We start from the raw sequence: 54,359 nt of genomic DNA, 5'->3' as shown, positions 1-54,359 counted from the left end.
ATCCAAGCGAGCTTGTCTTCGGGGTCGTACTGGGTGAACGGTGCCGGAAGGTCGGTCGGCTCGTCGAGGTAGACGGCGACCGAGCTCTCATCGAGGCGGAGGGCGTACAGCGCGGGGAGCCGGCTGCCGGTTTCCTGCGCCCACACGGCCAGGTGGCGCAGGGCTGTGTCGACCGCCTCGGCGCCCAGCGGGTTCTCCACGGCGCGCAGCTCGAGCTCCACGGAGGACACCGTCTCGTCGGGCATCGCGATCCGCTGGCGGGGCTTGCGGTCGCGGCGCTGCTTGAGACGCCGCCACCCGAGGAGGGTGAGGAGGCCGGCGGCGAGTGTGGCGCCGATGCCTCCGATGGTGGCGACCTGGAAGTAGTCCTCAATGCCGCTCGTGTCGTCCTCGTCGACGTCGACGGCCGCGGCCGGAGCTGCAGCCTCGTCGACGGGCGCCTCGTCGGCGGGCGCCTGGGTGGCATCCGTGGTGAACCCCAGACCGCTTGTGGCCTCGTCCTCGGCCGCGGCATCCGCACCCGACGCGCCAGCGCCTTCGTCGGCGCCGCCGCCAGCACCCGCGGCACCAGCACCCTCGTCTGCGTCGACGTCGACGGCGCCGGCAGCGCCCTCGTCCGTGTCGATCGAGCCAGTGCTGCCGGTGGTGCCCGCCGCGTCGTCGGTCGGAGCGATGGGGACGACGGTGGCCACGGGGATGTTGACCTGCTGGCCGGGGTAGATCCAGTTCGGATCGGTGATGGTGCCGCCGCCAGGCTGAACGATGTCTTTCGAGGCCTCGAAGATCTCGGGGTAGCGGGTACCGTCGCCGAGCTCCTCGGCCGCGATGTCCCACAGGGTGTCGCCGGAGACGATGGCACGCTGCTCGTAGGTGATCTCGGTGACCGTCTCCGCCTCGGCGCTTGCAGGCGCTGCCGCGACATCCGCTGCGGCTGGCACGACGGCGTCTGCCGGCAGGGTGAGCACCCATCCCTCCTGCAGCCATCCCGATGCGGTCAGCGCTCCCCCATCGGCCTGCTGCACACCGAGGTTGAGCGCGGAGATCTCTGCAGCGCGGCTGCGGTCGCCCAGCGTGCTCTCCGCGATCCGGGCGAGTGTGTCCGTACCCGTCACCACGTACTGCGGGCCTGCCTCGACGACAGGGGCCTCCTCAGTCGCAGCCTCGGTGGTCGCAACCGAGACGACAGAGGTGCTCATCGACACCGAAGGCTGTGTGGGTACCTCTGACGCAAACGCGGCCGCGGGCGAGAACAGTGCGATGACTGCGGCGAGCAGACCGCCCATGACCTTCTGCTGGACGCCGAGGCCAGGGATCCGCGGCCGCGGCACGCCGCGCAGCTGCGCGGGCAGCTCGGCGAGGAAGCCGACAGCGAAGGTCGCCCACGCGATCCACGCGACGATCGGCATGATCGTCCCGATCAGGAAGGATCCGGTGTAGTCGCGCATCGTGAACCCGGCCACGAGCTCGTCCCACGACGGCAGCGGGTTGCCGGCGAAGAACACGAGCCCGGCGGGGATACCGACCAGGAGCACGGCGAGCAGGATCAGCGACCCGAGGCCCTTTCCGATGCGGTTCATGATGCCTCCTTGGGGGTCAGGGGACGATGACCGTCTGCAGCTCGTTGACCTCGAGGTCGACTGCGCTGTTGGTGGTCAGGTTGATGGTGCCGCCGGGGCCGGCGAGAGAGGTCCACGTCACGGTCCAGTTCGTCGTGGCCGTGACCGTGAAGCGATCGCCGGGGTTCCGGCTCGAGGTCGACGTGTACTGGTAACCGCAGGTCGGCGACGTCGTCATGCCGTAGCCGACGTTGTACGGGGTGCCGGTGTTGCCGCAGGTCGTCGACGCGCCGTCGCCCATCTGCCAGCGAACGGACGTGGCCTGAGCGGTCGCCGTGATCGTCTGCCCACCCAGCGTCGCGGTCTCCGTATAGGGGCCCCAGGTCAGGGGCTCGGGGTTGTTGACCCAGAGCCAGATCGGCACCCCGACGTAGCCGCGACGGTGACCCCATTCCGGGTTGACCTCGGGAGCCATGCCGATGTCGATGCCGCGCAGGGCGAACGTGGAGATGAGCTGTTGAGCAGCGGCACCCGGAGTGAGCACCCGCAGCCCCGGCGGGACCGTCTCACTCCAGAAGTTGCTCTCCGTGCCCAGGCCCGGCGATCCACCGGGCGTCGGGTTGAACATGATGCAGCCGTAGTAGCCGGCCTCCTGCGAGTAGCCCGGCGGGCGGGCCGGCCATACGCCGTCCTTCATAAAGACGTAGCACTGCCGCGTGTTCGACCAGTACGAGTCGGATCCACCGCAGTCGATGATCGCGTAGAAGCGCTGGTAGGTGCCGCCCTCGAACACTCGAATCTGATCCTCGGTCCAGCCCAGCTGCAGAAGGCCAGACTGCGAGTTCTCGTAGTAGCAGGTCGGTGCGCCAGGGGTCCACCCGTTGCTGTCCGGGTTCGGCGCCGGATCCGAAGGTATCGAGATCGTGAGGTAGCAACGCGAAGACTCCGGGTCACACCAAACACCACCGGCAGCATTAGCAGGCGCAGCCGTGGCCATCAAGGTGCCTGCGATCAAGGCGATCGAGGCAAGGGCGGTGACTAGTCGTTTCAGCATGCGATCTCCCGAGCTACGGTCAGCAGCTCTCCCCCAGACTGATCAGGTTGTAAACCAGCCAGGTCTCGCTCTCGCTGTCGTAGACGACCTGGTAGTCGAAGGTGCTGCGAGCTTCGGGGCGCATGGCCTCCGACCCGTCGCTAGCCCAGACCTTGTACTCGCTCGCGTCCTGGCAGGCATTGATCGTGACAAGACCGTTCTCGATGCCTTCCCACTCCTGCCCGTAGGAAGCAACCGTTTCGTACTTGATCGCTCCCTCTGTGGTTGCGGGGCCTTCGACGTTCACCTGGTCGACGTTGAGAATCGGCCCCTCTGCGATGCCAGCTGCATCGTTGACAGCGACCTCGAGAGCTCGCCCGGTCGCCCACGCCTCAAGCGGCGCAGTATCGGTACCACCAGCTGCGTTGACCTCGCCCCGTGTGACGAAGTACTGGGTCAGCACGGTCTCCGCTGCGGTGATCGCCTCATCCTCGCTCGCCGGCGGCGGAACCTGTGCGTTGCTGGCGGTAGGCGTGGGGGTCGGGGTGTCTGTGGGGCTGGCGGTGGGGTTCTGGTTGCCGGTGCCCGTGCATGCGGTCAGCGTCAGTGCGGCGGCGATGATGCCGGCGATGGCGAGGCGCTTGATGCTCATGGTGGGGCTCCTATTGGGTGATCAGCTCTGCGGTGGCTGTGGCTTGGACGGGGAACGGCACGGGGAGGAAGGTTGCCGAGTAGTCGGTGTCGACGGTGACGGTGATGCGGTCGCCGCTGACGGCGACGCTTCCTCCGACGCCAGCGGCGGCGAGGTAGCCGTTGGCGGCGCTGACGGCTCGGTTGCTGTCGATCGCGGTGGTGCCGTCGATGATCGCTTGGCCGCTGACCGCGTTCGCTGCGGCTCGGGCGGCACTGGCTGCGGTGGTGTAGGCCTGCTGGTTGGCTTGCACCTTGCCGGCGCCGTCGACGACGAGTCCGACGATCGCGAGGAACGCGACGGTCATGATGACGAAGTAGATCGTCGCGACGCCCTTGTCGTCACGGAACTTGGCTTGGAGCCTCTGGATCATGGTTTTCATCGCCGCTCCCTGTAGGCGTCGACCGGAGAAGCAGCGGTGCCTGTGAGGTCGCGGGTGCCGGGGAGGCCGATCATGGCGGCGTCGCTGAGTGCGACGGTGCAGGAGACGGTCGCACTGACTCGGCCGGTGGTCCCGATCGGGGCGCTCAGGCCAGAGGCGTCGATGTTGACGGAGAGGGTGGTGCAGTTGACGCCGGACTGTTCCATCGAGATCCGCGCCATGTCTTCGGCGGCTTCCTGCGCCTCGGCTGTGGTGCGCGCGAGCGAGGCTTCGCGAGCTGCGGCTGACGCTGCGGACTCGACGGCATTGCCGGCCAGAGCGAGACGTCCGGAAGCTGCGAGCAGCACGAGCACGGCGGCGAGGGCCGGGGCGAGGATGGCGATCTCGAGGCCGGCGGAGCCGCGGTCGTCGCGGAGCTTGGCAATGAGGGTGCGGATGGTGCGCATCAGTTGACCCACCTTTCAGTGGGGCCGGTCACGGTGACGTCGATGTTGGTGGTCAGTCCGGGGACGAAGGAGGGGGCGTTGCCGGTGACGGTCACTGTCACGGTGTTGGCGCCGCGGTCGACCGCGACGGACGCGCCGCTGATCGGTGAGCCGGACTGGTTCAGGACAGCGAGGCCGGCGGTGGAGCCGTCTGTTCCGCTGGCGTTGTAGGCGCGGGCGGCGTTGTAGGCGCTGGTGGCGGCGGCGTGGGCGAGGTTGTTGGCGTGAAGGATGATGCCCAGGTGCAGGAAGACCGCGAGGACGAGCAGCAGTACCGGGGCGATGATCGTGTTCTGCAGCGTGGCCGCACCCCGATCACCGGCGAGCGCTTCTCTGAGGCGCTGCCGGTGACCGGGGTTGGTGGTGCGGACCATCTGCGGGTGGCTCTTTCAGCCGGTGGGGATCTGACCGGCGTAGGCGTTGATCGCGGTGACGATGATCGCCACGACGGCCACCGCGGCGAGCGCGATCCCGGCGGTCCAGATGACCTGCTCGAGGGTGATGGAGCCACGTTCGGGCTCTTCGGTGAAGCGAGCTGCCCGCCCGCGCATGCGGGACAGGAACTCTCGGCTCAGGGTCGACATAGGATCCTGGTTCCTTTCTCTCTCTGGGTGGGTGGTGCTTGGTCTACTAGGTATAGGCCCCGGTTTGGAGCCTTCGCGGACATCGGTGGATAAACAACCTTTCAGAAGAAAGCGTTGAGAACGAACGGTGTGCCGAGGAGGAGCATGAAGAGGACGCCGGTGAGGGTCATCGGGATGGTCATCTTGTTGGTTGCTTTGTTCGCCTCCGTCACTTCGTCATTCAGAAGTCGGTCCCGGAGGTTCTGCCCCCGTGCCCTGAGTGTCTCATATACCGATGCTCCTTGCTCCCCTGAGAGCCTGATCACCTTGGCGATTTCACCCAGGTCGGGGACGTTGATCTCGACGGAGAGCTGCTCGAGCGCGTCCCAGGGGGCGGTACCGGCGTAGCGGGCTTCGGTGAGGGTTTGGCGGATACGGACGAAGGCCCAGTTGCGTCCGACTTGGGCTGCGGACTCGAGGGCTTTGCCGGGAGGGGCGCCGCTGATGCGTTCGGATCCGACGAGCTCCATGTAGACGGCGACCGAGCGGGAGAACTCCTTGCGGGCGGCTTCGGCTTGGTCGCGGACGAGCAGGTTGGGCAGGTACCAGCCGCCGATGGCGAGGGGGATGCCGAACAGTGCGGGGATGTAGAACGCGGTCAGGCCGAGGACTTGGAAGATCAGTCCGATCGCGATGGGGGCGATGAGGCCGAGGCCGGCGGAGAGCACCTTCTGGTACAGGAACCGGTTGACGCTCATGCCGATCAGGCGCAGATCGCGGGTGGGGATCTTGAGCGAGGGGCTGTCGCCGACGCGACGGAGGACGGCTGAGCCTACCCGGTTCTCAAGGGTGGCGGCGTAGGCGGGGTCGGCGGCGACGGTGGTGGTGCCGATCCGATCGAGCGCTGCGGAGAGGCTGGGCTGGGTGGGCACCAGTGCGGCGATGACCAGCGCGAAGCCGAGCCCCAGGACGAGGCCAGGGAGGACGATTAGTGCGAGGTTCACTTCTCACCAGCTTTCTCGGAGGCAACGAGCAGACGGGGTGCCGGCACGCCGCGGCTGATGCGTCGCATCCACAGCAGTACGAGGGCGTAGCTGACGAGGTACGCGGCGAACAGGAGTTGACCGATCGGGGTGCCGTAGGGGGCGGAGTACTGCTGGGCGAGGACCAGAAGTACGAGCAGCGCGACGGTGAAGTAGACGACGAACCTGGCCTCGTTGCGCGGGGTGGCGCGGTCGGCTTCGATCTGTCGGCGCATCTTGACCCGCTCGAAGATGCTCTTGGCGAGATCCTCGAGCGAGGCGGCGAGACCGGAGCCGCGGAGCTCGGCCTTGCGGAGAAGATGCATCACGAGCACGTCCGCGGTCTCGTCGTTGAGATCGTCGGCAAACGCCTGCAGCGCCGCGGTGGTGGTCCACCGGGCGTTGATGCGCGCGACGAGCTGCGTGACCTGTGGGCGGATCGCTTCGGGGCAGCTGCTCAGCGATGCGGCGATGGTGCGTTCGAGGCCGGCACCGGAGACGGTGAGGCCGGCGAGGCTGCGGGTCCAGGACTCGAGGGCGTCGAGCTTGGCGATCGTGTTCTCCTCGGGGCCCTTCTGCAGCAGCCATGGCAGGCCGACAGCGGCGACGGGCACCGCGATCACGAGCAGCCACCATCCGGTGATCAGCGCGAACACCAGACCGACCGCGGCGCCGCCGACGAGCTGGATCTGCTGCGTGCGGGTGAAGTCGCGTGTCGCCTTCCCGCGAAGTGCGCTGCGCGTGGGCAGCCCACTGGTGCTGGGCTTATGGGCGGCGCCGAGGATGACCAGGATCGCGCCGGCCACCGCGACGATGATGCACAGAGCGAGGGTTGCGGTAGTCATCTCACACTCCCAGGTTCGCGGGATCGAAGCCGTAGAACTTGAGCTCCTCGAGGAGCCGCGGCGATGGCATGTCAGCGGTGATGAGGCTGCCGGTGGATCGGTCGAAGCGGAACACCTGAGAAGCCACAGGGCGGGAGTTGTTCTGCTCCTCGCCGGGCAGGATCTCGGCGATCTCGGTGACGACGCGGCGGGGCTTGCCGGTAGCGGGGTCGATGATCTTCGAGATCTGCACCACGATCTTGATGTTCTGCTCGATCATCCGGTAGGCGTACACGGGGGTCGTGTTGTTGCCGCGCGACAGCATCAGCGCCGACATGCGGTCGATCGAGTCGTCTGCGCTGGCGGCGTGCAGAGTGGACAGCGACCCGACACCGGACTGCATGGCCTGCATCATGGCGTAGATCTCAGGCCCGCGGACCTCACCAACGATGAAGCGCTGCGTGTCCAGTCGGAGGGTGTCGTAGACCAGGTCTTCGGGGGTGATCTCACCAGGCAGCCGCCCATCGGCGCCACGCTCCCCCTCCCCCGGCTTCGCCTCGAGCGAGACCACTCGAGGGTGGCGGTCGTTGATCTTGTGAAGGTAGAGCTCACGCTCCATCTCGATTGTGACGATCTTCTCCTCGGCCGGGATGCAGTCGGCGAGCGCGCGCAGCAGTGTGGTCTTGCCTGCGCCGGGGAAGCCGCTGGTGACGACGGAGACCCCGGCGATGACGGCCGCGCGGAGGAAGGCTGCCGCCTGGCGGGTGATGGTGCCGCGCTCCACGAGCTGGTCGAGGGTGACGTCGACGAGGCGGTGGATACGGATGACGATCGTGGGGCGGGTGGCGACGGGTTCGGCGATCGCTGCCAGGCGCGCTCCGCCGGGCAGGTCCATGTGCAGTCGCGGCCGGGCGCTCGTGAACGATCGTCCGCCCTCACCCGAGCGGGCGGCGAGCAGGTTGATCTCTCGCTCGAGCTCACGGTCATTCTCGGCGATCGGGTACTGGTACTTGACCACGCGGCCGTCCGCGTAGGAGATCCAGACGTCGTCGAACCCGTTGATGTGGATGTTCTCAACGTCGGGCTCGTCGACGAGCGGCTGCAGCCGACCCAGGCGGAACAGCTGGTCGAAGACGGCCTGCCGGATCGCGGTCTGCATCGGCGCCGGCCAGCGGCCCTCGCCGGGGCGTCGGGTCTGGTCGTCGACGCGAGCTCGGACCCGGTCAACGATGTGGTCCTGCGCTGTCTGCTCGCGCTGCTCGGCAGTGATGTCCATGGACTCGCTGAATACCGCGGCGAGCTCACGGGAGACCTCGTCGCGAATGGCGGCGATGTCGGCCCAGGGCAGATCGCTGCGCGCGTCGAGGGTGGTTTGCGGAGTGACCTCGGGTGCAGGCCGTTCGGGGGTGGAGGGCGGTGTCGGCACGATCGGAGCAGCAGGTGTCGTGGGGGCGGCTTCGGCCGGAGCGTTCCGCTGCGCCGCACGGGTCAGGTGCGCGGCGGCGTGTCCCAGGTTGCGCAGGCCCGTGTCGGCCGGTGCGGTCGTTGGTGCCTGCGGTGTTGCCGGTGCCGGCGCGGTGGCCGGTGCTGGCGCGGTGAAGAACGGGATGTTGCCCAGGTCTGCAGGGTCGGGCGTGGAGTCGCTCACTGCTGTCCCTCCCAGTCGGTGGTTGTGTATGTGCGGGTGTTGAGGACATCGCTGTAGCTGTGCAGCAGTGCGCCGATGGCCCGCGAGTAGGGGGTGCGCTGGGCACCGAGGGTGGGTGCGCCGACCGAGTAGATAGCGGCGCCCTTCGGATCCCAGGGGATGGTGCCCAGCAGGTTCATGCCGATCTGCTTGGTGACGGTCTTGAGAGGCCAGGTCTCCTGCGTGGTGGAGCGTTCGGTAACGAGGAGATCCACGTAGCTGGCGTGCCCGATCTCGTTGAGCGTGTTCAGCAGCCACTCGGGGACGGTGTTGCGGTTCTCGTCGAGGGATCGCCAGTGTGCGAGCACGGCTGCCACGGAGGGCAACGTGCGATCGGTGAACAGGGTGATGCTGTCCGCCTCGCGCAGTAGCGGGAGACGAGGGTCGTTGACGTGGAGGCGCCCGCCGTCGACGAGGATGTCGTAACCGGCGGACTCGTAGGGTCGCAGCGCGTCGAGCAGTGCCCGCCAGAAGTGGGGGCCCGCGCCGGCGGCGCCCTGCAGGCTCTTGAAGCCGGGGATGAGCACTGAGCGGGGGCTGAGCTCGACGGTCTGCTCCCAGAGCTTGTCAGGGGTCAGAGCGCCGTACTGGTCTGCGACGGCCGCTTCGGTCAGTCCGGTGCTGTGGTAGACCTGCCCGCGGATGAGTCCGGGGATGATGCTGCTGGTCTTGGTGGTGTCAGCCTCGACGAGGATCACGGGCTTGGACCAGTTGAGGGCCAGGGCGCCGGCGGCGGTGGTCACGCCGGGGGCGCCGGACGCGCTGGCAAGGAAGATGATCGCCATGCGGGGTCACTCCCCCGTCGAGTCGATGACCAGCGCGACACGGCCGGTGGCGGCACGAGCGGCGATGTCGGGTGCTTCACGGTTCGGCACGACCAGGTCGACAACCCACACCTGGGTCTCAGTGTCGTAGGTGGCGGTGAACACCGTGGCGTCGAAGCTCTTGGGGGTTTCGACGGGCGGGTCGCCCTGAGTGACGGGGGTCTCGACGACACGGACGTTGTCGCCTGCTGCGAGCTGGTAGCCGGGCATCTGCGCCTGGGTGAGCGTGACGCCCACGATCGAGGAGCCGGACGGCACCGCGAGGGTGTCGCCGGTGTTGGCCGACGTGATGAGGGTGCCAGCGGGCAGGTCGACCAGCGCGGTGGTTCCGACGAGGTCGGCGGCATCCGCGGCGGAGACGGCGTCGACCTGCTGCCCGCCGGCGAGCTGGATGGTCGTGAGGTCGTCTGTGGTGATCGTCTCCCCGCGTGAGACATCGACGCTGGTCGCCATGACGCTGACGGTGCGGGTGAGGTTCGTGGTGACCCACCACACGCCGATTCCGCCGAGGAGGACAAGCGCGATGCCGAGGGCGATGATCGCGGGGCGCCGGCGAGACTTCGTCGGCTGCAGGACTGCAGGAGTGAGTCCTTGCTTCTGCTCGCCCTGCTCGGTGGTGTCTTTCGTGCGCTTGCTCTTGCGGTCAGTGGTGGTGGTCATTGGAAGTCAGTCCTTCAACGTGGGCGGATGTGGCGTAGGTGTCTAAGCAGTTCGGTGAGTGTCTCATATACCGCTGTCGCGACAGCTGGTCTTCTGCTGTAGCTGGACACCGCACCGTCTATTCGAGAGGCGGAAGGAATGCCTCGTAGGCGGTGATGATGACGAAGTTCCGGGAGGGAGCATCGAGTTCAGCGGTGACGCGATCGAGGATCGCGCGGTACGACGGGGCAACGCGCACGGTGTGCTTGACGCGAGGCCCCGCATCAGTGACGGGGGCGGGACGCTTCTGCCGGTTGAACAGATCCGTCCAGTCCTCGTCAGTCTCTTCTCCGCCGGCGGTGGCCTGGCGGATCAGTTCAGGAAGACGCTTATAGGTGGCCGAGACGGCGTCCAGGAGGACCGTCTGGTGGCTCTTGCGCGTCTTGGCCATGTACGCCTGCAGTCGGTCGTTCAGCGGGACCGGAAGGTGGACAGGGACGCCCTTGGTCGCGGTCTCCCGCTCCTCCCCCTCTCCCCCGTCTTCGTCCTCCGCGCGGGTCGTGCGAGTCGGCTGCTTGCGCGGCGCCTGCTTCTTCGCAGGAGCGGCCGCAGGTTCGACCGCCGCTGCAGGGACGGGCTCGGTGGGCGGAGCCTGGTCGACGGTGGGCTCCACGGGTTCTGCGGGAGCCGGCGTCGGCACGGCGCGGCGGGTGAGTTTTCCGAGATCCTGGCGTGCCACGTCAGGCCTCCTTCATCTGGTTGGCCCACAGCGATGTGAGCTCCAACGCGACACTGGTGTAGTCGGAGATCGCTGCTTGGTTCTTGCGGGAATCGGTGTACTGCGTGACGACCTTGCCGTCGTAGGGAGCGTCCTCGATGCTCGCGGACAGGCGGATGTGACGCTGGAACCGCGGGAGTCCGATCTGTCCTTCGATGAACTCGACGGTGTCGAGCTGCTCTTCCCAGTCCTCGAGTCGCCGCCCGCCTCGGCGGGTGTCGATCTTGTTCAGCAGGAGTCGGTAGGGCACCCCAGTCGGGATGATGTGCTCGGCGAGCGTGTCCGCGACGGACTCGATGGCCATGGTGGCCGCTTCGAGCGGCAGGACGATGAAGTCGGCGACCTGCAGGACTGCGGTGAGAACGCCGGTGTTCTCATGGCTGCCAGGTGTGTCGACGAGGACGATGTCGTATCCGTCGAGGTCACGCAATCCCATGATGTTGTTGGGGTCGACGTCGGCGGCGAAGTCGAACGGAAGGTCATCCCCCGCGCGCTCGGCCCAGCGTGCTGCGGACTGCTGCGGGTCGACGTCGACCACGAGCACATTGTTAGCGCGGGACAGCGCGGCCGCGAGGTTCATGACGGTGGTGGTCTTGCCCACCCCGCCCTTCTGGTTGCAGACGCCGATGATTCTCACGATCGGCCTCCACGGCTGAGGGCGTTGGCAGCGGTCGCGCCAGTCGAGCGCGCGGTGTGCGGATGTGTGGCGCGGGTATGGGGCAACTGTGGCGGGTTCATGGGCGCCAGTATAGCGTCACATTCACGCCTATATGCAACAACAATCGCGCGTGTCTGGCGCGACACATGCGCTAGAGCATGTGGAGCTACGGCGCTAGAACTGTGCGATGAACGCGCTCTGTCGGTGCAAGAACAACGCAAGCAGAGCGCTTGACAGTGCGCATCATCTAAAACAAGACCCGCGCCATAGTGGCTACATACGGGCACAAGCAATGCGCAAGTAAGGGGCCGTACAGGCGACAGCCGGGCGCTCGTAATGCGCACGTTAGAGCGCAACAGCATGCGCGGGTAGGGCGATGTAATAGCGCGAATATTGCAGTTGATATTGCGGATGGCTGGCGCGGGTATGGCGCGGGGGTTGCTCAGCGTATCGCGCAAGTGATGCGGTGATCTGGCGGGGGAGTGGCGGAGGCTATCGCGGTGTTGCTGCGAGGGTACAGCGCAGAGCATGGCGGCGGGGTGGCGCGTGTGTAGCGCGGCGCTGGCGATGGTGGGGTGCGCGGTGTCGCGAGGGCTGGTCATGGAGTCGTGGTGGGGCATCCAAACGATGGATGCGGGCGTAGACGGGCCTGTGCGGCCTGCTGAGGCGATTTCGGCCATGAGGAGGGCTCCGAGTGAGGCGGAGGGGAAGACAGGGCCCCTGGGGGCCATCCAGAGGCCCTGTCTGTCTGGGGGGGCGGAGCGGGAGTGTTGCTCCGGCCTGTGGGGAGCGCTCGACTCGTCGACTGCGCTTGCCCCCTGGATGGCGGGTTGGCTCAGCTGCGGCGCGGGGCGTAGGAGACCTTGGCCTCCATGTCGCCGCTGACGGCCTGCATGAGCTTGGTGCGGATTCGGCACACTCGGCGGTTGAGCGTCTCCCGGCTGACGCCGAGCTCGACAGCTGCTTCCTCACGCGCCACACCGGGATCACCCTCCGCGAGCTCGATGCGAGCAAGCAGCTGGACCTCGTCGCGGCGGAGGGTGCCGGAGTCGATCGCCCAGGTGAGGATCGTCACCAGATCCCGGAAGACGTCATCGCTCTCGTCGGGGCCTGCGATCTTCTCGAGCAGCTCGTCTTCGACCGGCATTGCGTCGACGCTGTGCTCGCTGCCGAACCAGACTCCGAGGTTCTTGATCGTCTCGAGGCGGATGTTTCCGGAGACGGAGTGGACCCGCTCGAGCGGGTAGGTGTGAATGACCTCCCAGAGCACGCCGATCGTCGCGGTACGGGCGTCGGCGGGGGAGTGCTGCCACAGGCTGCGCATGCTGCTGCAGCTGCTCGGCAGCCGCAGCGCGAGCGGCATGAACGACTTGAGCAGGACGCGGCCGGCGATGGTATCGCCGGCGTGCTCGAGGGTGAGCAGCTCGAGCAGGAGCGCGTCGCGCTGTTCGGGAGCTTGCGGCTGCCGGATGAGGTTCACGGCCTCATCGCCAGTCAGCTCGCCGAGCGTTCCGAAGTGGTGAGTGGTGTGGGAGTGGAAGCTGTTCCACTCATCGAACAGCTGGTCGGCAAGAGGTGATGTCTTCGCCCAAGCAGTCATGAGAAATGGCCCTTCGTCGTGACGTCGGTTGACGAAGGGCCACGTTCCTCAGCACCCCTGGTTCAGATCCTGGAAAGTTCCGGCCGGGCAGGAGAGCGCCCGATCGGCGGATGCTGGCTTCGGTGGATCTGAGTTGCGATCCGATGCTGTAAATACCTGTTCAGGGGCGGTTTCCATGCCTCGCTGCATGGGCGCAATATCCACGCAAGATTTCTTCGATCCGCGATGTCCGCGAAGGGCCGAAAACCCGGCCTATACAGATATGCCCCCGTTGGTCGGGAGGCATCAGGACTCCGCGGAAGGGACAGAAACGTGAGCGAGAGCAGCACCGCAGACAGCGCCGACGACGCCATGTGGGAAGGATTCAAGCCCGACGCTGCACGCGCGATCCGTGCGCGCCAGGGGTTCGAGGAAGCAGTGGCGAGCACTCTCGACGCACCCTTCGACCCCTCCACGCATGGTCGCGTGGTGAAGGCGGTTGAGGAGCTTTCGGCAGCGGTGCCGGCAGCTCTGCGGGTGGCGCAGCTGCGAGTGGGAGGAGCTGCATAATGGCGCGTCGTGAGAAGACGTCGAAGCCGGCCAAGGAGACGAAGACCGTCCCGGCACAGGGGAGCAGCTGGACCCATGGTCGGCAGCTGGGCGGCAAGCTGCTGTCCGCGCTTCTGTTCGCCGCGATCGCGTGTGGGCCTATCGCGCTCTTCGCCGCGGCCGCACGTCCGGCGCCCGTCGTCGCCGCAGCGCCCGAGGCGCAGGCAGCGGGACTGAGCACGCAGCAGCAGGCTGCCGGCGGTTACGCGGAGGGCTTCGTCTCCTCGTGGCTGAGCGCGACGAAGGACGCACCGGGCGACCTGGCTACCTACGTCGACCTGGCGGCGCTGCGGCAGCTGTCGGTCACGGCCTGGGAGTACCGCGACCTGTCCGTGGTCTCCATCACGCCCGTCGACGGCTCGGACTTCGTCAACGTCGTCGTCGCGGCGAACATCAAGGAGCTGTCGGTGACGGACTCCGACGACACCAGCACGACGAGCTGGCCGCGCCGCTACTTCCAGGTGGCGATCGCGGTCAACGGGGACACGGTGAGGGCAGTCGGTCTCCCGGCCCAGATCTCCGCTCCCGTCCAGGGCGAGACAACGTCGCTGGTCTACAAGCAGACCATCGGATCCTCTGACCCGTCCGCGGAGACAGTGTCGGCGTTCCTCGGCGCGTACCTTGCCGGCTCGGGTGACCTGTCCCGATACAGCGCCCCGGACACATCTTTCGTGGCGATCTCGCCCGCCCCCTACGTGATGGTCAACGTCGAGGAGATGCGGTCAGACCTGACGCCTACGGAGTCCCCGAGCGATGGCGACACCCTCAAGGTGCTCGCGACCGTCTCACTGCTGAGCCCGCTGGACCAGCAAGTGACCTCGACGTACACGCTCACCCTCACCGCGCGTGCCTCCCGCTGGGAGGTCAGCGCCATTGATCTTGCACCGCAAGCGGTCTCCGACAAGGGATCGACAACCCCCACGCCGACACCGTCCGGTAACGGCAACTAAGGAAGGAACACCAACCATGTTCGATTGGATCAACGGGATCACCGCTGATGCGACGACTGCTTTCCGGGCGGTCGTGTTTCTCGCAGCAGCAGTGATCTTCTTCGTCGTCGCCGCCAAGGTGCGGTTCGCCATGGCGACGACCATCATCACCGGCATCGCGTGCGGCCTGGCCATGTTCCTCGCCGCCGGCGGTGGCGAGTGGGTCATGGGCCTCATCCAGACCGAGACCGTCGACGCCATCGGAGTCACGATCCATCAGATCGCAGCTCCGGCGGACGCCCTGGTGCTCAACGAGACCACCACCGCGGCCGGCGACACGGTCTACCGGCTGGTCGCGTAAAGGGGCGAACGTGGCCGATCGCGACGAAGAGAGAGAGGTTGCGCGCTTCTACACGCGCAGCCGCCGGTTCCCAAAGTTCATCGGCCGTCTCCACGACGGCACGAAGATCCCCGGGGGCCCCTACACGCTGACGCAGGGCGTCGTCCTGGCGATCGTCCTGGTCGTCGCCCTGCTGACGCAGAGCGTGTGGGGGACTGGCTCTCCGATCGTCGATATCCCCGTCGCTGCCTTCGTGTCCTGGGGAGCAGCGTGGGGAGCCGGAAGGATCCCGGCCACACGCCGGAACCTGCTGAGCATCATCACCAGCGGCCTGTCCGCGATGACCCGCCCCGCAGCCGGCCGCTACCGCGGAGTGACCATGCGGGTTCGCCCGCCCCACTTCGCAGGCGGCGGAACAACGATCGCCGAGCCGGTCGGAGCCACGCTCACCACCCCGGATAGCGAGACCACCGCACCCGCACCGGAAGCGCCCGTCGTGGCGCAGCCGGTCCTGCAGCCGCGCTCGACGCCGCTGCCGGCGCACGCACCCGCACACGCGGTCAGCGGCGTCGAGCGCCTGCTGCAGCAAGCCCGAGGAGGCAACTGACCATGAACAACACCGACATCCCGCTCGGCATCATCGGCCGAGGCCGCGGCTACGTCATCAAGACCCTCGTGGTCAAGGCGGAGACCGCGCGTGGGCCGATCTGTGCGGACCCCGCTACCACGAGCTACGCAGCCCTCCTCCCCATCCTCGGCGGCACGCCGATCACGGCACCCCTCAGCGGCGGTCGCGATCTGCTGCTGGCCACGCCGACCGACTGAGAAACGAGACGACGATGCAGATTCCGGCAACAGCGATGACGAGCAACCTGATGTGGACCCGCTCGGGCGTGGTCTGGGCTACGTGGCGGCTGCAGCCGCTCCCGTATGCCTACGCCACCACGGCGGCAAAGCAGCTCGTCAAGGCGCACCACCAGGCGCTCTTCCAGGCGCACCGGGGCGAGGGACTGCTGCTGGGGCTGTGCGCTGACCTGGATCCGGTGTCTGTCGTGGAGCGGATGCTGGACGGTGTTCGCATCGACGAGTGTCCGGACTGGGCGCGCGAGGTCGAGCTGACCCTGGACGCGCTCGAGCAGATCCCGCTTGGAACGCGCGCGTTCTGGTTCTCGGTCCCGCTCGCGGCCGGTTCGATGAAGGCTCGCGCGAGGTCGGCAGTGCGCGCCGCCGACACCAAGCTGCGCGACACGTTGGCTCTTCCCCGTCAGCTGCCTACCGACTCCGAGATCGCTGCGGCCGCGCGGATGGCCAAGGAGATCGAGGTTCGCATCCCGGCCGCGTTCCAGCCGACCCGTGCAACGCCGGCCGAGCAGATCTGGATCGCCCTTCACTCGCAGCAGCGCGGCCTCTCCGCAGATCTCGCCGCCCCTGTCCCGCCCGCCGAGGGTACCGAGGACGGATTCGGCGTCGACGAGCTCGCGCACTTCCAGATGCCCTCCGCGATGCCGAACCCATGGCTCGACGAAGGCGGACAGAGCGACCTTCCCAAGGGGCAGCAGTTCCTCCCGTTCAAGCGCCGCTACCTCAAGGTGCACAGCCCCTACGCGGACGAGACGTCGTCCTACCAGGTGGTGCAGGCCATGGTCGCCGCACCCAAGGCCGGCTGGGTTTCGCCCGGCGTCGAGTGGATCTCACACGTCGACCAGTTCCCCCTTGACGTCGACTGGGGGATCCGTTTCACCGTCACCGGCGCCGACGAGGTCAAGCGTCGCAACAAGAAGGCCGAAACCGCCCTCGAGGAGCAGTACAAGCACCAGGAGGGCACCGCGACGATCACCGGCGGCGGATCCGACCTCGGAGAGATCGCGGAGACGCTGGCCGCCTACCACGCCTCCCTCAACCGCTCCGATAAGGAGGTCGAGGTTCAGGCGACGGTGCTGTTCGCTGTGGGGGCAGATACCGCCGATCTCGCGAAGGCTAAGGGCCGGTTCGTGGCAGACGAGTACAAGCGCGCTGACTTCCTCCTCGAGGCTCCCCTGGGAGGTCAGGAGGAGCTTTGGTGGGCGATGATCCCCGGCACGCCCACCGGGCGCATCGTCCGTGAGCTCACCCAGATCACGACGGGCCGGGAGTTCGCGACCGGCGTTCCGCTTTCCAGCAACGAGCTCGGAGACGAGAAGGGCGCCCGCTTCGGCGAGAACATCAGCACCGCCCGGCACACCCCGATCCTCCGCGACGCGGACGGCAGTATCCAGGCCGACACCAGCGCCAGCTTCGGCGTGGTCGCCGAGCTCGGCGCCGGCAAGAGCGTGCTGCTCAAGGGAGACATGGGCGACACGGTCGACCGCAACGGCCGCGTCGTCGCGATCGACCGCACAGAGGCCAAGGAGTACGCGGTTTTCGCGCAGAGCCTCCGGCCGGACACCACGACGATCGTTGACCTGATGACCCCGGAGTACTCGCTGGACCCGCTGCGGGTGTTCGGCCCTCTCGTCGGCGCACGCATGGTGCAGTCGCTCTTCGCGGTGATGCTCGGCATCCGGGCCCGCGACTCCCGAGGCGTCGCCCTGTCCCGCCTCCTCGAGCCGGAGTACGTCGCCGCGCACGACATCACCAGCCTCGGTCGCCTGCGGGCGCACCTCAAGACGATCTCCTCGGCGGAGAGCGATGAGCTGTCGGGCCTGATCAACCTGGTCGCGTCGAAGGACATCGGCGAGGTTCTCTTCAATGACGGGCTGACCGCTGTCGACCTGAAATCGCGTGCCCTGGTCTTCCTCACCCATGGGCTGTCGCTGCCAGACAAGACCGAGCTCGAGCACGCGCACCTGTTCGAGGAGATGCCCCTGGAAAAGATCTACGGCCGCGCCATGTACGCGATGCTCATGGGGATCTCCCGCGAGGTCTGCTTCATGAACCCCGGCGAGCTCGCCGGCGCCTACTTCGACGAGTGCCACCACATCACCCAGTCACCGGAGGGAGAGCGCGACCTGCGCATCGGCATCCGCGACGGTCGCAAGCACCGCGCGTTCTTCGCCCTCGGCTCGCACGACCCCGCCGACTTCGGAGAAACCCAGACCCGAGGCCTGCTCAAGACCCGCTACGTGATGCGCCAGACCGACAAGGAGCTCGCTCGCCGCGCGATCGAGTGGCTGACCGGCGAGCCCGCGGACCCGGCGATGGTCCAGGTGGTCACCGAAGACCTGTCCCCGCTCGGGGCGGACGGAAAGGTCGCCCCGGAGCGGCGCGGCGAGGGACTGATCCGTGACCAGCGCGGTCGAATCGGGAAGTTCCGCAAGACGCTGCCCGAGCGCCCCGACCGCCGCGAAGCCGTGCTGTCGACCCCGTCTCTGGTGACACCATGATCACCTTCTACCGGCACACCTTCGAGACTCTGGGCGGCGCGTTCTGGCGGGTCCGTTTCTGGGCGCACGATCACCCGCGGTGGAGCAAGGTCATCGCCGTCGTCCTGATCGACCTGTTCCTGGTCCTGTTCGGCAACACGTACTGGGCCTTCGCCGCTGACGGCGGCGGCTCGTCCCCGTTCATGCTCGGCGGCGACATCACTGACAGCGACGGCGTCCCGCTGACCAACTACACGGTGCTTCCACTGGACCGCGGCGATGTGTTCACGATGGGGAAGTTCTTCATCTCCATGTGGATCGACCCGATCTGGACCGGGCATCTGGGTCTGGTGTCGTGGATGATCTGGTTCTGCAACTGGCTGCTCTCCTTCGAGTGGGTCGACATCGTCGCGGCACCGTTCGGCGCGCTGGCCGACCTCTTGCAGGACTTCCTCGGCGAGATCGCATGGATCCCGTTCGCGCTGACGATCGCCGGCGGTGTCGCGGGCCTGGCGATCATGCTCGGCCGGCACTCCACCGGGTGGGCGGAGTTGTTCATCTCTGCGTGCTGTGCGGTGCTGGCGACCGGTCTGCTCGCTAACCCGATCGCCTCGCTCACCGCCGCAGGCGGAGCATTCGACACCGCCCAGGAGTACGGCGGTCAGATCGCTGCCGTCGTCGTCACCGACGACATCAACAGCACGGAGCTCGACTCCGAGAACCTGCTGTCAGCTGCGGTCACGTCGCAGCTGGTCGACATCTTCGTGAAGATCCCTGCGCAGACGATCGCGTTCGGCCACGCCCTCGAGGGGCAGTGCGCCGCGACGTTCACCGACACGATGACCAACTCGGCGCCCATCCAGACCGGCGGCAACGAGGTCCGTGACGCGGTCGGCGGGTGCGACGAGGCGGCGAAGACGTTCAACCAGAATCCGAACTTCGGCCAGGTGCTCACGGCCGTCACGATGACCCCCGGAGCGCTCACCCTGTTCATCCTGCCGATGGCCTTCGGGGTGCTGTTCCTAGTCACGGTTCTCGGCTTCCTGATCTCCGCACTCAAGACCATGTGGAACGTCTACATCGGGATCCTCCCGGTCAACCGATACCCGCTGTGGAAGTCCCTCGCCGACACCTTCATGGGCCTGGTCGCCATCGTCTTCATGGCAGTCGTCATGGCGGCCGTCCTCAAGCTCACCGTCGCAGCGATCACCGGGCTCAGCAGCCTGGGAATCCCGCTCGTCGCGCAGATGACCTTTGCGACGCTGGTGATGATCGTGCTGCTGTTCCTCATCATCCGAGCGCGTCGCATTGCCAAGAAGACCGGCCGGTCGATCGCCGAGCAGCTCTCCAAGTACGGCATCGGCAAGGGCGCGCCGGCGCAGCGCGACGGGGTCAAGACCGTCGCGGCGATGAGCGCCGTATCCACCGTCGCGGCCGCGGCGCTGCGTCGCCCTGACAACAAGGTCGACGCGCGCTCCATCAACTTCGGCGCGGGGGCTGCGCAGGACATCGGCACAATGACCGCTACACGCCCGCCCGCGGCTCCCAAGCCGCCCTCGACGCCCTCTGGCGGCTCACCGAGCCGTCCCGCCCTCCCGTCGCCTCAGATGGGCTCTGGGGGCGGCGCTGGCGCGGGTGCTGCCGCCAAGGCCTCGAAGACCGCGGACCTGGTCTTCACGGCCGCGCGGATCGGCAAGGGTGCCGCAGCGGGCGGTGTGGCCGGCGCCGCCGGCGCCGCGGCGCTCGAGGTCGGTGGCCGAGTCGCGAGCAAGGGAGCGTCGAAGGCTGTCTCCGCGGCCGCGGCAGGCGCGAGCAAGCCGCGAGCTGCGGGCGACCCGAAGGTGGTCTCGATGGTCGTCGACCAGGGCCCGGCGCCCACGCGCACCCCGGACGGTCCTCGACGGATCGTCGTCGACTCCTCGGGCATGGGACACATCGAACGGCGCCCCTCGTCAGGTGTCGTCGACATCTCGTCCCTGCCGGCGCGCGCGCCTCGCTCTCCGCGCAGCGGTGAGATGCGCGCCCGGCTCGCGATCGCACAGAAGTAACCCCGCATGTCCGCATCGGGAGTACTCGAGCGCTCTGCCGACGTCGCCGGCGCCGTCAATGGGGGAGACGACGGGGACGGTGGTGGTTCGCGCAAGGTCGTCCTCTGGGTGATCGCGCTCGTGCTGGTGCCGGTGGTGCTCTTCGCCGGCTACACGATGTTCCTGATGATGGCGATCGCCGGCGCCTCCGGCGGTGGGTCGTCGCAGTGCACCGCGGGGTCGCTGACCACCGACAAGCTCGAGGTCCAGACCACAGGAGGATCGACCCGCACCCTCGGTGCGACGGAGCTCGGCCACGCGGCCACCATCCTCTCGGTCGCCCGCTCACTGGGCGTGTCCGCGCGGGGCCAGCAGATCGCGATCATGACCGCGCTGCAGGAGTCCGGCTTGAAGATGTACGCCAACTCCTCCGTGCCTGAGTCCCTCGATTACCCGCACGACGCGGTCGGCAGCGACCACGACTCCGTCAACTACTTCCAGCAGCGTGTGTCGGGCTGGGGCACCGTCGAGGAGCTCATGGACCCCCTCTACGCAGCCAAGGCGTTCTTCGGCGGCGAGGAGGGCCCCAACGGCGGATCGCCGCGTGGGCTGCTCGACATCCCCGGCTGGGAGGACATGGGGCTGGGGGAGGCCGCGCAGACCGTGCAGGTCTCCGCATACCCGACCGCTTACGACAAGTGGGAGCCCGCAGCACAGCAGATCATCACCGCGGTCGGCGGGTCGATCAGCTGCGACAGCAGCACTGTCGTCGGGCAGGCCGCTTTCCCCCTTGCGGCCGGCTACCAGATGACCTCCGGCTACGGGCCGCGCGACATCACCGTTCCGGGTGCGTCGAGTTGGCATGTCGGAATCGACCTGCAGCGCTGGCCAAACCCGTGCGGCGACCCTGTCTACGCGGTCCTGCCGGGCACGGTGACTCTCAGCAGCTCACTGTGGTTGTCGATCAAGCACCCCGATGGGTTCGTGGTGTCCTACCTGCATATGTACAAGAGCGAGCGGCTCGTCGACGTCGGAGACACCGTCACCGCCGGCCAGCAGATCGGTGTCGTCGGGAACGTGCCGCCCAGTGGGGGATGCCACCTGCACCTGGCCGTCAACAAGAACGGGACGACGAATCAGGCCGTCGCCGGGCTGCAGGAGGCGACTGCACTCGGTGCCCCCTCGCAGTACGCCGGCTACGTGACCCCCGAAGAGTTCCTCCGCCTGTATGGCATCGAGATCTGTCCCACAGACGGCACTTGCCGACGCCTCTGACCCCCCTGGAAAACCGAGTCAACTCGCGGCATGTAACCCTCCTGACGGCCTGGAAACCGGCCTGTAGGCTGGGGGCAGCCCCGGCCCGAAACGGGGCCGAAGCCTCTCCCACCCAGACGGTGACTCGTGCCCTCAACAGATGTCAACGCCGCTGGTGACACCGACCGACCCGCCGGGTCAGTGTCGGCCACCGGCTACCGCTCGATCGCATACTTCCTGCCGGTCGCGCTGCATGCACGGCTCAAGGCTGCGTGGTGGTCGACGAGGGATGAGCCGGAGGGTGCGCCCGCGCTGGCCGGTCTCGTCGAGGTCGCCATCGGCCGCGAGACCAACCGCCTCGAGCAGCTCTACAACGCCGGCTCCCCTTTCCCTCCTGCCCCCGACCGTGCCCAGGGTGTGAACCCAAGAGGAGCCGCGGGATACCGCCATCAGACCTACTACCTGCCGGTCGCGCTGCACGCGCGCCTCAAGGCTGCGTGGTGGTCGACGAGGGATGAGCCGGAGGGTGCGCCCGCGCTGGCCGGTCTCGTCGAGGTCGCCTTCATGCGGGAAGCCGACCGCCTTGAGCAGCTCTACAACGAGGGTGCCCCGTTCCCGCCGGCGCCGGCCAAGGCGCGAGGGATCAGCCGCGCTGCAGCACAACGACAGGGCGAATGGCTGCGAGGCGAGTGGGAGCGCCGGCGACAGGCGCAGACCCCGCCGACCGACTCCAACGACTGACCCGACTCCGCGCCACGGCGACGTGTTGCACCGGGTGTGCGGTGCAGTATGTGTCGGATCTCACTCGACTTGTCACATCGCGGATGGGCTGACCGGGGGTTCTCTCGCTCGCGGAGCATCCCCGGCAGAGCGGTCTGTCTCGCACGAGTTGTCGCGGATCCGACGCCTGCTGCTCTCCCCCTCGCAGCCCTACGCGATGTCTCCCCTTTCACGTCTGAGTGGCCATCGGTCTGATCGGGCCATGAGCAGGATCAGTTTCGCGCGTCGCCCCCGCCCTCTGGTTCCGCGCTGCGGGCGTCATCGTCGTGGCAGGCTTCTTCGCGTCGTTGGTTACCGGTGTCTGCTGCCCCGGCGCCCCCGCCAGCGGAACATCGACGTGCGGAACGTTCGAGCGCTTGACCGCCGGGATCGACAGATCACGTGGCTCTGGCTCGCACGGACGGTCATCGTAGGCGCCATCGCGGCGCTCGAGGTGGGCGTCTTCGGTCGAGTCACCCTTGGCCGACTTCCTTGCGGGCATGGCACTGTTCGGGAGCTCGAGCGGACGCAGGGAGGTCATGAAATTGCCTTTCGCGGATAGCGGAGGCGATGAACGCTGCGTTCACCTATGGTTGGGGTCGTGGTCGCATTGCGCCCATACGATGTGCGGCGAACCCGAAAGGTGATCACCGGCTACATGAACTCGCCCCTCAACGAGCCGCCGCTCGGCGGAACCATCGACCACATCCTCTCGATCCTGCCGTCGCTCGTACCGAGCGCGCAGCGCGTCGCCCGCATCTGCGCCGAGCGACCCCACGACGTGGTCGACATGTCGGGCGCCGACCTCGCCGAAGCCGCCAACACGTCGCCGGCCACCGTCAGCCGCACCGCCCAGGCGCTGGGGCTGCGCAGCTTTCAGCACCTGCGCATGCTGCTCGTGCGTGACCTCGCCGCCGACGCCACCGCCGCGCCCGACGCACCCGCCGGCACCGAGGGCTTTCTGCGGTGGCTGGCCGAGGGGCGGGTGGGATGCTGCAGACCGCGCTCGCCTCGATCGACCCGGTCGCGTTCGACGCCGCTGCCGACGCCATCGCCCGCGCGCCGCGCCTGCTGATCTCGGGCACCGGCGCCTCGCACGCCGCCGCCCAGGCGTCGGCCGTCGCGTTCGCCGTCAACGGCCGGCCCTGCGAAGCGCCCGCTGACGGCGTGGTCGCCCACCTCACCGCCCGCGTGCTCGCCCCCGGTGATGTGTGCCTCATCGTCAGCTCGAGTGGCGCCAACTCGGTGACCCTCGCGGTTGCGGACGCCGCCGTCGACGCCGGCGCCACCGTGATCGGGGTCACGAGCTTCGCCCGTACCCCGCTCACCACCCGCGCCGACCACCTGCTCGTCGCCGGTGCGCGCTTCCAGGCGTGGGATCAAGGCATTCTCGGCAGCGGGCTCGTACAGCTGCTCGTGCTCAACGCCCTGCAGATCGCCGTCGCCGACCGCATGAGCGACGCCGCCGACCGCGCGCGCCTCGCGGTGCGCGAAGAGGTGCTCGACATCGTCGCCGACGACGGCTCCGACGCCGAGGCATCCGACGTGCCAGACGTTATCGACCACGGCGATGGGCGTTGACACTCCGTTTGCAGGAAATTCACTTTCCTCGATTGCAATAGCTCTGCAAGCGGATTTCGCGGGAAGGCCCCGGTTCGTCAGGTCGCTTGCAGAAGGCGACTCATGGGAACGATCCAGCTCTCTGGTGTCGGTCGCTCCTTCAAGAGCACCGCCGCCGTCAGTGATATCGACCTGATCATCGAAGACGCCGCACCCCGATCACCGAGTCCACCGGTGCCCCCTCGATGAGCGCGTCGTGCGTGATCACCGGCGGCAGCTGGTGCATGCAGGGCCTCTTCCTCTCGAACGGCGCCCAGGTGCTGAGCGATGACCGCACGACGATCGAGTTCGGCTCGGACGCCGCGATCGATACGGTCGCGACCTTCACCGAGATGTACGAGGACGGCGTGCTCACCAACGAGGACTTCACCAGCCAGTACGAGGCGTTCGCGCAGGGGAAGACCGCGATCCACGTCAACAGCTCGGCCCTGCAGGGCGCGTTCATGATGGGCGCCGAGGCCGGTGGCTGGACCCTCGACGCTCACACCCTGCCCGCGTTCGGAGACCAGGCGGTCGTGCCCACCAACTCGGGCTCGTTCCTCGCGATGTTCGCCACCGACCCCGCCAAGCAGGCCGCCGCGTGGGAGCTCATGCAGTTCATGACCAGCCCCCGCGCCTACGAGATCATCTCGACCCAGATCGGGTACCTACCGCTGCGCAGCAGCATGGCCGACGAGGGCGGACCGCTCTATGACTGGGTCGAAGCCAACCCGCTCGTGAAGCCCAACCTCGAGCAGCTCGACGCGCTCGAGCCGTGGGTGTCGTACCCCGGCGACAGCTACGCCCAGGTCGACCAGGTGCTCGCCACCGCCATCGAAGACGCGGTCTTCTACGGCGCCGACCCGGCCGCCACTATGACCGAGGCCGCCGAGCGCGCGCAGGGGCTGATCGAATGACCATCGACCTCGACCTGACGCCTTCGGCGACGGATGCCGCGGCCGCTTCGTCGCCGGATGCCGCGACCGCGGCGCCTCGTGAGCGTCGCCACGCCGTGGCCGGCCTCTACAACCTGCGCGACACCGGCGGCTACCGTGCAGCCGGCGGCACCAGCCGGTGGGGCAAGCTGCTGCGGTCAGATGCTCTGCACCGCATCGACGCGACCGGTCGCGACCGGCTGGCCGAGATCGGCGTCGCCCACATCATCGACCTGCGCGGCGGCGACGAGCGCGCCACAGCGCCGAGCGCGGTCGACGGGCTCGAGGTCACCGTGCACCACCTGCCCGTGTTCGACGACGCCGACCCGGCCGCGCAGGCCACCACGCACGTCGGACTCGTGCCCGTCTACGACCACATCGTCGACGAGCGCGGGGCGCAGCTGGTCGACGCGATCCGGGTGATCATCGCGGCTGACGACGACGACGCGGTGCTCGTGCACTGCACCGCCGGCAAAGACCGCACCGGTCTCGTCGTGGCCTTCGCGCTCGCCGCCGCCGGGGTCGACCGCGACGACGTCGTGGCCGACTACGCCGCCACCGCCGAGAACCTGCGCGGCGAGTGGTCAGACGCGATGACCGCCGTCTTCGAACAGCGCGGCATCGAACTGACCGCGGGAATGGTCGAACTCATCACCGAGAGCCCCGCCGAGGTGCTCGAGGCGCTGCTCGAGCGCATCGACCGCGAGCACGGGTCGATCAGCGCCTACCTCCTCGCCCACGGACTCACCCCCACCGAGCTCGAGCGTCTCACCGCCGTGATCATCGACCCCGCCGCCACCGCGGTCTGATCGGAAGGAACACACACCATGTCGCACATCGCGAGCCAGCATCCCGCTCCCGAGCACTTCATCCTGCATGTCTCTGACACCCACTTCGTGGGCGACGGCGACCTGCTGCACGAGCGCATCGACAGTGACAAGAACCTCGCAGAGCTGTTCGACGGCTTCACCAAGGCCAACGCCCGCCCCGAAGCGATCGTGTTCACCGGCGACCTCGCCGACACCGGCCGCCCCGACGCCTACGAGCGCCTGCGGGCCATCGTCGAGCCCGCCGCCGAGAAGCTCGGTGCCCAGGTGATCTGGGTGATGGGCAATCACGACGAGCGCGTCGCGTTCCGCCGCGGCCTGCTCGACGAGGAGGCCGACCAGTCCGAGCCCGTCGACCGCGTCTACGACGTCAACGGTCTGCGCATCATCGCGCTCGACTCGACGGTGCCCGGGCAGCACCACGGCGAGATCAGCGACGAGCAGTTGGCGTGGCTGCGCCGCGAGCTCGAAGTCCCCGCGCCCGACGGCACCCTCATCGCGCTGCACCACCCGCCCGTGCCGAGCCCGATCGGGCTCATCGCCCTGGTCGAGCTGCGCGACCAGGAGCGCCTCGCCGAGGTCATCCGGGGCACCGACGTGCGCGGCATCCTGGGCGGTCACCTGCACTACTCGACCACCAGCACGTTCGCGGGCGTGCCCGTGTCGGTCGCGTCGGCGACCTGCTACACGCAGGACCTCGCCGTCGCCTACCCCGGTGCCCGCGGCCAGGACGGCGGCCAGTCCTACAACCTCGTGCACGTCTACGGCGACCGGGTGCTGCACTCCGTCGTGCCGATCGGGCAGTTCCCGACCGTCTACGAGATGACTCCCGAGATGCTCGAGGCGTTCATGAACATGACCCCCGACGAGCAGCTCGCCGCCGTCAACGCGTCGGCGGGAGAGTAGTCAGCCCGTGAACAATAATGTCTCGTATCTACATCTCCTCGAACGGAGCAGTTCATGACGGATTCCACGCTCGGCGCAGTCTCTGCGACCGCGATCACGAACACCAGGGTCTTCGACGGACACAGTCTGAGCGCCCCCACGACGGTCGTCGTCCAGCCCGACGGGCGCATCGGTGACGTATCAGCGGATGCGGTCGTCGTCGGTGCCGCTGTCGTCAACGCGGAAGGTGCGGTGCTCCTTCCTGGCCTGATCGACTGTCACATGCACCTGAAGGGGCGCGAGTCCCTCGAGACGCTCGCCACGTACGGTGTCACCACCGGCCTGGACATGGCGACATGGCCCGCATCACAGTTCCAGTCGTTGCGGGGACTGAGGGGAGTCGCTGACTTCCGCACCGCCGGCATGGCGGCGACATCTCAGGGCAGCACGCACAGCCGCATTCCGACCTATCCGGACGTCGCGCTGGTCGATTCCCCCGACAAGGCGGAGCGGTTCGTAGAGGTGCAGGTGGCAGACGGGGTGGATTACATCAAGATCATCGCCGATCTGCCCGGTCCCACCCAGGACGTGCTCGATGCACTCGTGGCTGCTGCGCACGCGCGGGGGCTCAAGGTCATCGCGCACGCAGCCCTGTACGAAGCTGTGCGTATGAGCCTCGCTGCGGGGGCCGACATGATCACCCATGCTCCACTCGACCGCGCGCTCGACGATGCGACGGCTGAGACGATGCTCGCCCAGGGCACGGTGTTCATCCCGACCTTGACGATGATGAAAGGCGTCGCCGCGAATCTCACCGCAGCGGGCGTTCCCGGTGTGAGCTATGCACACGCCCACGAGAGCACGCGCGCGATGCATGCCGCGGGCGTTCCGGTCCTGGCCGGCACCGACGCCTACACCTTCACACGGGCATCGCCGCCATACGGCGAGAGCATGCACGACGAAGACGCCTACATCGGGCTCCTCGAACGGGCAATGCCGCCATACGGCGAGAGCATGCACGACGAACTCGCTCTGCTCGTGGACGCCGGCCTGTCAACAGCCGAAGCGCTGCGCGCTGCCACCTCGACGGCCGCGCACGCGTTCTCACTCGACGATCGGGGGGCGATCACCCCCGGATTGCGAGCCGACCTCGTGCTGGTGGACGGCGATCCGCTCACCGACATCGCTGCCGCGCGTCGCGTTCTGCGTGTGTGGTGCGGCGGCATCGAGGTGTGAGGGCGTCCTCTCGACCGCGGTGTCACTCCACGGCGGTGTTCGCGCCGTGGTGCCACGCGAGCACCCGGTTCTCGACGACGATGAGCAGCAGGTTGAACACGTACCCGAAGATCCCGATGAGCACGATGCCCGACCACATGTCCGTGATCGCGAACGACCTCTGCGACTGAAGAACGAAGACGCCGATCCCGTTGCCTCCCGCCATCATCTCGCTCACGACGACCATGATGAGCGCGAGCGAAAGACTCGTGCGCATTCCGGCAAAGATCTGCGGAGCTGCCGCGGGAAGTGCGACCTGCAACTCGTAGCGGAACCAGTGGATGCCGTACACCCGGGCGGTCTCGCGCAGTCCGGGGTCCATTCCTCTGATTGCAGCTTCGGTATTGAGGAGCACGGGCCAGAGGCAGATGAAGGTGATCAGAATCACCTTCGCGGTGTCGTCGAGGCCCAGCACGATGATGACGAGGGGAATCAACGCGACCGCAGGGATCGCGCGCAGGAACTCGAGCACGGGTGCGAACATCGCCTGGAGGCGGTGCGCCTGACCGAGAACGAACCCCACGACCACGCCGATGACCACAGCGCCGATGAACCCGATCATCATCCTGGAAAGACTCGGCAAGACGTCGCTCGCCATCCGCGCGAAGAGCCAGTTCTCCTGGAAAGCGACTAGGGCGTGTCTCCCAAAGGTTTGGGCTGGTCGCTGGAACGCTCGGTGTGTGTCTCGAACGGAGTTGCTGACTGATGCGCAGTGGGAGCTGATTGCTCCGTTGATGCCGTCCTCGCAGGGGCGTCGTGGTCGGCCGTTCGCCGATCATCGCACCGTGGTGGAGGGCATCATCTATCGCTACCGGACCGGGATCGCGTGGCGGGACTTACCCGGGTGCTTCGGGCCGTGGCAGACGGTGTGGAAGCGGCACCGCCGCTTCAGCGGTGATGGGACGTGGGACAAGATCCACAGCGTCCTGCTGGCCCATGCCGACGCCGCCGGGCTGATCGACTGGGAAGTCTCGGTGGACTCCACGATCAACCGCGCCCATCAGCACGCCACCAACCTGCCCCGGGACACAGGGGGACCTGACGAATTACACGAATCTGCGCATCGAGCCGCCTGATCACGCCATCGGCCGCTCCCGCGGCGGCCTGTCGACGAAGATCCACCACCTGTGCGACGGGAACATGCGGCCGCTGGTGATGCTGCTCGGGCCCGGGCAGGGCGGGGACTCCCCGATGTTCGAGCACGTGATGAACGCCCTGCGGGTACCGCGCCTGGGTGGGGGCCGGCCACGCACCAGGCCCGACCGGGCGCTGGGTGACAAGGCTTACTCTTCCCGGGCCAACCGCAAGCTGTTGCGCCGGCGCGGCATCCAGGCCGTCATCCCCGAACGCGATGATCAGATCGCCAACCGCAAGCGCCGCGGCGCCAAGGGTGGTCGCCCGGTCACCTACGACACCGAGGCCTACAAGCGCCGCAACGTCGTCGAGCGCGGATTCAACATCTTCAAGCAATGGCGCGCCTTGGCCACCCGCTACGACAAACTCGCCCTGACCTATCGCGGCGGCGTCGTCCTACGCGCCATCACCATCTGGCTCAAGGCTTTAAGAGACACGCCCTAGGCGTCGCGCCGAGCGTCGGACAACTGGAGTGAGAATCCGACAAATGGAGTGAGACGACTCGACAGGTCCGTGAGAATCGGACAACTGGAGTGAGACACGACAGTATGCCGCCGATGTGCGGCGCAGTATTGCGCCATAACTGCGCGGGTGTGCCTGCTGGAAATATTTCCCAGGGGGAGGGGTTCAAGCTCGATTCGACAACCGTGCCTGCGGCAGAACGCCGATCGGGCTTGATCCTATCACCCGTGTCAAGCGCGGGTGTGGCGGAGGTATTGCGCTGGTCTGCGCCGCGATGTGGCGCAATAACCCTTTCCAGCCGCCGTGGCGATCTCCTCGAGCACACTCTTGCACAGGGGACATCACGAGTGCGTCAGACGCGGGGAGAATCCGCGATGTCCGCGAAGGAGCAGATCTCCGGCCTATACCTCGCAAGAGGGTCGTGAAGTACTCGGCCCACTCAGGAGGCTCGAATGGCAACGACAACTCGTGTGGCATCTCGTCCGCCGGCGCGCCCACCTGCACCGGCGACGGTGGCTCTGGGTGTTCTTCCTCGGCGTCAGCTGACCGGGATCATCCCGGCGCTGCTGTGCATCGCACTGGCGACCGCCGCCACCGGGTTGAACGCGGTGCGCCCGTTCACCGATCTGATCCCGCTGGTGTGGGTCGTGGCCGTGTTGCTCGCCGCCGGCGCGGTCGCATCCGGCGTGCGGACCTTCCAACGGGAAGGGCGGATGGACCCGGCGATCGAGGCGGTCCTTCCGATGCTCGGTGCGGCACAGCCAACCCGTGCTCTCGTCGTGCCGGTGAAGTGGACTCGTGGATGGGTGGGCCTCCCGGAGCGCATCAAGATCCGGTACGCCTCGCACGTCGATGACACCGACCCCCGCTTCGTCGACCAGATCCTCGCAGGCCTTGCACGCAGGCTTGGTGCCGAGTACCGGGTACGCAAGCACAACTCGAGGCGGTGCGTGCTCGTCGTCGAGCTCGCACCCGTGAGTGATCCGGTCTCCCGTGAGCAGCAGCGCGCGATCGAGGTCGTCAAGCTGGTCATCGACCCGACCGCGAGCGTCTCGGTGAAGAGTGCCGATGACGGCTCGGTCTCGAAGATCGACGTCAAGCACAACGTGGGACCGAAGATGGCGATCGCGGCGCGGCGCTCCCAGGTCGAGAAGGTGGTCTCCTCGATGCTCCCTGGCCGGTGGCGTGCGCACTGGGATCTCGAGGGCGACAAGATCACGTTCGAGGTCCGACCGACGATGCCCGACATGGTCCTGCACGAAGTGGAGCCCGCGGCCGCACTCACCCACGCCGCCTACAAGGCGTTCAAGATCCCGATCGGTCCTGACGAAGACGGTCAGATCCAGTCGTGGCATCCGGCGGTCTCCCCGCATTGCCTCGTCATCGGTGGAACCGGATCGGGAAAGACCAGCTTCCAGCACACGGTGCTCACCCATCTCGCGCACGCTCACTGGCGGGTGTGGGTACTCGATGGGAAGCGGATCGAGTTCGCCGGATTCCGGGACTGGCCCAACGTCGAGCTCGTCGGCGCGCGGGTGGAGCACCAGGTGCGGATGCTGCACGCTGCGCACGAGCTCATGGAGGAGCGGTACTCGCAGCTCGAGAACGGCACGGCCCGGCTCGAGGACTTCGACCCCCTCGCGTTGATCATCGACGAGTACGCGACGTTCAAGGCGCGCGTGCAGCGCTGGTACAAGACGGTGAAGCCGAAGGGTGCGCCGGCGCAGGCCCCCGTTCTCGATCTGCTCTCCGATCTCGCGCGACTGGCACGGTCGGCGAAGATCCACATCCTGCTCGGTCTGCAGCGCCCCGACGTCGAGTTCCTCGGCGGTGAGATGCGAGACAACTTCGGCGCCCGCGTCAGCTTCGGTCGTCTCTCCCCGCAGGGCGCCAACATGATGTGGGACAGCTTCGCGGTCGGTGTCGCGATCCCTCGCAACAAGCGTGGCCGCGGTGTCACTCTGAACGCCGAATCTCAGCCCGTCGAGATTCAGGCGTTCTACACCCCCGACCCCGCCAAGCTCGACTCCACCGACAAGGCGGACTGGGATCACCTGGCGGCGCTGCGTCCCGACGCTGCCGACTACGAGCGGATGATGGTGCGCGACCCGGAAGCGGAGCTCACCGACGACGGCGAGGGGGAGGAGCTCGAGCCCGACTACTTCCAGTGGTCCTCGGCCGAGATTGTCGCTTGGGATGCATCGGTACCGTCGACGACCAAGCACGACGCGCTTCGACCCTCCAATGTCACCCCACTGGACTCTCGTGAACGGGTCCGGTTCGTGCCCGAAGTCGACGACGATGCACCGGACGTCGACGCGGCCGCTGACGGCGACGGATACGGCGAATCCCTCGAGGGCCCCGCGGTGGAGCTCGAGGTCGGAGATCTCCTGCTCGTCGACGCGACTCTGGGGCTGTGGGGAGTGGTCGAAGGAGTGGAGCCCGACGTCGTCGACGACGAGTACCTCGCGATCGAATACCGCGACCTCGACAGCGGTGAGGACGGGCTGCTGACGCTCTTCGACAACTCGGTGATCAGCTACCGCCGACCCGAAGCAGCCTGATCGTCGTGGCCGTCATGATGCTGCGGGCCTACCGGCCCCGAGAGAAGGGATGAATCGCGTGTCGAACCAGAGCGTGTCGGAAGACGACTGGATCTCGCTGCTGCTGATCGCCGTGCTCGTCCTGGCCAGTGGCGCAGTGTCGCTGGGGATGTTCCTCGATCCGCTGCGCGCGTGGATGTTGAAGTACCACTTGCTCGAGCAGGGTGAAACCGTGGCGATCCCCGTCGTCGACGGCGTCGGCCTCGGCTGGGGACAGATCCTCGTCATCCTCGCGATCCTGATCGGTGCGATCGCGCTCATCGTGTGGCTCAAGCGCCGCGCGGCTGCCCGTGTCTGAGCTGCCCGCCATGCTCAGCAAACGAGACCCAGGAAGGAGGAGAGATCACCCATGACAACCACACTGACGAACGGCGACAAGACGATCACGCTGTTCACCAAGAAATCATGCGTACAGTGCGTCGCGACACACCGCGCGCTCGATGCTAAGGGAATCGAGTACGACGTCGTCGACCTCAGCGAAGACGCCGCAGCGCTCGAACAGGTCAAGTCGCTCGGCTACCTGCAGGCACCGGTCGTCATCACGGATGAGGATCACTGGTCGGGCTTCCGTCCCGACAAGATCGACGAGCTCGCGCAACGGCTCGCGTGATTGACGACAGAGGCCCCACCGGCAGCTCTTCGCCGGTGGGGCCTCTGCTCTGCTCATCGGAGCGGGACATCATCTGTGCGGCATGTGCGCCGCTGCCCACCGCTGCAGCAGCTGCTCCCGCAGAGGCCCGTTCCGCTCGAGCATCATCCGAACCCCTGCCGGCGCCGCGCCTGCCGGCGCACCGGCCTCGAGGGTGCGCAGCCCGAGATGCTCGCATGCCCAGTCGGCGAGCTCGTCGAGCTCCACAGTGACGGTGGCGGTGACGTCGACGCGCTGCTGCCATTGGACCTTGTAGGCGGGCATCGGACGCTCAATCTGGGTTGCTGAAGAAGTCGATCACGAGCGCGATGGTGATGGGGACGAGGATCACCGCCGCGGCGGTGACGATGATGCGATCGAGGATCGGCGCGGCGAGGATCCCGAGCCACCCAGAGAGGACCGCGGCTGCGATGTACAGCAGCGCGATTACGAGACGGCGGAGCCAACGAGTCGTGGGCTCCGGGATCGTGCGGGGGCGGGCGGCGATGGTCATGAGATCGCTCCGCTCTGGCCGGCACGGTGCTCGCGGATGTGCGTGTAAGGGACTGTGCCGCGGTGGCCGTAGGCGTCGACGATGGTGGCGCTCTTCGGGTTGGTGCGGGTTACGGTGCACCAGGCGCCGAAGTACTTGATCTGGTCGCCGACGCTGATGGTGTCCTTGCTGTGGTCGGTGGCCGCGCCGGTCGCGACCTGCTCGGCGCGGACCTCCTGCCAGTAGGTGAGCTGATCGTCGGTCGCGGCCAGCTCCCTCTCGAGCCGTTCGGCGTAGGCGCCGGTGGCTGCAGCCGTGACCTCGACATACCCGCCAGGAAGGGTGCGGCTTGACCCGTCGAGACGTCGACGGATGCCGGCGCGATCTGCGCGGAGCTTCTCGATCCGGTTCGCCACGGTGATCGGCGCATACCGTGCATCGGTCGCCGCGGCCGCGACGTCGGCACGCACCTGGGCGCGCCGTGCCGCCGCGTCGGCGTCGATGGAGCGGCGGATCGCCGCGTCCGCCTTGCCGATCGCTCGGCGGTGGCCGGCCTCCGAGTGGTGTCCGACCTTGATGGGCTCGCCACCTTCGGGGAGGCGTCGCAGCGCGCGGGCCGCGCGCTCTGCCTCTTCGGTGGCGTCCTGGTGTCGTCGATCTGCGCGCACCGCCAGGGCGGCAGCGCGATCGTTCCTGCGGTCGACCAGGTCAGCCTCGACGACGGCCGCGGCCCGGCGTTCATAGTCGATCGAGATCTCGACGACGAACCCGGCAGCGGTGAGCTGCTCGGCGGTGCGGTTGATGATCGCGATCTTCGGTTCGCGGTCGCGGGAGTGGGGGATGTACCAAGATCCGAGCGCCCGGCTCCACCGCCAGCCGTTGGCCTTGAGAGTATCGGCCGTGCCGTCGCCCCGGCTGGTCCCTTCGATGAGGGTGCCTTCCGCGGCCGCGTGGATGATCGTGAGCATCATGGCCGGCTCCCTTCCCGCGCGGCCGCGTCGTGCGTGAGAGGGTGGCGGAATCCGATCTCCCGTTCCCAGACCTCGGCGGCGCGATGCAGGCCCTCATACTCCTTCACGCCCAGGTGGTCCGGGGAGTCGACGAGCGGGCGGTGAGCGAACCGTCGCGCGATCGCGTCGCCGAGGCGTTCGACGAGGTCACGCGCAGGGGACTGATCCCATCCGGGGTGATGGCAGGAGACTTCGGCGAGCAGTAGACGGCTGCGCTCGATCTGCAACGCCTGCTCGTCATCGGCATGGGGGACGATCTCGGCGACCGGCTGCCATTCGTAGCGCGGTGCGGCGATGTGCTGCTTGATCGCGTAGCTGACGCTCGCGTAGTTCTCATCCCAGAGGCTCTGACCCATCCGGTCGGCGTTCTCGGCGAGCTCGCGCGGAGTGCTGCTGCGGTAGGCGGGTGTGGAAATGTAGGCGGCGGTGACCAACAGGTCGATGGTGTCGCGGTTCACGGGAAACGCGCGCATGATGACCCCCTCAGGTGGTGAATGTGACATTCACTACCCTAGAATCAGTCGGCGCTCATGTCAAGACGTCGTCGTCGTCGTCGTCGCTGTGGTGGTGGCGCCAAGCAGCCGCCACGCTGCGGACGGAGGTCGGGTAGTACCGGGTGCGAGTGGTCTGGCCGGATAGCGTTGGGATCGTGCCGAAGTCGTTGTCGATGAATGAGATCCGAGCCCGCGCTGCGCAGTTCACCCGTGACTGGCAGGACGAGCCCGGCGACGAGCGACAGCAAGCGCAGTCCTTCGTCCGGGATCTGCTCGGCGTGTACGGGATAACCCAGACCCGCGCGGCGTTCTACGAGAAGCGTGTCAAGCGCTCGTCGACCGGCTCGCGCGGATACATCGACGCGCTGATCCCTGGTCTCGCGCTGATCGAAATGAAGTCCGCCGGCAAGGATCTCGTCGCGGCTGAGCAGCAGGCGCTCGACTACATTGACGACCTTCCTGACCCGGAGGTTCCTCGGTGGGTAATCACGAGCGACTTCCGCCGGTTCCGTCTGCTCGATCTCCACGCTGAGAGCGAGGGTGTGCAGGAGTTCGCCCTGACCCAGATGCGGGATCGCGCTGACGTGCTCGCCTTCCTCGCCGGGTACGGTGAGCGCACCTTCGGATCGAAGGCGCAGGAGTCTGCGTCGATCAAAGCGGCAAAGCTGATGGCGTCCCTCTACGAGGCCCTCGAGGGGTCTGGGTACGACGATCACGAGGCGTCGGTGTTCCTGGTGCGCACCTTGTTCGCCCTCTACGCCGATGACGCCGGAGTGTGGGATCGCGATCTGTTCCTCGAGTTCCTCGAGACCCGCACCGCGACGGATGGTTCCGACCTCGGGCCTCAGCTGTCGTTGCTGTACCAGGTCATGGGACGTGAGCCGTCTCGTCGGCAGTCAAACCTCGACGAGCTAATCTCGCGATTCCCCTACGTCAACGGTGGAGTCTTCGAGGAATCGGTGTCGATCCCGTCGTTCGACGCAGGCATGCGTGACCGGCTGATCGCGGCTGCAATGTTCAACTGGTCGGCGATCTCGCCGGCCATCTTCGGCAGCCTCTTCCAGGCCGTCAAAGACAAGACCGCTCGGCGTGAGCTCGGCGAGCACTACACCACCGAGACCAACATCATGAAGGTCATCGGCCCGATGTTCCTCGATGAGCTGCGGCAGCGGTTCACGGACGGGTACCACGACACCGCCAAGCTCAAGAAGCTGCGTGCGGACATGGGGCTGATGCGATTCCTTGATCCGGCGTGCGGCTGTGGCAACTTCCTGGTGGTCGGCTACCGACAGATGCGAGCCCTCGATCTTGAGGTTCTGCTGCGGATCCAAGAGCTGTCCGGTGAGACGGCCCGCACAATGTTCTTCACCGAGGAGCACCTCGCCGTGCGGCTGTCGAGCTTCCACGGGATCGAGCTCGAGGAATGGCCCGCGCAGATCGCAGCGACGGCGCTGCACCTGGTGGAACACCAGGCAAACCAGGCGATGGAGCTGGCGCTTGGATCTGCACCAGATCCGCTGCCGCTGGACAAGATCAAGAGCATCGTCGTCGGCAACGCGCTGCGTGTCGACTGGGCAGCTGTCCTACAACCGACTGAGCACCTGTACATCATGGGCAATCCGCCCTTCCTCGGCCACGCCACCCGCTCGACCGAGCAAGCGCAGGAACTTCGCGACGTGTGGCGGAGGGACGACATCGGTCGGCTGGACTATGTCACCGGCTGGTACGCGAAGGCTCTCGAGCTGCTCGGCCGTCCCGGCTACCGAGGCGAGTTCGCGTTCGTCTCGACAAACTCGATCGCACAGGGAGAGCCGGTGCCAGCGCTCTTCGGCCCTGTGTTTGCCGCAGGGTGGCGCGTCAAGTTCGCGCACCGGACGTTCGCGTGGACCAGTGAAGCGCCCGGCGCTGCGGCAGTGCATTGCTCGGTGATCGGTTTTGACCGGCCGTCGAGGAAGAGAGCGCGGCTGTTCGACTACTCAGGAAACCTCAAGGGCGAGCCCGTCGAGATCCCCGTCGTGGATCAGCTCAACGGATACCTGGTCGACGGTCCCATTGTGCTAATCGATCAGCGGCGAAGCCCGCTGGCGTCGGCTCTCCCTCCGATGGTGTTCGGGAACATGGCTCGCGACGACGGCAATCTCCTGATCGAGCCGGCCGACTATGCGGAAGTGATGGCAGATCCGATCGCCGCGAAGTACGTCCGGCCGTTTGTCGGCGCCCGACAGCTCATCCACAACGAACCCCGGTGGTGCCTGTGGCTCGTGGATCTTGACCCCAGCGACATCGCCCGATCCCCGATACTCCGCGGGCGGCTGGATGCCGTGCGTCAGTTCCGCGCAGCGTCGAAGGCCGAGTCCACGCGACAGATGGCGGACACGCCGCACCTGTTCGGTCAAAGGTCGCAACCCGACACGCCCTATGTCTGTGTGCCGCGGCATGTGAGCGAGACACGCAAGTTCTTCCCGACCGCCCTGTTCACCCCTGATGTGATCTGCGGTGACGCGAACTTCAAGGCAGACGACCCAGACGGCCTCGCCTTCGCAGTGATCTCGTCGTCGGCATTCATCACCTGGCAGCGCACTATCGGCGGTCGCCTTGAGTCTCGTCTGCGCTTCTCGAGCACCCTGACGTGGAACACTTTCCCCTTGCCCGCCCTCACCGACACGCAGCGTGCCGCCATCATCGCCGGGGGGCAAGCCGTTCTGGATGCGAGAGCGCTACGCCCAGAACGCTCGCTCGCAGACCACTACAACCCCCTCGCGATGTCGCCCGAACTGCTCCGGGCGCATCGTGAGCTCGACACTGCTGTCGACAAGGCCCTGGGCCTGCGGGGGATAGCGACGGAGGCTGACCGACTGCGAGCGCTGTTCGCCAGCTATGCGAAGCTCACCACGGTCGACGAGCTCGCGATGCCGAAGAAACGTCCCCGCAAGGCGACAGCAGCGAGTGCGGCATCGTGAGCTGGCCGTACCCGACCGTCCGCGTCGATGGGACCGCGACGGTCGATGAGGAAGGGGAGAATCAGGTCTGCGCCTGTGGCAATGATTCGTGGACTCAGGACTGGCGGAGCGCCGATCGTCTTGGGCGTCTTGCCTTCGATGCTGCTGGTTCGGCCGACCCCGACGAGTTCGCGGTCTGCCCAGTGTGCGGCCGTGTGTATCCCAACGCTGCTCTGTTCCACGGCGCCGCGGCCGCGGTGGCTCGCTATGAGATCACTAGTTGTTGCGGGGCAGGACGTTCGTGACGGTTGCAAAGGACGTCCGCGCGGTCATGGGGATAGTTGTGGTCCGAGCCGTTCAAGGTAGTTCTTGATCAGCGTCTGGGCGTCGGTCTCGGAAAGCTGTCCTGTCATCACCAGTGTCCCGACTCCGTGGGCCAATGCCATCACTTCCAGGGCCAGGCGGCGTGCGGCTGTCGCGCTAAGACCACCGGACTCCAGGACGCCGGAAAGGTGGTCTTCAACGCCGCCCAGATGTCGCTGATATGCCTGCCCTGCCATGTCGGTGCCGGTAAGCGCCAGACCCTCCATGCAGACGCCGACCCGGTGGAAATCTTGGCTCGCCCGATCTGTTGGTAGTGCCTCGTCGTAGAAGCCTTTGATGACCTCGAGCGGCGACTCGTCTCCCTGCCGTCGGGTACGAGCCCGCCATCGTTCGACACTCTTGTCGGCAAGGCGGTCGAGCGTGGCGCTGAGGAGTTCGTCCTTGGTGCTGCCGTAATACTGAACGAGTCGGAGGGACACGTCTGCTTCGGCGGCGACGGCTCTCATGGTGACGGCGTTAAGCCCGCCACGGGCCAGGAGGCGCTCAACGGCCTCCATGATCTCGGTTCTGCGCGTCGACTCCGTCATCAAGACTCCTCACCATCTCCGCCGATGATACGCTCGTACCAAATGGTACAAGCGTATCAAGGAGGGGTATGTCTACATGGTTGCAACGGCTCGGGCTCTGGACGTCCTGTCTAGCTCAGCTGATCGTCGTGCTGGATGTCTCGGTGGTGAATGTCGCCTTGCCTTCGATCCAGGCCGACCTCGGACTCTCCGAGGTTGCCGCGTCGTGGGTGGCATTGGCCTACAGTCTTGGCTTCGCTGGATTGCTCCTGGTCGGCGCGAGGTTGGCCGATGTCGTGGGCACCGCGAGGCTGCTCGCCTGGAGCGTGGCGGCCTTCACCCTGGCGAGCCTCATCGGAGGTCTCGCGACGGAAGGCTGGGTGCTCATCGCCGCCCGTGCGGCACAGGGTGTCTCTGCCGCTGCGGCGTCTCCGGCTACGTTCACCTTGCTGACGACCACCCATGCCGAGGGCCCGGAACGAACGCGAGCTATCGCTGTCTGGACCGCAGTAAGCCTGGCTGGGGGCGGATTGGGCAACATCGCGAGCGGGTTGCTCACCGACCTGATCTCCTGGCGAGCCACCTTGTTGATCAACCTTCCCATCGGGGCCGGTGTCGTCATCGCGGCCCTCGTTCTCCACCGACGAACCACTGAACAGTGCAGCACGGGTCGCATCGACTTCATCGGTGCAGGGCTGGCAACAGCCGCATTCACGTGCGCCATATACGCTCTGTCCGTCGCAGGTGAGGGAGCCCCGGGTGGCCTTCTAGCCGTAGTGGGTTCGCTCGCGGTCGCGTTGTTCGTCCTGCTCTTCCTGCAGCAGCGCCGCACGTCCCACAGACTCGTGCCGAGCGATCTTGCACGAGACCGGCTCATCGTCCTCGGCAATATCGCGACCGCGTTGACCGGGGCATGCTTCCAAGTCGGACTGTGGTACTTCCTGACGTACCGGATGCAGACTCAGTTTGGCTATTCGCCGATCCAGGCCGGTCTGGCGTTCCTCCCTCTCACCGCCAGCATGCTGGTCGTGAACCTTTGGTGCACGCCGCGCCTGATGAAGCGACGCGCGCCCCGGGCGCTGATCGTGGCCGGTGTCGTCGTCGCCGTTCCCGGACTGCTCTGGCTGACAGTCGTCGACGGCGCGTCCTTCGCTGTCGCAGTCCTGGTTCCCACCGTCATGATTGGGATCGGCGGTGGCCTGATGAACACGCCGCTCGCCACGCTCGTCACCACGGGCGTTCGTCCTGAACATGCTGGCGCAGCCTCTGGCCTGATGAACACGGCGAAGCAGTTCGGCGGCGCGATCGGCCTCGCAGCCGCGACCGCCGCCGCCGCTATCGCGGGCACCGATAGAGCCGCCTTCGTCTTCATGTCAGTAGCGCTCCTTGCTGTGATCGCCACTGCGGCCGCAATCCCCGCCCAGCGCAGCGAGCCGCAGCCCGCCAAGACGACAAGGAGAACGTTGTGACTCACGCCAACGCGCCATTGAGTATCGAAGGCCGCCGCCGGCTGGTTGAGCGATGCAAGACCCGGCCGATCGCCCATGTGTCGGCCGAGATGGGAATCTCGCGGGCGTGCGCGTCGAAGTGGGTCAACCGGTGGCGATGTCACGGCGACGACGGACTTCAAGACCGCTCGTCGACTCCGCATCGGAGTCCGCACGCGACACCCGCCTGGGTCCTCGAGCGCATCGAGACCTGGCGGCGTGAACACAAATGGTCGGCCAATCGAATCACCTACGAACTCGTCGAGCTCGGATTCTCGATCAACCGCCGCACCGTCACCCGCCACCTGACCCAACTCGGTCTCGGCAGACGGAGGTTCATCGACCCCGGCGGAGAGAGCAACCGCAAGCCCGGGAAGATCAATGCACGCTGGCCCGGTCACATGGTGCACCTTGACGTGAAGAAGGTCGGCCGGATCCCCGATGGCGGCGGCTGGCGCACCCATGGCCGCGACAGCGATCAGGCCAAGACCGTCGAGCGCGCCAAGTCAGCTGGCGCGAAGCGTGGCTACACCTACCTGCATTCGGCCGTCGACGGATTCTCTCGGCTCTCCTACACCGAGCCGCTGCCCGACGAGAAGGGAGCCACCGCTGCTGCGTTCCTGGCCCGAGCCAAGGTCTGGTTCGCAGCGCACGGCATCACGCACATCCACCGGGTCGTCACCGACAACGGGGCCTGCTACCGCTCTGGTGACTTCGCCCGGATCGTCGGACGACGCACGCGACATCAGAAGACGAAGCCGTACACCCCGCGCCACAACGGCAAGGTGGAGCGCTACCAGCGAATCCTGGCCGAGGAGCTGCTCTACGCCCGCGAGTTCAATAGCGAGGATGCCCGCAATTCCGCGATCGCCGTCTGGAACATCCACTACAACTACCACCGCCCGCACAGCGGAACCGGTGGGCGGCCGCCAGCATCTCGACTTAGGGACGGCGTCACCAACGTTCAGCCCTCATACAACTAGTGCCGAGTTCATTGCTGCGCTACAGCGGTATGACCACGACGCCTACGGATCCGGCGGGTCGCTGACGAGCTGAGTCACGCGGTCGTCGTCGGCACGGGGCTGTCGGTGCGCCGGCATAGTGTTCGCTGTTGTGGTGCAGCACTGGTCTCCGATGTCTCAGCTGCAGGCGTCGCCGGAGCCGGGGATCTGGTACGTGTTCGACCACAGCAAGAGGATCGCGATCATCCGCCATGTCGAGATCCGCGGCCGTAGGCTGCTGCGTTCCGTGACGTTCGATCGCGATCCCGAGCGGCGAGTGTTGATCGGCTACTTCCCCGACGATGCAATGAGGCTCGCTGTCGAGTGCACCTGGTCGGAGTATGTGAGGGCGACTGGTCCACCGGTGAGCAATCGTCGATGATCGCGTGCCACCGGGGCAAGAGAAAACGGCACCCGGCCGGAGCGTGGAAATTGTCACATTCACCAACGATCCAACTGAGGAGGAGCCATCGCCCCGAGGGGCGGAAGGGAACCTGCTCAACAGCCGGGTGCCGCGCCTTAGTGTACCGCGCGGGGCGGTCAGAGCGGGGTGGATTGGAGGAGCTCGTCAGCGACTCGGTCGAGCAGCTGAGGGGTGAGCTGCTCGTGGCGTCCTGCGCGCTTTATGGCGTCGATCGTCGCGAGGATCGTGGTGTGCGCGTCCGGTGCAGAGGGGATGGTCTTCTGTGCCTGTCGGATGCGTGCGCTGAGCTCAAGGATCGCGGTCTCGTCGCGTTCATTGTTCGCGTAGCCGGCGGCGAGCTCGAGCGACTTGTGTAGCAGGCGGGTCTCGGTGGTGGTGAGCGGTGCGGTCATCGTGTCCTCGTGTTCAGGAGATCTGCGGTCAGTCGGGCGAAGCGTGTGTCGACGTCGCGCTGGTCGGGGAGATCGACGTCGGCCGCGATGGGTCGGGCGTCGTAGAAGTGGTGCCGGATGACGCGGCCCCGGTGGTCGACCAGGCCCTCACCCTCGCCCTCGATCGGCTCGAGCAGAGCGACGATGGTGACGGCGAGCTCGCGTGCTGTCGCGCGCTCCCGGATGAGGGCATGATCTCCGAGGCGCAGTGCCGGCCACGCAGTGAGCTCGGGGTCGGTCATGAGGGTGTTCCTTCCTTGCTTCTGGGGGAGGAGCGGCGTAGCCGCCGAGCGGATTTGGGGAGGGGTTCGTTGCGAGGCAGCTTCGCGAGGCGCCAGTCATCGCGGACGGCGATCGCGGCGGCGAAACAGGTCATGAGCGTGGGGTGGTGGTGGTTGGCGCATCCGGCGCGGGTCTGACATCCGAGGTCGTAGCCCTCGGGGCTGCCGTGGATGATCTGTCGAGCGACCTCGTCGGAAAGCATGGCCTGGTCCTCAGTCGAAGCTGGCGTCGATCAGGAGGTCGAGCGCGTCGGCGAGCTCACGGAGCCTGTAGCTGCGTCGACCGGCGATGACGTGGCCGAACAGGTTGACGAAGTGCAGCTCGCGAGTGGTGGTGTCGGCGACGGCGACGGTATGGACGTCGTGAGCGTCGATGTACTGCCAGCTGATGATGTAGTTGCGGCCGGCGACGTGCGCTTGAGCCCAGCGGAAAAGCAGTGCACCGAGCGGACCATCTTCGGATGCGCGGGTCGAGTAGGGGTCGGCTGGCACGATCGCGTCGACGGAATGGAAGCCGACAGAGGAGCGGGAGATCTCGTAGCTGTCCAGCGGGATGTCGAGGAAGAGATCGTTGTAACGGGTGCCGGTGTCATCGGTGATGACGATGTTGTTCAGAGTGCTCATCGTTGTCAGTCCTCTCGGGTGGGGGGTCATGCGGCGCAGCTGGCGAGCTGCGCGCGGAGCGTGGAGTAGTCGGCCGGGTTGACCGTCAGCTGGTAGGCGGTGAGGACGTCGACGAAGCGCGCAGCGTAGGCGCATCCGTAGTCCGCGTTCGGGGGCATCCATTCGGAGGGGCCGCGATCGCTCTTCGACTGGTTGGTGCTGCCGTCCGTGGCCTGCAGATTGAGAGGATCGTTGGCGAAGCGCTCACGCTGGGCCTCGTCCCATTCGTCGGCGCCCTGACGCCACCCCCACGCGAGCGGCACGACATGGTCGATCTGCACGAGCTCACTCGTGCCCTGGCCGCGCTCGAAGGCGATCGTGAGCCCGGTGTAAGGGTCGTGAAGCGTTCCGGTGAGGACGACGCAGTCGTGTGTGCCGGGCTTGGTGGTGATGTTCTCGAGCGCGGCCGCGAGTGCGTCGTTGCGCTGGTCACAGCCGTTGCGGTCGATGTCGGCCCAGCGTTGCCCGAACGCGTCACGGTCGTAGCTGTCCTGGTCGGCTGCATCGGCCACGACGAGCTGCTCGAGCTCATCGAGGGCTGCGGCGGCGTCCGCGGAGATCTCTGCGGTAGGCACAGGCACAGGCGCGGGCGCGGTGTCGGTGAGGTCGCTGACGCCGGAGGGCTGGCTGGTGATCGCGATCGCGCCAGCGAGCAGGGCGACGACAACAGCGCCGGCGGCGGAGGCGAGGCGTGTGGTTCGGCGGTTCATGAGTGGTCCGTTCAGAGGAAGAGGGCGGCGCCGAGTACGACGGCCGCGGCGACCGCGGCGACGCTGAGGAGAAGGGTGACGAGGAACTTGAGGCTGCGCCGTACCGTGCGCTCTGCGCGGCGTGCAGTGTCGACGGTGACGAGGATGCCGACGAGGCCGCCGCTGCCCAGCAGAAGGGGAGCGAAGTCGCGGGCGGTAGACAGGGCGAGATCCATGGGTTCCTCCGGGGTATTCGTCTAGGGGTATAGGTCGCAGTTCGGGGTGTTCGCGGACAGAGATTCTCGGGGGCGGGCATAGGCGAGCCCGCCCCCCGAGGGCTGTTACGCGGCCGCGGCCTGGTCGTCGGCGCCGAGCATGGCGTCGGCGATCGCGTTGACGGCACGGAGGACGTTGCCGGCGACGCTGCGGATGAGGTCGACGTCACCGCCGGCCCATCCTGCGACGTACCCGATCGACCACGCGGACGTGTCGAGTCCGAGGAGGCCACCGGCGCAGTACGCGACCGACTCGGCTTCGGTCTCGATCACTCCGCGGTGCTCGCGGGTGCTGCCCTCGTCGAAGTGCAGAAGTGCGTGACCGATCTCGTGCAGGAGGGTCTTGACGCGCATGGCCGGTGCCATCTTGCTGTCGACCCGGATCTGTCGGGCCTGGCCATCGGTGTACCCGTTGAGCCCGTCCTGTGCGATGTCCTCGAGCGCGACATCCCAGCCCTGCGCGGTGATGAAGTCGGCGAGCTGGTCGAAGAGGCCTGCGACGTCGTCGCCCTCGAGGTAGATGGCCGGCTGCTCGGGGAGCGGCTCGCCATCGGTGTCGCGGACGTCGAACACGGAGAGCACCGGGTAGATCACTCGACTGCTGGTGGACTCTTCTCCGGTGGCCTCGTCGACCTCGACGATCCGCTTGGTGGAGTAGCCGAAGATCTTGATCGACTTCGCGCCCTTGACGACGTGACGGCCGAGGGTCTCCCACTGGCGGTAGCCGAGGCAGTGGGTGCCGCCCTGCGCGAGGATGAGCATCTGGTTGGAGAACGAGCGCCGGCGGACGATGCGCGCGAAGCGCAGCCAGGCCTTCCAGTTCTCGCTCTCGGCCAGCGTGGCGACCTGTGCGGTGAGCTGCTCGTGGAGCGCCTCGGCCTGTGCGCGGCGCTCTTCCGGGGTGCGGCGGGTGGTGCCGCTGCGGCGGGTCTTGGTGGTCATGGTGTCCTCCCTCAGAGTGGACGAGTAGTGAATGTGACATTCACTAGTATGAGGCATTCGATATGCCCCGTCAACTCCGATTTGCACCCGCCTGCAGCGGGGGTCTCAGCCCGGAAGGATGTCGGTGGCGGCTTTGGGGTACGCGGTGCGCGGCAGCCCGATCGGCAGCCGGCGACGCTGGGAGCTGCTGCCAAGAGGGAAGGCGTATCGGAAGTTCCCCGGATGCCTGATCTTCGTGACATCGAGCGCGGCGAGCGCCTCGCGCAGCCAGGCTCGCGGGTCTTGCCCTGCGCGGCGGATGGGGGCGCCGAGCGAGACCAGGTGTCGCTCGGCGGCGTCGGCGCCTCGCTCCTGTCCTCTTACCTTGGACAGAGATCTCTCGGAGAGCACGAGGCCGCGGCGGGGGAGGTAGTTCAGGGTGCGTGCGGTGCTGCGGCCGAGGGCGATCGCGTTGACGCTTTGGTATATCCCGCCGATGTGGCCGGGCGAGGTCTGTTCGATGCGCTCGATTGTGGTGCCGTTGTCGAGGGTCTCGGTGATCTGTCGGCGCCGTGGCAAGGGGTCGGCGAAAGAGACGACGCCGCGGATGCCCCGGTCGTAGGCGTGGCGGAAAGCGCGTGCGAGGAACCAGGATTCGGCGTTCGCGGGTGTGTCGGTGAGTACGAATCGGCCGAGCTCGATGCTCTGTTCGTAGGGCTCGAGCGTGCCGAAGACGGAGCTGAGGACTCCTCTGCTCATCGGGGTGGAGAAGGTGGCGACGCCGACCAGTGCCATCTCGTCGACCATGGCGCCGTTGATGGGGAAGCGGTCGTCGCGGGTGAGCAGCCCGATCGAGAAGCGTGCTGCGGGGAAGGATGCTGCGTAGTGCTCGTCGATGACGAATGCTCGCGCGGCGGCTTCCGTGATCGGGGCCACCTGGTATAGACGGGGGTCGAACCCGCCTTCGGAGATGTGGCGCCACGAATGGGCGCCGCGAGACCAACGCTGGCAGTAGTCGCTCGCGGGGGAGGAGGGCGGCTCGGCCGGCATGAGTACCGGCCGAGCGTTCAGGGTGGGCATGAGGTCAGATCTGCGCAGCGATCGCGCGGAGCTGCTCGTCGACGTCGGGGGCGACGTCGATCCACTCACCGGTCCTGGGGTGCAGCCCGACGATGAGCGCGGTGCTGAACAGCAGTGCGCTGCGGCCGTGCTCGGTCAGGTAGAGCGAGGCGAGCAGGTTCGGCTCTGTGACCTTGAGACCGGCTTCCTCGTCGACGAGCAGTGCGTGGCCGTTGGTCAGGCGGAGCTCTGCGACCCAGCCGCCGATCTCGCGCTGGTAGTCGGGCAGCTCGTCGATGCGGATGGTGTCGATCTCGCCAGCGGGGGTGATCTTGATGGCCGTTGTCATGGAGTCCTCCTCAGATCAGAACGGTAGTGAATGTGACATTCACTGATGGTACGCGGGCGACGTACCCTCGTCAACCGCCGTGGACTAGAGGAGTGCTGAGTCGACGCGGCAGCACTTCTGCTGCGCATAGGGGCGTTCACTCAGCGGCATCCAACCCGGTTCCCTTCGCCGAATGAGCCGGGGATGCCCGGCTTCCCCCTCCGTGGTCATGTGGGGGCCGGCGTTGGTCCAGCAGTTCTGCGCGCGCGTCTCGCACCACAGCGCGAGCCGCGCTTCGCGGGGGAGGCAGGCACGATGTGTCCACCAGGCGCGCTTCTCGCCGTAGGGTCCGAACTGGTGGCCCTCGCTGTGCGCGATCGCGTCGTGGACGGCGCGGAAGACGTCGTTGGCGAGCATCGGCGCCCGCTCGCCCGTGGGCAGGGTGACCGTAACGCTGCGAGCCATCGGATGATCCGGCGGAAGGGCCCCCTCGCTGTGCTGCGAGACCTCGGTGCGGAAGTAGAACAGGTGCTTGTTCTCGCGGAGATCGGCCAGCATCGCGGCAGAGTCGGCGTAGGGTTGCTCGGTCTCGCCGTGCCAGGGCTCGAAGGTGTAGCCGGCTTCTGTGAGCATGTCCCACTGAGCGCCGATGTGCTGCCGCAGTGATCGGTAGGAGCGGGCGACCTGCGGGTGCGCGGGCTCGTGCGGTGCGGCCGCGTATGCCCTCGCTGCAGCGATGTCGTCGAGCTCGGTCAGTCGGGGGATCGGCGTGCGCTGTGGGAAACCGTGCGCATCGGCGTACCGCTCTCTGAGCGACTGGATCTCCTTGATCGGCTGGTGGTGACGGTAGCTGTCGTTGCCGGGCACGAAGGCAACGTGCGCTCGAGCGAAGGTGGGTTCTGTTCCGAGACGGGCGGCGATCGCGTTCACGGCGGATGCCGGCAGCGGATACTCGGCGGGTTCCGCGATCTCGAGCTTGCCGTCATAGAGCCTGCCTCCCGGTGCGCCGGCGGCGCGGAGAATGTCGAGGGTCTCCTGGACCTGCTGCTGCGAGCCGGTGCCGGCGGCGAAGCTGTAGACCCGGTCGGGGCCGTCAGCGTCGAAGTACCCGGCCATGATGCTGTCCTGCTCATACCGCCCCGCCAGCTCGCCGGCCCAGTCGGTGACCTGCTCGAAGCTGTCCGCGTGGACGATGTAGGCGCCTGCAGGCTCCGACGTGCCCTCCCAGAGCCCGTCCGCGTGCTGCAGCTCGGAGATCTCGATCCCGTGACGTTCCGCGGCCGCGCGCAGGGTGTCTTCGTACTCGATCCACTCGTCGGTGTCCCAATAGCTGGGGCGCGAGCTCATCCGCATCAGCTCGCCCGAGACCGGCCGGAACGGGGTCGCGCCGATGAAGGCCTCAAGCTGCTTCTCGGCGTTCCGCTCGCGCTTCTCGGCGCGGCGACGCCGCTGCCCTTCGGCCGTCGACGACGGGCACCGCCGCCCTCCGTGGTCGATGTCGTCGCACATGGCCTCTCCCGTTCGTCTGCTGGGTATAGGCCGGGGTTGGGGGTGTTCGCGGACAGAAATCGGGGCCCCGCCGGTCGGCAGGGCCCCGATGAGGGCGGCATGGTCAAACGTCAGCCGTTGAGCTCCTCCCACACCTGGTAGGCGCGGTGAAACTCCGGGCTGTCATCGTCGCCGTCACGCACGAGCTGGTCGAGGTACTCGTCGAGCTCAGCCTGGGAGAGCTGGCGGGGATCCTTCATCCTTCGGCTCCCGCCTCGGCAGGCGGGCAACTGCACCGTGCACGCGGCCGCGAACCGTTCCAGTTCCCGACGTAGAACAGCGCGCACGGCCATTCGTGCTCGCCGCGGCGCCGCAGCCTGGGGACGGTCACCGTGAGCTCGCTGCCCAGGCTCAGCGCGTCCATGATGTCGTCCGCGATGTAGCCGGCCTCCTCGTCCGCCTCGTCCGTGTGCTGCTGGATCGTGCGCACGATCGTTGCGCGCACGTCCAGCGTGACGGTCGGCGATGCCTCGTTCATCGGGTGTCCTCGTCGGGGTCCACACGCTGGATCGCCTCGTGCAGGCGGGCCAGTCGGTCCTCTCGCACGATGATGACGAAGACCACCGCAATGCCGGCAAGAGGCAGGAGCACGATCGGGGCGGGGACCACGATCACCACGCCGACAGCGAGCAGCACGATCGGCAGGACCACCCTCAGCGTTGCGCGGCGGTGCTGACCGAGCTCGTTCCTGATGCGATCCTTGATGACCCCGTCCTGCTGTGCGAAGGCGGTGGCCGGGTCCGAGGAACGCAACATGCTCCGGATTGCGCGAGTTGTCCACTCGCTCAGCGTGCGCTGATGCCGATCCCTACTACTCTCACGCCCGGTCATCGCGTGTACTCGCTCGGGGACGGGATCGGCAGGTCAGGATCGCGGATCTCGTACTGCCGGTCCTCCACGTAGGCCGCGTACTCGTCTGCGAAGTCGTATGCCTCGGCCTCGCTGTGCCCTTCCTGGCGCGCATGATCGAACGCGCTCCGCCACGGCTGACCGGTCGAATCGAGCGGCGGGTACAGGCGGTCGATCAGCACCTGATTCGCAGCGTCGTCGATCCTTCCGCGAGCCTCGGCGTCGGCGATCGCTCTCGCAGTCGCATGTGTGCCGTCTCGCAGCCGCGACAGATCACTCGAAGAGGGCACCACCCGCGCATAGGTGCAGTCGTCCCACCGGCAGTAGGTGGTCGTCTCCTCTGGCGTGAGCGGGCGGGGAGTGACGCTCACCAGCGCGGCGCCGCGTCCGCACACGGGGCATCGTCGAGCCTCCGCGCTGCGGACACCAACGCCGCGGCGATGGGCTGTGTTGTTCCGGCGCTCGGTCATCGCTCGCTCCCGCTCTCGTTGGGCGGGTTGGTGATGATGAACCCTGTGCCGGCGTCGGGCTGGTCCTGGCGCAGTCCGACGATCTCGGTGTCGGTCGCGTCGGTGTCGTTGAGGGTCTGAGCGAGCAGGTCGGCGTACTCGTCCGCGGTGAGTGCCTGGACCGCGGCGGCGTCGGTGACGTCGACGGGCTTGCCGTTGACGTGGAAGATGCGGGTCATGGGGTTCTCTCCTGCTGATGCGTCGTGGTGTCCATCCTCGTCGTGGGTCAGCGGAGGTCGAGCTCGACGCTGTCGGCCTCGAGGTCGGGGATGGTCTGGGCAGGGTGGCTGAACGTGACAGCCGGGCCGTGGACGATTACACGGTCGCCGCGGTGGGTCGTCAGCCGGAGCATCTCGGCGAGGATCCCGTTGGCGTGGACGTTGTATGAGCCGGCGTCGGTCTCGACGCGGAACCCTACGCGCGCCTGACGGTCGGTGAGTCGGCGGACGAGGGTGAGCGGTGTGCGGACGGTTCCTGCGATGGTGACCGCGGTGCCCGTGGGGGCTGCGGCCTGGGTGATGGTCATGGCCTGTCTCCTCAATCAAATAGTGAATGTGACATTCACTGACTATACGCCTGCGAGTCTGGTAGGGGAACCCCCGTGCCTGACTGTGCCGCAGGCCCTTCTTGCTGGGTATAGGCCGGTCTTGGCGCTGTTCGCGGACACCCGAGTTGCGAAGATCGGTGAGGTTAGTCGTCGATGCTGCTGTCGGGTTCGTCACACGCGCCACTGTTGATGGCATCGACGCCGGCTTTCGTGAGCACCCAGCCGGGTTCGACCCATGAGTAGCGCTCGATCAGACCGCGCCTGCGGAGAGACTGGATGGTGCCACCGGGAATCCCCAGGCCTGTCGTATCGAGGTAGCTGGCGCCACCGGAGGGGGACCGGCCATCGGCGATCATCCGCATGGTGACCCGCTGCGACCAGTTCAACGGCGGGGCCTTCTTGCGGCGGTTGAGCTGTCGATGTCAGGCGGAACGTGCGAGCTGCGCAGCGGAGGCGGTCGGCTGCAGCGCGAGGAGCCGCTGCGCCTTCGCTGCTTCGATCTCGCCCGGCAGCTCTCCCTTACGAGCGCCGGAGCGGCCGTAGAGAAGGACTTTCACGCCGGTCTTGGAGGCCTGCGCTCGGTCGGCGATCTCGAGGATGGTCATGCCGGAGGCCATCAGTTGTCGGACGTGCCGGCGAACGGGGTCAGCGGGCACGCGCGGGGCCTGCGGGGCGATGCCGGCTTCCCGCCGCCGGCGTCGCTCTTCGGTCAGCGATGCGTCGGCGCAGGAGATCTCGGCAGGGCATTGATCTCGGTCCTTGCAGCCGAGCTGGTAGCCGTAGGCGGTCCCGTGGTGTTCGGCCGGGATGCTCTGTTCCTTCCGGTTTGCCATCCACTGCCGGTGATACTCGCGGCCCGCCTCGATGCACTCCGGTCGATCGCAGCCACGCGCCCGGCAGGCGTTGGTGCCGTGCGGCTGCAGCTGCCGCGGTCGGGAGACGCGAGGGGCCCGCGGGGTCTGCGGCCGCGGCATCCGCGGCCTGGCCGGCGGTGCCGGGCGATCATGCTTCGCGAGCTCGTCGACTGCTGCCTGATGCCTGGCGGTGGCGTCCTGCAGAGCACGCTCGATCACGCCGCCGACCGATAGGCCGCTTCCGGCGGCGATGGTGGCCGTCTTGAGCGTCTCGACCGCGGAACGCAGCTGGACGCGCAGATCCCGGTGGTCGCTGCGCCACTGTGCGAGCTCGTCGACGTGACGATCCAGCGCTGCTTCGTAGCCGTCGACCGTCTCCGCGAACGTGCTGGCACGCTCGACGGGGAGCGTCTCGGCCGCGAGGCGGGCCTTGTCGATCCACTGATAGCCAGGATGCGTGCGCGTCCTCAGCAACGTCGGTCGCGGGGTCGCGATCCTCAGCGGCGCCGTCTTCGGCGGGCGGGCGGGCCGTGCTGTCGGTGTGCGCTTCGAGGCCTGCTTGGGTCGGCGGGGCTGCGTGGCTTCGGCCGCGGCCCGGCGCTCTTCTCGAGCGGCGATCTTGTCACGCTGCCGGGACTGGTCGCGTGCGGCTGCGTCGCGCTCGAGGATCTCCGCAAGGGGCGTGCCGGCGTCGATGAGCTTCGCGAAGGAGAAGTCGCCGGCATAGCGGGTGTGGATGGTGCGGCAGGGGATGAGCGCGGGGCACGCTGCAGTGCGGCATCCGCGGCGGTACCCGTCCGGGGTGCCGTGCGGGAAGCTGTCGTCGAGCAGGTCGAGGGTGGACATCACGTTCGGCCTCAGTAGCGCAGGAGCTTCGCGGTGACGAGCGACAACAGCGCCGCCCGTTGCGGAGAGTTGAGGCGGGAGAAGTGCGCGCCCAGGGTGTCCAGTGCTGCGGTGAACTCGGCAGGCAGCCCGTCGAGATCCCGCTTGACGCGCCGCTCGTTCGCGTCGCGCTGCGCCTCGGCCTGATCGGTCACACGCCACTCGTCGGTGGCCGCGCGGTCGGCATAGGCGCCCGTGATCCGTGGCGCATGCAGCCCGCGGGTGTAGAGCGAGTTCGGCTCGTCGATCGGGCGAGTGATCGTGATGATCGCGCCGACCGGCGCCGACGTGTACGGCTTGTACGAGCCGAGCTCCTTGTCGGAGATCTCGCCGTCGACGAGCGTGCGGTACCAGTGCGCGAGCTTGCCATTGCCCGCCTGCCTGCGCCCGACGTAGACGACATCCTCAGTGACGGTCTCTGCCGATTCGCTCATGGGCGATCTCCTCAATCAATCAGAAAGTAGTGAATGTGACATTCACTGATACTAGAGAGGTTGCAGCGTTCTCGCAACCGTCGTCGTCGTCGTCGCCGAAAGTCGAGAGCGCTGCCTGTCGGCGGGCACGGTGCGCATGGGCTCATCACGAGGCGCTTCGATCTCGAAGCCGCACGCGCCGCAGCTGTGCAGTCCGACGCCATCGACGTCGTCGGATGGGATGTACATGGTGGTGGGCTCTTCGCACATCAGGCAGCGCATGGTGATCTCCGATCGTGTGGTCAGGCGGTAGCCGCCGGGGTGATCTGCTCGACGGTGGCTGAGTAGCCGCGGTGGGAACCCCAGGCGGCGGCGATGCGGTCGGCGACGTCGCGGTCTTCGCCGAGGTAGGGGCGGTATCGCTTGCCTCGCGGGTCGGTGATGACGACCTGGACGACGCCGGAGGGCTCGCGCACGGTGACTCGGGCAGCAGGGATTGGGTGGGCGTGGACGCGGCCGGCGATGATGAAGGTCGGGTACAGATCGCGTGCGAGCTCGGGGGAGCGGAACACGTCGTGGACCCATGCCGTGATGGCGATCGCGCCGGCAGGACTGAACCCGATGAGGCGGGCGGGGAGCTGCTCGAGCCCGGAGCGGACGAAGTAGTGCTCGTCGACGAGTATCGGCGCCGGCGGATGCAGAGACCGCTCGTCGTGGGCGGGGTAGATCGTCAGGCTGGTGCGGCTGTTCATGAGGCGCTCGTTCATGCGGTGCGGCGGATGCCTACGGCGATGATGTGCGCCTTGGTGGGACGGGAGTAGAAGCCGAAGCTGTCGTCGTCGTCCGAGGCGGAGACGGTTGCGGTGAATGCGACGACGTCGCCGCGCGTCGCGGAGGAGATCTCGGAGGGCTTGGTGCCCCACACGCGCCAGCCTTCGCCCTGGACGAGGATCTTGACGGTGATGCCCCACTGGGTGTCGGTGGTCTTGGTTGCGAGGATCTCACCCTGGATGAGGGTGCGTCCCGTGGGGACGGGGCGGCGCGCTGCCAGCTCGCGCTCGAGCTGCTCGAGCAGCTCGTGGGCAGTGCGGACCTCATCGGCGTCGAGGGTGCCGGTGGAGTCCTCGAGCGAGTCGAGGAGGTAGCCGATCTTCTCGCGCAGCGGGTTGCCCTCCCGGATGCTCAGATGAGCTTCGGTGATCTGGTCGCGCAGGCCGGGGTGCTCGGCCTCGAAGGCAGCGCGACGGGCGGTGATCGCGCGCGTCGTGTCGATGTGCTCGGCGTGCGCCTTCGCGTGGGCGCGGGCGGTGGCGCGAGCGCTGCTGACGAGCCGGCTGCGAGTGCCGGTGCCGTGGCAGTCGAAGCAGATCGGGCGACCGTGGCCATCGGTGAAGTGGGTGGGCCCGGTGTACAGGCCGGTGCCGATGCACTTGCCGCAGGTGTCGGTGATCCGCTCGGAGCCCTTGCGGCCGGGGAAGGGGTCGACGTAGAAGTCGTGCCAGTCTGCCGGTGCGGTGGTGTCGATGCTGTCCATGGGATCCTCCGATGCGTCTGTGGGTATAGGCCGCGGATCGTTCTCTTCGCGGACATGAAGGGGAAGGTGCGGGGGCGGCTATGTCACGGAGCCGCCCCCGCGGCGGCGACCTGGTTGGGAGGACGGCGGTCGCCGTGAGGGACGGAGCGAAGAGCGCGGCGAGCGCTCGTCAGGCTGCGGTGTGGCGCCTGTCCCTGGGAGGGGAACGGCGTTGCGCGGTTCCCCTGGCTGTGGGTCTGTGGGGTCTCCCTCTACTCAGTTAGTAGTGAATGTGACATTCACAGAGTAGGGGGTTTCTGCGTGCGGGTCAAGCGTCGATCTTGTAGGGATCTTTCTGAAATGTCCATTTCGCAGTTGAAATGTCCACGCGATGTCCATATGGTTCGGACGCCGGCCGACCGTCGCGATCATGTGGGCGGCGGTTTCACAGCGCCTCAGCTTCTCTGCTGGATCGCGGCTAGCGCCCGGGTATTGTCGGCACGATGCCGTTGCCGCGTATCCGTTGTTGAAGGGGTGAGTATGTCTGCTGTTGTTGCGCGACTTGACGTGGACCTCACGGATATTGAGTGCATTGTGAAGGTCACGCGGCCACTGGTCGGAGTACCGGACTCCGTGAACTGGACGGAGTTGCCGTCGGGCGTCGCGAAGATCTCCGCTGACGCGACGTTGTACATCTTCGATGACGACGACGAGGGGGAGCCGGAGCGTCGTGTCATCGCGCGCGCTACTGCGTACACCGTCGACCTCGACCGGGTGGGTGACGTCGTTGACGTGTTCGATCAAGTAGGCGGCGAAGCATTCGAGATCACCGAGTCGATTCTCGGTGATGAGAACGTCTTCGAGTGGCTCGACTCCCGCGATCCGCTGGTTGGCGAGCAGGTGTCGCAGCTCGTGATCGTCGAGGGCGTCTTTGTGGAGCCACCGTACCGGGGTCAGCGCCTTGGTCCACGTCTGCTCACGACGCTGGTGGAGACGGTGACCGGCACGGGGAGGGAGACTCTCATCGTTCTCCGCGCGCAACCGGTGCCGTGGGAGCACCTGTCCGAGATCGAGTTTCGGCGCTCCCGAAAGAAGGTCGCTGCGTCGTACGAAAGCGTCGGGTTTGCGCACTTCCGGGACAACATCTATTGGCGTCACAACGCGTTCGTCGGGACCGAGAACCTCGAGGCGTGAGTCACGCCCCCGGGTATTTGGGAACCTTCAGGTCGACCTCCCCGGCCAGGTGGCGAGCGTCGTCGGGCGGGTCCAGTTGCGGCGGGCGGTGCGCTCCGTGGTGAGATCGTGCGGAGCGGCAACGATCCACACGGTCGCTTCCCGCGTCGATCAGATCCGACGAGCCCTCACTGACTATCACCACGATGGCTCACCAACGTCTACGACGAAGACAACCCGGCCGGATCCTCCACCACACCAGGGGACAGGACCTGTGAGGGCCGCGTCCGTTTGAGTGGTGGTCTTTCGCTTCGTTGCGATGATCAGCTGTCGTTAGTTTAGGCGGCGGTGATCT

67 protein-coding genes (1 of these 67 running past the window's edge) are annotated in these 54,359 nt (G+C 67.2%); 24 read left to right on the top strand and 43 right to left on the bottom strand.

Going from position 1 to position 54,359, the window contains the following annotated elements:
- From LL239_RS15935 to LL239_RS15865, 15 genes are all read right to left on the bottom strand, one after another.
- Nucleotides 1-1,577: the 5' end (the start) of a LysM peptidoglycan-binding domain-containing protein gene (locus LL239_RS15935; RefSeq protein ID WP_005052682.1), read on the bottom strand. 1,747 nt of this gene lie to the left of the window's left edge; the window shows 1,577 of its 3,324 coding nt (coding positions 1-1,577); it begins with the start codon at nt 1,575-1,577; its stop codon lies off the left edge, out of view.
- 16 nt (nt 1,578-1,593) lie between these two features.
- Nucleotides 1,594-2,610: a hypothetical protein gene (locus LL239_RS15930; RefSeq protein ID WP_228164385.1), complete on the bottom strand. Its 1,017-nt coding sequence runs from the start codon at nt 2,608-2,610 to the stop codon at nt 1,594-1,596.
- 19 nt (nt 2,611-2,629) lie between these two features.
- A complete protein-coding gene (locus tag LL239_RS15925) occupies nt 2,630-3,241 on the bottom strand; it encodes a hypothetical protein (protein ID WP_005052688.1) in 612 nt (203 codons plus the stop codon).
- Nucleotides 3,242-3,251: 10 nt separating this feature from the next.
- A complete protein-coding gene (locus LL239_RS15920) occupies nt 3,252-3,662 on the bottom strand; it encodes a pilus assembly protein TadG-related protein (RefSeq protein WP_005052691.1) in 411 nt (136 codons plus the stop codon).
- Nucleotides 3,659-4,108 (bottom strand): hypothetical protein, encoded by a 450-nt coding sequence (locus LL239_RS15915; protein WP_005052692.1) that lies wholly within the window; start codon nt 4,106-4,108, stop codon nt 3,659-3,661. Before LL239_RS15915 ends, LL239_RS15920 begins: the two co-directional genes overlap by 4 nt.
- Nucleotides 4,108-4,521 carry a TadE/TadG family type IV pilus assembly protein gene (locus LL239_RS15910; protein ID WP_005052695.1) on the bottom strand — a complete coding sequence of 138 codons (414 nt, stop codon included), beginning with the start codon at nt 4,519-4,521 and terminating at the stop codon, nt 4,108-4,110. The genes LL239_RS15915 and LL239_RS15910 overlap by 1 nt, the downstream gene beginning before the upstream one ends.
- 15 nt (nt 4,522-4,536) lie before the next feature.
- Entirely contained in the window at nt 4,537-4,731 is a 195-nt protein-coding gene (locus LL239_RS15905; protein ID WP_005052697.1) for a hypothetical protein, read from the bottom strand.
- Nucleotides 4,732-4,832: 101 nt separating this feature from the next.
- The gene (locus LL239_RS18080; protein ID WP_005052700.1) at nt 4,833-5,714 is read right to left on the bottom strand and encodes a type II secretion system F family protein; all 882 of its coding nucleotides are present in this window, start codon (nt 5,712-5,714) and stop codon (nt 4,833-4,835) included.
- A complete protein-coding gene (locus LL239_RS15895; protein WP_005052702.1) occupies nt 5,711-6,577 on the bottom strand; it encodes a type II secretion system F family protein in 867 nt (288 codons plus the stop codon). Before LL239_RS15895 ends, LL239_RS18080 begins: the two co-directional genes overlap by 4 nt.
- A 1-nt stretch (nt 6,578) precedes the next feature.
- Nucleotides 6,579-8,204, bottom strand: coding sequence for a CpaF family protein (locus tag LL239_RS15890; protein ID WP_005052704.1), 1,626 nt, complete (start codon nt 8,202-8,204; stop codon nt 6,579-6,581).
- Entirely contained in the window at nt 8,201-9,028 is an 828-nt protein-coding gene (locus LL239_RS15885) for a hypothetical protein (protein ID WP_005052708.1), read from the bottom strand. Before LL239_RS15885 ends, LL239_RS15890 begins: the two co-directional genes overlap by 4 nt.
- A gap of 6 nt (nt 9,029-9,034) precedes the next feature.
- On the bottom strand, nt 9,035-9,727 hold the full coding sequence (locus LL239_RS15880; protein WP_005052710.1) for an SAF domain-containing protein: 693 nt from the start codon (nt 9,725-9,727) through the stop codon (nt 9,035-9,037).
- Between the two features lie 118 nt (nt 9,728-9,845).
- The gene (locus tag LL239_RS15875) at nt 9,846-10,445 is read right to left on the bottom strand and encodes a hypothetical protein (RefSeq protein ID WP_005052713.1); all 600 of its coding nucleotides are present in this window, start codon (nt 10,443-10,445) and stop codon (nt 9,846-9,848) included.
- Nucleotide 10,446: 1 nt separating this feature from the next.
- Nucleotides 10,447-11,121, bottom strand: coding sequence for a ParA family protein (locus LL239_RS15870; protein WP_005052715.1), 675 nt, complete (start codon nt 11,119-11,121; stop codon nt 10,447-10,449).
- Between the two features lie 856 nt (nt 11,122-11,977).
- The gene (locus LL239_RS15865) at nt 11,978-12,742 is read right to left on the bottom strand and encodes a hypothetical protein (RefSeq protein WP_005052717.1); all 765 of its coding nucleotides are present in this window, start codon (nt 12,740-12,742) and stop codon (nt 11,978-11,980) included.
- A 312-nt stretch (nt 12,743-13,054) separates the two neighbouring features.
- Between LL239_RS15865 and LL239_RS15860 the strand changes: the two genes are divergently transcribed.
- The 9 genes from LL239_RS15860 (at nt 13,055) to LL239_RS15820 (ending at nt 21,962) form a co-directional block, all read left to right on the top strand.
- Nucleotides 13,055-13,291: a hypothetical protein gene (locus LL239_RS15860; protein ID WP_005052720.1), complete on the top strand. Its 237-nt coding sequence runs from the start codon at nt 13,055-13,057 to the stop codon at nt 13,289-13,291.
- Nucleotides 13,291-14,280, top strand: coding sequence for a conjugal transfer protein (locus LL239_RS15855; RefSeq protein WP_005052723.1), 990 nt, complete (start codon nt 13,291-13,293; stop codon nt 14,278-14,280). The genes LL239_RS15860 and LL239_RS15855 overlap by 1 nt, the downstream gene beginning before the upstream one ends.
- Before the next feature lie 16 nt (nt 14,281-14,296).
- The gene (locus tag LL239_RS15850; RefSeq protein WP_005052725.1) at nt 14,297-14,620 is read left to right on the top strand and encodes a hypothetical protein; all 324 of its coding nucleotides are present in this window, start codon (nt 14,297-14,299) and stop codon (nt 14,618-14,620) included.
- 10 nt (nt 14,621-14,630) lie between these two features.
- On the top strand, nt 14,631-15,206 hold the full coding sequence (locus tag LL239_RS15845) for a hypothetical protein (RefSeq protein ID WP_005052728.1): 576 nt from the start codon (nt 14,631-14,633) through the stop codon (nt 15,204-15,206).
- Between the two features lie 2 nt (nt 15,207-15,208).
- Nucleotides 15,209-15,424, top strand: a complete 216-nt coding sequence (locus LL239_RS15840; protein WP_005052730.1) for a hypothetical protein — start codon at nt 15,209-15,211, stop codon at nt 15,422-15,424.
- Between the two features lie 14 nt (nt 15,425-15,438).
- Nucleotides 15,439-17,961, top strand: coding sequence for an ATP-binding protein (locus tag LL239_RS15835; RefSeq protein WP_005052733.1), 2,523 nt, complete (start codon nt 15,439-15,441; stop codon nt 17,959-17,961).
- Nucleotides 17,958-19,988 (top strand): hypothetical protein, encoded by a 2,031-nt coding sequence (locus LL239_RS15830; protein WP_005052735.1) that lies wholly within the window; start codon nt 17,958-17,960, stop codon nt 19,986-19,988. Before LL239_RS15835 ends, LL239_RS15830 begins: the two co-directional genes overlap by 4 nt.
- 6 nt (nt 19,989-19,994) lie before the next feature.
- The gene (locus LL239_RS15825; protein ID WP_228164384.1) at nt 19,995-21,242 is read left to right on the top strand and encodes a M23 family metallopeptidase; all 1,248 of its coding nucleotides are present in this window, start codon (nt 19,995-19,997) and stop codon (nt 21,240-21,242) included.
- 126 nt (nt 21,243-21,368) lie between these two features.
- Entirely contained in the window at nt 21,369-21,962 is a 594-nt protein-coding gene (locus tag LL239_RS15820) for a hypothetical protein (RefSeq protein ID WP_005052738.1), read from the top strand.
- Nucleotides 21,963-22,170: 208 nt separating this feature from the next.
- On the opposite strand, the gene LL239_RS15815 is transcribed toward LL239_RS15820, so the two are convergent.
- Nucleotides 22,171-22,521, bottom strand: coding sequence for a hypothetical protein (locus LL239_RS15815; RefSeq protein ID WP_005052795.1), 351 nt, complete (start codon nt 22,519-22,521; stop codon nt 22,171-22,173).
- 117 nt (nt 22,522-22,638) lie between these two features.
- Here LL239_RS15815 and LL239_RS15810 point away from each other — a divergent pair, with 117 nt between their 5' ends.
- From LL239_RS15810 to LL239_RS15785, 6 genes are all read left to right on the top strand, one after another.
- A complete protein-coding gene (locus LL239_RS15810) occupies nt 22,639-23,055 on the top strand; it encodes a MurR/RpiR family transcriptional regulator (RefSeq protein ID WP_165801295.1) in 417 nt (138 codons plus the stop codon).
- Nucleotides 22,971-23,561: an SIS domain-containing protein gene (locus LL239_RS15805; RefSeq protein WP_005052796.1), complete on the top strand. Its 591-nt coding sequence runs from the start codon at nt 22,971-22,973 to the stop codon at nt 23,559-23,561. Before LL239_RS15810 ends, LL239_RS15805 begins: the two co-directional genes overlap by 85 nt.
- A gap of 263 nt (nt 23,562-23,824) precedes the next feature.
- Nucleotides 23,825-24,496, top strand: coding sequence for an extracellular solute-binding protein (locus tag LL239_RS15800; protein ID WP_267189344.1), 672 nt, complete (start codon nt 23,825-23,827; stop codon nt 24,494-24,496).
- Nucleotides 24,493-25,323: a tyrosine-protein phosphatase gene (locus LL239_RS15795; protein ID WP_005052798.1), complete on the top strand. Its 831-nt coding sequence runs from the start codon at nt 24,493-24,495 to the stop codon at nt 25,321-25,323. Before LL239_RS15800 ends, LL239_RS15795 begins: the two co-directional genes overlap by 4 nt.
- An 18-nt stretch (nt 25,324-25,341) precedes the next feature.
- Nucleotides 25,342-26,247 (top strand): phosphodiesterase, encoded by a 906-nt coding sequence (locus LL239_RS15790; protein ID WP_005052799.1) that lies wholly within the window; start codon nt 25,342-25,344, stop codon nt 26,245-26,247.
- Nucleotides 26,248-26,301: 54 nt separating this feature from the next.
- The gene (locus LL239_RS15785; RefSeq protein WP_228164381.1) at nt 26,302-27,462 is read left to right on the top strand and encodes an amidohydrolase family protein; all 1,161 of its coding nucleotides are present in this window, start codon (nt 26,302-26,304) and stop codon (nt 27,460-27,462) included.
- A gap of 22 nt (nt 27,463-27,484) precedes the next feature.
- Here LL239_RS15785 and LL239_RS15780 read toward each other — a convergent pair whose 3' ends face one another.
- Nucleotides 27,485-28,066: an ABC transporter permease gene (locus LL239_RS15780; protein ID WP_005052801.1), complete on the bottom strand. Its 582-nt coding sequence runs from the start codon at nt 28,064-28,066 to the stop codon at nt 27,485-27,487.
- A 169-nt stretch (nt 28,067-28,235) separates the two neighbouring features.
- Here LL239_RS15780 and LL239_RS15775 point away from each other — a divergent pair.
- The 4 genes from LL239_RS15775 to nrdH all read left to right on the top strand — a co-directional run bounded on the left by LL239_RS15775 (nt 28,236) and on the right by nrdH (nt 32,310).
- Nucleotides 28,236-29,079 (top strand): IS5 family transposase gene (locus LL239_RS15775; RefSeq protein ID WP_241186004.1). Its coding sequence is split into 2 segments (ribosomal slippage): nt 28,236-28,541 and nt 28,543-29,079, totalling 843 coding nucleotides; the frame shifts between segments, so codons are not numbered across the junction.
- A gap of 470 nt (nt 29,080-29,549) precedes the next feature.
- Entirely contained in the window at nt 29,550-31,661 is a 2,112-nt protein-coding gene (locus LL239_RS15770) for an FtsK/SpoIIIE domain-containing protein (protein WP_005052740.1), read from the top strand.
- Between the two features lie 58 nt (nt 31,662-31,719).
- Nucleotides 31,720-31,998, top strand: a complete 279-nt coding sequence (locus LL239_RS15765; protein WP_139833205.1) for a hypothetical protein — start codon at nt 31,720-31,722, stop codon at nt 31,996-31,998.
- Between the two features lie 51 nt (nt 31,999-32,049).
- Nucleotides 32,050-32,310 carry a glutaredoxin-like protein NrdH gene (gene nrdH / locus LL239_RS15760; protein WP_005052743.1) on the top strand — a complete coding sequence of 87 codons (261 nt, stop codon included), beginning with the start codon at nt 32,050-32,052 and terminating at the stop codon, nt 32,308-32,310.
- Between the two features lie 69 nt (nt 32,311-32,379).
- Here the strand turns inward: nrdH and LL239_RS15755 are convergent, their stop codons facing one another.
- From LL239_RS15755 to LL239_RS15740, 4 genes are read right to left on the bottom strand one after another with little or no spacing between them, the layout of a single operon-like run.
- Complete coding sequence (locus LL239_RS15755) at nt 32,380-32,613, bottom strand: hypothetical protein (protein WP_005052746.1); 234 nt, start codon at nt 32,611-32,613, stop codon at nt 32,380-32,382.
- A 7-nt stretch (nt 32,614-32,620) separates the two neighbouring features.
- A complete protein-coding gene (locus LL239_RS15750; protein ID WP_005052747.1) occupies nt 32,621-32,842 on the bottom strand; it encodes a hypothetical protein in 222 nt (73 codons plus the stop codon).
- Nucleotides 32,839-33,792, bottom strand: coding sequence for a DUF3560 domain-containing protein (locus LL239_RS15745; RefSeq protein WP_005052750.1), 954 nt, complete (start codon nt 33,790-33,792; stop codon nt 32,839-32,841). Before LL239_RS15745 ends, LL239_RS15750 begins: the two co-directional genes overlap by 4 nt.
- Nucleotides 33,789-34,304, bottom strand: a complete 516-nt coding sequence (locus LL239_RS15740; RefSeq protein WP_005052752.1) for a hypothetical protein — start codon at nt 34,302-34,304, stop codon at nt 33,789-33,791. The genes LL239_RS15745 and LL239_RS15740 overlap by 4 nt, the downstream gene beginning before the upstream one ends.
- Nucleotides 34,305-34,480: 176 nt before the next feature.
- On the opposite strand from LL239_RS15740, the gene LL239_RS15735 reads away from it, so the two are divergent.
- Nucleotides 34,481-37,285, top strand: coding sequence for a DNA methyltransferase (locus LL239_RS15735; protein ID WP_228164380.1), 2,805 nt, complete (start codon nt 34,481-34,483; stop codon nt 37,283-37,285).
- A 308-nt stretch (nt 37,286-37,593) separates the two neighbouring features.
- Here LL239_RS15735 and LL239_RS15730 read toward each other — a convergent pair whose 3' ends face one another.
- On the bottom strand, nt 37,594-38,175 hold the full coding sequence (locus LL239_RS15730) for a TetR/AcrR family transcriptional regulator (RefSeq protein WP_228164379.1): 582 nt from the start codon (nt 38,173-38,175) through the stop codon (nt 37,594-37,596).
- Between the two features lie 68 nt (nt 38,176-38,243).
- On the opposite strand from LL239_RS15730, the gene LL239_RS15725 reads away from it, so the two are divergent.
- From LL239_RS15725 to LL239_RS15715, 3 genes are all read left to right on the top strand, one after another.
- Nucleotides 38,244-39,623 (top strand): MFS transporter, encoded by a 1,380-nt coding sequence (locus LL239_RS15725; protein WP_228164378.1) that lies wholly within the window; start codon nt 38,244-38,246, stop codon nt 39,621-39,623.
- Nucleotides 39,620-40,624 carry an IS481 family transposase gene (locus LL239_RS15720; RefSeq protein WP_228164377.1) on the top strand — a complete coding sequence of 335 codons (1,005 nt, stop codon included), beginning with the start codon at nt 39,620-39,622 and terminating at the stop codon, nt 40,622-40,624. The genes LL239_RS15725 and LL239_RS15720 overlap by 4 nt, the downstream gene beginning before the upstream one ends.
- Before the next feature lie 151 nt (nt 40,625-40,775).
- Nucleotides 40,776-41,024: a hypothetical protein gene (locus tag LL239_RS15715; RefSeq protein WP_043341029.1), complete on the top strand. Its 249-nt coding sequence runs from the start codon at nt 40,776-40,778 to the stop codon at nt 41,022-41,024.
- A 158-nt stretch (nt 41,025-41,182) separates the two neighbouring features.
- Here LL239_RS15715 and LL239_RS15710 read toward each other — a convergent pair whose 3' ends face one another.
- The 21 genes from LL239_RS15710 to LL239_RS15615 form a co-directional block, all read right to left on the bottom strand.
- A complete protein-coding gene (locus LL239_RS15710) occupies nt 41,183-41,458 on the bottom strand; it encodes a hypothetical protein (RefSeq protein ID WP_005052758.1) in 276 nt (91 codons plus the stop codon).
- On the bottom strand, nt 41,455-41,739 hold the full coding sequence (locus tag LL239_RS15705; RefSeq protein WP_005052760.1) for a hypothetical protein: 285 nt from the start codon (nt 41,737-41,739) through the stop codon (nt 41,455-41,457). Before LL239_RS15705 ends, LL239_RS15710 begins: the two co-directional genes overlap by 4 nt.
- Nucleotides 41,736-41,981 carry a hypothetical protein gene (locus tag LL239_RS15700; RefSeq protein ID WP_005052762.1) on the bottom strand — a complete coding sequence of 82 codons (246 nt, stop codon included), beginning with the start codon at nt 41,979-41,981 and terminating at the stop codon, nt 41,736-41,738. Before LL239_RS15700 ends, LL239_RS15705 begins: the two co-directional genes overlap by 4 nt.
- A 10-nt stretch (nt 41,982-41,991) precedes the next feature.
- Entirely contained in the window at nt 41,992-42,402 is a 411-nt protein-coding gene (locus LL239_RS15695; RefSeq protein WP_005052764.1) for a hypothetical protein, read from the bottom strand.
- Between the two features lie 26 nt (nt 42,403-42,428).
- On the bottom strand, nt 42,429-43,151 hold the full coding sequence (locus LL239_RS15690) for an HNH endonuclease family protein (protein ID WP_005052767.1): 723 nt from the start codon (nt 43,149-43,151) through the stop codon (nt 42,429-42,431).
- An 11-nt stretch (nt 43,152-43,162) separates the two neighbouring features.
- Nucleotides 43,163-43,366 (bottom strand): hypothetical protein, encoded by a 204-nt coding sequence (locus tag LL239_RS15685; protein ID WP_005052768.1) that lies wholly within the window; start codon nt 43,364-43,366, stop codon nt 43,163-43,165.
- A gap of 105 nt (nt 43,367-43,471) precedes the next feature.
- On the bottom strand, nt 43,472-44,347 hold the full coding sequence (locus LL239_RS15680; protein ID WP_062633409.1) for an ArdC-like ssDNA-binding domain-containing protein: 876 nt from the start codon (nt 44,345-44,347) through the stop codon (nt 43,472-43,474).
- Nucleotides 44,348-44,452: 105 nt separating this feature from the next.
- Nucleotides 44,453-45,406 carry a Mom family adenine methylcarbamoylation protein gene (locus tag LL239_RS15675; protein ID WP_139833212.1) on the bottom strand — a complete coding sequence of 318 codons (954 nt, stop codon included), beginning with the start codon at nt 45,404-45,406 and terminating at the stop codon, nt 44,453-44,455.
- Nucleotides 45,407-45,410: 4 nt separating this feature from the next.
- On the bottom strand, nt 45,411-45,734 hold the full coding sequence (locus LL239_RS15670; RefSeq protein WP_005052776.1) for a DUF3846 domain-containing protein: 324 nt from the start codon (nt 45,732-45,734) through the stop codon (nt 45,411-45,413).
- Nucleotides 45,735-45,818: 84 nt separating this feature from the next.
- Complete coding sequence (locus tag LL239_RS15665) at nt 45,819-47,222, bottom strand: hypothetical protein (protein WP_005052778.1); 1,404 nt, start codon at nt 47,220-47,222, stop codon at nt 45,819-45,821.
- A 110-nt stretch (nt 47,223-47,332) separates the two neighbouring features.
- Nucleotides 47,333-47,461, bottom strand: coding sequence for a hypothetical protein (locus tag LL239_RS17880; protein ID WP_005052780.1), 129 nt, complete (start codon nt 47,459-47,461; stop codon nt 47,333-47,335).
- The gene (locus LL239_RS15660) at nt 47,458-47,739 is read right to left on the bottom strand and encodes a hypothetical protein (RefSeq protein WP_005052783.1); all 282 of its coding nucleotides are present in this window, start codon (nt 47,737-47,739) and stop codon (nt 47,458-47,460) included. The genes LL239_RS17880 and LL239_RS15660 overlap by 4 nt, the downstream gene beginning before the upstream one ends.
- A complete protein-coding gene (locus LL239_RS15655; protein ID WP_228164376.1) occupies nt 47,736-48,017 on the bottom strand; it encodes a hypothetical protein in 282 nt (93 codons plus the stop codon). The genes LL239_RS15660 and LL239_RS15655 overlap by 4 nt, the downstream gene beginning before the upstream one ends.
- Nucleotides 48,018-48,088: 71 nt before the next feature.
- Entirely contained in the window at nt 48,089-48,505 is a 417-nt protein-coding gene (locus tag LL239_RS15650) for a hypothetical protein (RefSeq protein WP_043341034.1), read from the bottom strand.
- 71 nt (nt 48,506-48,576) lie between these two features.
- Entirely contained in the window at nt 48,577-48,798 is a 222-nt protein-coding gene (locus LL239_RS15645) for a hypothetical protein (protein ID WP_005052790.1), read from the bottom strand.
- A 47-nt stretch (nt 48,799-48,845) separates the two neighbouring features.
- Nucleotides 48,846-49,145 (bottom strand): hypothetical protein, encoded by a 300-nt coding sequence (locus LL239_RS15640; protein WP_062633405.1) that lies wholly within the window; start codon nt 49,143-49,145, stop codon nt 48,846-48,848.
- 164 nt (nt 49,146-49,309) lie between these two features.
- On the bottom strand, nt 49,310-49,552 hold the full coding sequence (locus LL239_RS15635; protein ID WP_005051904.1) for a hypothetical protein: 243 nt from the start codon (nt 49,550-49,552) through the stop codon (nt 49,310-49,312).
- A gap of 36 nt (nt 49,553-49,588) precedes the next feature.
- On the bottom strand, nt 49,589-50,866 hold the full coding sequence (locus tag LL239_RS15630; RefSeq protein ID WP_005051902.1) for a hypothetical protein: 1,278 nt from the start codon (nt 50,864-50,866) through the stop codon (nt 49,589-49,591).
- Nucleotides 50,867-50,877: 11 nt separating this feature from the next.
- The gene (locus tag LL239_RS15625; protein ID WP_005051901.1) at nt 50,878-51,339 is read right to left on the bottom strand and encodes a hypothetical protein; all 462 of its coding nucleotides are present in this window, start codon (nt 51,337-51,339) and stop codon (nt 50,878-50,880) included.
- A gap of 281 nt (nt 51,340-51,620) precedes the next feature.
- Nucleotides 51,621-52,070, bottom strand: a complete 450-nt coding sequence (locus LL239_RS15620; RefSeq protein ID WP_062633397.1) for a hypothetical protein — start codon at nt 52,068-52,070, stop codon at nt 51,621-51,623.
- Nucleotides 52,071-52,081: 11 nt separating this feature from the next.
- On the bottom strand, nt 52,082-52,852 hold the full coding sequence (locus LL239_RS15615; RefSeq protein WP_228164375.1) for a hypothetical protein: 771 nt from the start codon (nt 52,850-52,852) through the stop codon (nt 52,082-52,084).
- A gap of 339 nt (nt 52,853-53,191) precedes the next feature.
- Between LL239_RS15615 and LL239_RS15610 the strand changes: the two genes are divergently transcribed.
- Nucleotides 53,192-54,025: a hypothetical protein gene (locus LL239_RS15610; protein ID WP_228164374.1), complete on the top strand. Its 834-nt coding sequence runs from the start codon at nt 53,192-53,194 to the stop codon at nt 54,023-54,025.
- The last annotated feature ends 334 nt before the right edge of the window (nt 54,026-54,359 follow it).

The sequence above is a fragment of the Microbacterium testaceum genome, assembly GCF_020781835.1.
GTDB classification, from domain to species: domain Bacteria; phylum Actinomycetota; class Actinomycetes; order Actinomycetales; family Microbacteriaceae; genus Microbacterium; species Microbacterium testaceum_H.
The sequence above is the reverse complement of the archived record's forward strand: the minus strand, read 5'-3'. Positions and strand labels throughout refer to the sequence as shown.

Coding starts and splice junctions, on each gene's coding strand:
- LL239_RS15810 (WP_165801295.1), top strand. CDS start 22,639: ATGAACTCGCCCCTCAACGAGCCGCCGCTCGGCGGAACCATCGACCAC.
- LL239_RS15770 (WP_005052740.1), top strand. CDS start 29,550: ATGGCAACGACAACTCGTGTGGCATCTCGTCCGCCGGCGCGCCCACCT.
- LL239_RS15825 (WP_228164384.1), top strand. CDS start 19,995: ATGTCCGCATCGGGAGTACTCGAGCGCTCTGCCGACGTCGCCGGCGCC.
- LL239_RS15725 (WP_228164378.1), top strand. CDS start 38,244: ATGTCTACATGGTTGCAACGGCTCGGGCTCTGGACGTCCTGTCTAGCT.
- LL239_RS15625 (WP_005051901.1), bottom strand. CDS start 51,339: ATGAGCGAATCGGCAGAGACCGTCACTGAGGATGTCGTCTACGTCGGG.
- LL239_RS15885 (WP_005052708.1), bottom strand. CDS start 9,028: ATGGCGATCATCTTCCTTGCCAGCGCGTCCGGCGCCCCCGGCGTGACC.
- LL239_RS15630 (WP_005051902.1), bottom strand. CDS start 50,866: ATGTCCACCCTCGACCTGCTCGACGACAGCTTCCCGCACGGCACCCCG.
- LL239_RS15675 (WP_139833212.1), bottom strand. CDS start 45,406: ATGCCCACCCTGAACGCTCGGCCGGTACTCATGCCGGCCGAGCCGCCC.
- LL239_RS15880 (WP_005052710.1), bottom strand. CDS start 9,727: ATGACCACCACCACTGACCGCAAGAGCAAGCGCACGAAAGACACCACC.
- LL239_RS15740 (WP_005052752.1), bottom strand. CDS start 34,304: ATGCGCGCGTTTCCCGTGAACCGCGACACCATCGACCTGTTGGTCACC.
- LL239_RS15780 (WP_005052801.1), bottom strand. CDS start 28,066: ATGATGATCGGGTTCATCGGCGCTGTGGTCATCGGCGTGGTCGTGGGG.
- LL239_RS15690 (WP_005052767.1), bottom strand. CDS start 43,151: ATGAACCGCCGAACCACACGCCTCGCCTCCGCCGCCGGCGCTGTTGTC.
- LL239_RS15800 (WP_267189344.1), top strand. CDS start 23,825: ATGCAGGGCCTCTTCCTCTCGAACGGCGCCCAGGTGCTGAGCGATGAC.
- nrdH (WP_005052743.1), top strand. CDS start 32,050: ATGACAACCACACTGACGAACGGCGACAAGACGATCACGCTGTTCACC.
- LL239_RS15615 (WP_228164375.1), bottom strand. CDS start 52,852: ATGGACAGCATCGACACCACCGCACCGGCAGACTGGCACGACTTCTAC.
- LL239_RS15665 (WP_005052778.1), bottom strand. CDS start 47,222: ATGTGCGACGACATCGACCACGGAGGGCGGCGGTGCCCGTCGTCGACG.
- LL239_RS15910 (WP_005052695.1), bottom strand. CDS start 4,521: ATGGTCCGCACCACCAACCCCGGTCACCGGCAGCGCCTCAGAGAAGCG.
- LL239_RS15705 (WP_005052760.1), bottom strand. CDS start 41,739: ATGACCGACCCCGAGCTCACTGCGTGGCCGGCACTGCGCCTCGGAGAT.
- LL239_RS15645 (WP_005052790.1), bottom strand. CDS start 48,798: ATGACCCGCATCTTCCACGTCAACGGCAAGCCCGTCGACGTCACCGAC.
- LL239_RS15710 (WP_005052758.1), bottom strand. CDS start 41,458: ATGACCGCACCGCTCACCACCACCGAGACCCGCCTGCTACACAAGTCG.
- LL239_RS15785 (WP_228164381.1), top strand. CDS start 26,302: ATGACGGATTCCACGCTCGGCGCAGTCTCTGCGACCGCGATCACGAAC.
- LL239_RS15660 (WP_005052783.1), bottom strand. CDS start 47,739: ATGAACGAGGCATCGCCGACCGTCACGCTGGACGTGCGCGCAACGATC.
- LL239_RS15830 (WP_005052735.1), top strand. CDS start 17,958: ATGATCACCTTCTACCGGCACACCTTCGAGACTCTGGGCGGCGCGTTC.
- LL239_RS15730 (WP_228164379.1), bottom strand. CDS start 38,175: ATGACGGAGTCGACGCGCAGAACCGAGATCATGGAGGCCGTTGAGCGC.
- LL239_RS15920 (WP_005052691.1), bottom strand. CDS start 3,662: ATGAAAACCATGATCCAGAGGCTCCAAGCCAAGTTCCGTGACGACAAG.
- LL239_RS15925 (WP_005052688.1), bottom strand. CDS start 3,241: ATGAGCATCAAGCGCCTCGCCATCGCCGGCATCATCGCCGCCGCACTG.
- LL239_RS15930 (WP_228164385.1), bottom strand. CDS start 2,610: ATGCTGAAACGACTAGTCACCGCCCTTGCCTCGATCGCCTTGATCGCA.
- LL239_RS15850 (WP_005052725.1), top strand. CDS start 14,297: ATGTTCGATTGGATCAACGGGATCACCGCTGATGCGACGACTGCTTTC.
- LL239_RS15640 (WP_062633405.1), bottom strand. CDS start 49,145: ATGACCATCACCCAGGCCGCAGCCCCCACGGGCACCGCGGTCACCATC.
- LL239_RS15790 (WP_005052799.1), top strand. CDS start 25,342: ATGTCGCACATCGCGAGCCAGCATCCCGCTCCCGAGCACTTCATCCTG.
- LL239_RS15905 (WP_005052697.1), bottom strand. CDS start 4,731: ATGTCGACCCTGAGCCGAGAGTTCCTGTCCCGCATGCGCGGGCGGGCA.
- LL239_RS15670 (WP_005052776.1), bottom strand. CDS start 45,734: ATGACAACGGCCATCAAGATCACCCCCGCTGGCGAGATCGACACCATC.
- LL239_RS15745 (WP_005052750.1), bottom strand. CDS start 33,792: ATGATGCTCACGATCATCCACGCGGCCGCGGAAGGCACCCTCATCGAA.
- LL239_RS15805 (WP_005052796.1), top strand. CDS start 22,971: ATGCTGCAGACCGCGCTCGCCTCGATCGACCCGGTCGCGTTCGACGCC.
- LL239_RS15750 (WP_005052747.1), bottom strand. CDS start 32,842: ATGACCATCGCCGCCCGCCCCCGCACGATCCCGGAGCCCACGACTCGT.
- LL239_RS15680 (WP_062633409.1), bottom strand. CDS start 44,347: ATGACCACCAAGACCCGCCGCAGCGGCACCACCCGCCGCACCCCGGAA.
- LL239_RS15655 (WP_228164376.1), bottom strand. CDS start 48,017: ATGTTGCGTTCCTCGGACCCGGCCACCGCCTTCGCACAGCAGGACGGG.
- LL239_RS15695 (WP_005052764.1), bottom strand. CDS start 42,402: ATGAGCACTCTGAACAACATCGTCATCACCGATGACACCGGCACCCGT.
- LL239_RS15895 (WP_005052702.1), bottom strand. CDS start 6,577: ATGACTACCGCAACCCTCGCTCTGTGCATCATCGTCGCGGTGGCCGGC.
- LL239_RS15855 (WP_005052723.1), top strand. CDS start 13,291: ATGGCGCGTCGTGAGAAGACGTCGAAGCCGGCCAAGGAGACGAAGACC.
- LL239_RS15610 (WP_228164374.1), top strand. CDS start 53,192: ATGTCCATTTCGCAGTTGAAATGTCCACGCGATGTCCATATGGTTCGG.
- LL239_RS15700 (WP_005052762.1), bottom strand. CDS start 41,981: ATGCTTTCCGACGAGGTCGCTCGACAGATCATCCACGGCAGCCCCGAG.
- LL239_RS15815 (WP_005052795.1), bottom strand. CDS start 22,521: ATGACCTCCCTGCGTCCGCTCGAGCTCCCGAACAGTGCCATGCCCGCA.
- LL239_RS15685 (WP_005052768.1), bottom strand. CDS start 43,366: ATGGATCTCGCCCTGTCTACCGCCCGCGACTTCGCTCCCCTTCTGCTG.
- LL239_RS17880 (WP_005052780.1), bottom strand. CDS start 47,461: ATGAAGGATCCCCGCCAGCTCTCCCAGGCTGAGCTCGACGAGTACCTC.
- LL239_RS15795 (WP_005052798.1), top strand. CDS start 24,493: ATGACCATCGACCTCGACCTGACGCCTTCGGCGACGGATGCCGCGGCC.
- LL239_RS15865 (WP_005052717.1), bottom strand. CDS start 12,742: ATGACTGCTTGGGCGAAGACATCACCTCTTGCCGACCAGCTGTTCGAT.
- LL239_RS15715 (WP_043341029.1), top strand. CDS start 40,776: ATGTCTCAGCTGCAGGCGTCGCCGGAGCCGGGGATCTGGTACGTGTTC.
- LL239_RS15840 (WP_005052730.1), top strand. CDS start 15,209: ATGAACAACACCGACATCCCGCTCGGCATCATCGGCCGAGGCCGCGGC.
- LL239_RS15915 (WP_005052692.1), bottom strand. CDS start 4,108: ATGCGCACCATCCGCACCCTCATTGCCAAGCTCCGCGACGACCGCGGC.
- LL239_RS15835 (WP_005052733.1), top strand. CDS start 15,439: ATGCAGATTCCGGCAACAGCGATGACGAGCAACCTGATGTGGACCCGC.
- LL239_RS15755 (WP_005052746.1), bottom strand. CDS start 32,613: ATGCCCGCCTACAAGGTCCAATGGCAGCAGCGCGTCGACGTCACCGCC.
- LL239_RS15620 (WP_062633397.1), bottom strand. CDS start 52,070: ATGAACAGCCGCACCAGCCTGACGATCTACCCCGCCCACGACGAGCGG.